This window comes from Methylorubrum podarium, assembly GCF_040270385.1.
Taxonomy (GTDB): domain Bacteria; phylum Pseudomonadota; class Alphaproteobacteria; order Rhizobiales; family Beijerinckiaceae; genus Methylobacterium; species Methylobacterium podarium.
This window is the reverse complement of sequence record NZ_JBELQE010000084.1, coordinates 54,713-111,576: the sequence shown is the minus strand read 5'-3', so window position 1 is coordinate 111,576 and position 56,864 is coordinate 54,713. Positions and strand designations below refer to the sequence as shown.

At 69.9% G+C, this 56,864-nt stretch carries 49 protein-coding genes and 1 tRNA gene (1 of these 50 cut by a window edge); 21 read left to right on the top strand and 29 right to left on the bottom strand.

Annotated features, from left to right (window positions below; genetic code table 11):
• Window positions 1-89 precede the first annotated feature (89 nt).
• From ABS772_RS15500 to ABS772_RS15480, 5 genes are all read right to left on the bottom strand, one after another.
• The gene (locus ABS772_RS15500) at window positions 90-1,079 is read right to left on the bottom strand and encodes an Ldh family oxidoreductase (RefSeq protein WP_350395734.1); all 990 of its coding nucleotides are present in this window, start codon (window positions 1,077-1,079) and stop codon (window positions 90-92) included.
• Window positions 1,080-1,083: 4 nt separating this feature from the next.
• Window positions 1,084-2,025, bottom strand: coding sequence for an NAD(P)-dependent oxidoreductase (locus tag ABS772_RS15495; protein ID WP_350395733.1), 942 nt, complete (start codon window positions 2,023-2,025; stop codon window positions 1,084-1,086).
• Between the two features lie 21 nt (window positions 2,026-2,046).
• Window positions 2,047-3,411, bottom strand: coding sequence for a cation:dicarboxylate symporter family transporter (locus ABS772_RS15490; protein WP_350395732.1), 1,365 nt, complete (start codon window positions 3,409-3,411; stop codon window positions 2,047-2,049).
• A 140-nt stretch (window positions 3,412-3,551) separates the two neighbouring features.
• The gene (locus ABS772_RS15485; RefSeq protein ID WP_350395731.1) at window positions 3,552-4,832 is read right to left on the bottom strand and encodes a UxaA family hydrolase; all 1,281 of its coding nucleotides are present in this window, start codon (window positions 4,830-4,832) and stop codon (window positions 3,552-3,554) included.
• Window positions 4,833-4,839: 7 nt separating this feature from the next.
• Complete coding sequence (locus ABS772_RS15480) at window positions 4,840-5,157, bottom strand: UxaA family hydrolase (RefSeq protein ID WP_238257223.1); 318 nt, start codon at window positions 5,155-5,157, stop codon at window positions 4,840-4,842.
• 259 nt (window positions 5,158-5,416) lie between these two features.
• Here ABS772_RS15480 and ABS772_RS15475 point away from each other — a divergent pair, with 259 nt between their 5' ends.
• The gene (locus ABS772_RS15475) at window positions 5,417-6,163 is read left to right on the top strand and encodes a sulfite exporter TauE/SafE family protein (protein ID WP_350395730.1); all 747 of its coding nucleotides are present in this window, start codon (window positions 5,417-5,419) and stop codon (window positions 6,161-6,163) included.
• A gap of 15 nt (window positions 6,164-6,178) precedes the next feature.
• Here the strand turns inward: ABS772_RS15475 and ABS772_RS15470 are convergent, their stop codons facing one another.
• From ABS772_RS15470 to ABS772_RS15430, 9 genes are all read right to left on the bottom strand, one after another.
• Window positions 6,179-7,903: an L-aspartate oxidase gene (locus tag ABS772_RS15470; protein WP_350395729.1), complete on the bottom strand. Its 1,725-nt coding sequence runs from the start codon at window positions 7,901-7,903 to the stop codon at window positions 6,179-6,181.
• On the bottom strand, window positions 7,900-8,511 hold the full coding sequence (locus ABS772_RS15465; protein WP_238253764.1) for a fumarate hydratase C-terminal domain-containing protein: 612 nt from the start codon (window positions 8,509-8,511) through the stop codon (window positions 7,900-7,902). Before ABS772_RS15465 ends, ABS772_RS15470 begins: the two co-directional genes overlap by 4 nt.
• A gap of 10 nt (window positions 8,512-8,521) precedes the next feature.
• Window positions 8,522-9,394, bottom strand: coding sequence for a fumarate hydratase (locus ABS772_RS15460; protein ID WP_350395728.1), 873 nt, complete (start codon window positions 9,392-9,394; stop codon window positions 8,522-8,524).
• Between the two features lie 43 nt (window positions 9,395-9,437).
• A complete protein-coding gene (locus ABS772_RS15455) occupies window positions 9,438-9,803 on the bottom strand; it encodes a succinate dehydrogenase, cytochrome b556 subunit (protein ID WP_238253786.1) in 366 nt (121 codons plus the stop codon).
• 91 nt (window positions 9,804-9,894) lie between these two features.
• The gene (locus tag ABS772_RS15450) at window positions 9,895-10,224 is read right to left on the bottom strand and encodes a succinate dehydrogenase (protein WP_350395727.1); all 330 of its coding nucleotides are present in this window, start codon (window positions 10,222-10,224) and stop codon (window positions 9,895-9,897) included.
• Window positions 10,221-10,976 carry a succinate dehydrogenase/fumarate reductase iron-sulfur subunit gene (locus tag ABS772_RS15445; RefSeq protein WP_350395726.1) on the bottom strand — a complete coding sequence of 252 codons (756 nt, stop codon included), beginning with the start codon at window positions 10,974-10,976 and terminating at the stop codon, window positions 10,221-10,223. Before ABS772_RS15445 ends, ABS772_RS15450 begins: the two co-directional genes overlap by 4 nt.
• Window positions 10,973-11,992, bottom strand: a complete 1,020-nt coding sequence (locus ABS772_RS15440) for an ABC transporter substrate-binding protein (protein ID WP_350395725.1) — start codon at window positions 11,990-11,992, stop codon at window positions 10,973-10,975. The genes ABS772_RS15445 and ABS772_RS15440 overlap by 4 nt, the downstream gene beginning before the upstream one ends.
• A 273-nt stretch (window positions 11,993-12,265) precedes the next feature.
• The gene (locus tag ABS772_RS15435) at window positions 12,266-13,162 is read right to left on the bottom strand and encodes an ABC transporter permease (protein ID WP_238253800.1); all 897 of its coding nucleotides are present in this window, start codon (window positions 13,160-13,162) and stop codon (window positions 12,266-12,268) included.
• Window positions 13,155-13,925 carry an ABC transporter ATP-binding protein gene (locus tag ABS772_RS15430; protein ID WP_350395724.1) on the bottom strand — a complete coding sequence of 257 codons (771 nt, stop codon included), beginning with the start codon at window positions 13,923-13,925 and terminating at the stop codon, window positions 13,155-13,157. Before ABS772_RS15430 ends, ABS772_RS15435 begins: the two co-directional genes overlap by 8 nt.
• 432 nt (window positions 13,926-14,357) lie before the next feature.
• Between ABS772_RS15430 and ABS772_RS15425 the strand changes: the two genes are divergently transcribed.
• Together ABS772_RS15425 and ABS772_RS15420 are read left to right on the top strand one after the other, a co-directional pair.
• Window positions 14,358-15,650: a sulfite oxidase gene (locus tag ABS772_RS15425; RefSeq protein ID WP_350395723.1), complete on the top strand. Its 1,293-nt coding sequence runs from the start codon at window positions 14,358-14,360 to the stop codon at window positions 15,648-15,650.
• A gap of 4 nt (window positions 15,651-15,654) precedes the next feature.
• Complete coding sequence (locus ABS772_RS15420; RefSeq protein WP_350395722.1) at window positions 15,655-16,011, top strand: hypothetical protein; 357 nt, start codon at window positions 15,655-15,657, stop codon at window positions 16,009-16,011.
• Window positions 16,012-16,201: 190 nt separating this feature from the next.
• Here ABS772_RS15420 and ABS772_RS15415 read toward each other — a convergent pair whose 3' ends face one another.
• The 9 genes from ABS772_RS15415 to ABS772_RS15375 form a co-directional block, all read right to left on the bottom strand.
• Complete coding sequence (locus ABS772_RS15415; RefSeq protein WP_350395721.1) at window positions 16,202-17,320, bottom strand: helix-turn-helix transcriptional regulator; 1,119 nt, start codon at window positions 17,318-17,320, stop codon at window positions 16,202-16,204.
• Window positions 17,321-18,060: 740 nt separating this feature from the next.
• Window positions 18,061-18,153, bottom strand: a tRNA-Ser gene (locus tag ABS772_RS15410).
• 35 nt (window positions 18,154-18,188) lie between these two features.
• Complete coding sequence (locus ABS772_RS15405; RefSeq protein ID WP_350395720.1) at window positions 18,189-18,971, bottom strand: glycosyltransferase family 2 protein; 783 nt, start codon at window positions 18,969-18,971, stop codon at window positions 18,189-18,191.
• Window positions 18,972-19,096: 125 nt separating this feature from the next.
• Window positions 19,097-20,635: a class I adenylate-forming enzyme family protein gene (locus ABS772_RS15400; RefSeq protein ID WP_350395719.1), complete on the bottom strand. Its 1,539-nt coding sequence runs from the start codon at window positions 20,633-20,635 to the stop codon at window positions 19,097-19,099.
• 74 nt (window positions 20,636-20,709) lie between these two features.
• Window positions 20,710-21,213, bottom strand: coding sequence for a GNAT family N-acetyltransferase (locus ABS772_RS15395; RefSeq protein ID WP_350395718.1), 504 nt, complete (start codon window positions 21,211-21,213; stop codon window positions 20,710-20,712).
• 67 nt (window positions 21,214-21,280) lie between these two features.
• On the bottom strand, window positions 21,281-22,387 hold the full coding sequence (locus tag ABS772_RS15390) for a microcin C ABC transporter permease YejB (RefSeq protein ID WP_350395717.1): 1,107 nt from the start codon (window positions 22,385-22,387) through the stop codon (window positions 21,281-21,283).
• Between the two features lie 9 nt (window positions 22,388-22,396).
• Window positions 22,397-24,259: an extracellular solute-binding protein gene (locus ABS772_RS15385; protein ID WP_350395808.1), complete on the bottom strand. Its 1,863-nt coding sequence runs from the start codon at window positions 24,257-24,259 to the stop codon at window positions 22,397-22,399.
• An 8-nt stretch (window positions 24,260-24,267) separates the two neighbouring features.
• On the bottom strand, window positions 24,268-26,181 hold the full coding sequence (locus tag ABS772_RS15380) for an extracellular solute-binding protein (RefSeq protein WP_350395716.1): 1,914 nt from the start codon (window positions 26,179-26,181) through the stop codon (window positions 24,268-24,270).
• 173 nt (window positions 26,182-26,354) lie between these two features.
• Window positions 26,355-27,278 (bottom strand): c-type cytochrome, encoded by a 924-nt coding sequence (locus tag ABS772_RS15375; protein ID WP_350395715.1) that lies wholly within the window; start codon window positions 27,276-27,278, stop codon window positions 26,355-26,357.
• Between the two features lie 306 nt (window positions 27,279-27,584).
• On the opposite strand from ABS772_RS15375, the gene ABS772_RS15370 reads away from it, so the two are divergent.
• On the top strand, window positions 27,585-28,328 hold the full coding sequence (locus tag ABS772_RS15370; RefSeq protein ID WP_350395714.1) for a 3-deoxy-manno-octulosonate cytidylyltransferase: 744 nt from the start codon (window positions 27,585-27,587) through the stop codon (window positions 28,326-28,328).
• A 16-nt stretch (window positions 28,329-28,344) separates the two neighbouring features.
• A complete protein-coding gene (locus ABS772_RS15365; protein WP_238253554.1) occupies window positions 28,345-29,202 on the top strand; it encodes a prephenate dehydratase in 858 nt (285 codons plus the stop codon).
• Window positions 29,203-29,272: 70 nt separating this feature from the next.
• Here the strand turns inward: ABS772_RS15365 and grpE are convergent, their stop codons facing one another.
• Window positions 29,273-29,881: a nucleotide exchange factor GrpE gene (grpE, locus tag ABS772_RS15360; protein ID WP_350395713.1), complete on the bottom strand. Its 609-nt coding sequence runs from the start codon at window positions 29,879-29,881 to the stop codon at window positions 29,273-29,275.
• 273 nt (window positions 29,882-30,154) lie between these two features.
• On the bottom strand, window positions 30,155-32,977 hold the full coding sequence (locus ABS772_RS15355; protein WP_373875114.1) for a [protein-PII] uridylyltransferase: 2,823 nt from the start codon (window positions 32,975-32,977) through the stop codon (window positions 30,155-30,157).
• Between the two features lie 124 nt (window positions 32,978-33,101).
• On the opposite strand from ABS772_RS15355, the gene ABS772_RS15350 reads away from it, so the two are divergent.
• The 8 genes from ABS772_RS15350 (at window position 33,102) to ABS772_RS15315 (ending at window position 39,212) form a co-directional block, all read left to right on the top strand.
• Window positions 33,102-34,076, top strand: a complete 975-nt coding sequence (locus ABS772_RS15350) for an aliphatic sulfonate ABC transporter substrate-binding protein (protein ID WP_350395712.1) — start codon at window positions 33,102-33,104, stop codon at window positions 34,074-34,076.
• A 69-nt stretch (window positions 34,077-34,145) separates the two neighbouring features.
• Window positions 34,146-34,991: an ABC transporter permease gene (locus ABS772_RS15345; protein WP_350395711.1), complete on the top strand. Its 846-nt coding sequence runs from the start codon at window positions 34,146-34,148 to the stop codon at window positions 34,989-34,991.
• Between the two features lie 79 nt (window positions 34,992-35,070).
• A complete protein-coding gene (locus ABS772_RS15340) occupies window positions 35,071-35,334 on the top strand; it encodes a nucleotidyltransferase family protein (protein WP_350395710.1) in 264 nt (87 codons plus the stop codon).
• Window positions 35,334-35,684, top strand: coding sequence for a HepT-like ribonuclease domain-containing protein (locus tag ABS772_RS15335; RefSeq protein ID WP_350395709.1), 351 nt, complete (start codon window positions 35,334-35,336; stop codon window positions 35,682-35,684). The genes ABS772_RS15340 and ABS772_RS15335 overlap by 1 nt, the downstream gene beginning before the upstream one ends.
• Before the next feature lie 28 nt (window positions 35,685-35,712).
• A complete protein-coding gene (locus ABS772_RS15330) occupies window positions 35,713-36,492 on the top strand; it encodes an ABC transporter ATP-binding protein (RefSeq protein ID WP_350395708.1) in 780 nt (259 codons plus the stop codon).
• A gap of 61 nt (window positions 36,493-36,553) precedes the next feature.
• Entirely contained in the window at window positions 36,554-37,063 is a 510-nt protein-coding gene (locus ABS772_RS15325; protein WP_238253564.1) for an OsmC family protein, read from the top strand.
• Window positions 37,064-37,089: 26 nt separating this feature from the next.
• Entirely contained in the window at window positions 37,090-37,788 is a 699-nt protein-coding gene (locus ABS772_RS15320; protein ID WP_238253565.1) for a response regulator transcription factor, read from the top strand.
• Window positions 37,785-39,212, top strand: coding sequence for a HAMP domain-containing sensor histidine kinase (locus tag ABS772_RS15315; RefSeq protein WP_350395707.1), 1,428 nt, complete (start codon window positions 37,785-37,787; stop codon window positions 39,210-39,212). The genes ABS772_RS15320 and ABS772_RS15315 overlap by 4 nt, the downstream gene beginning before the upstream one ends.
• Window positions 39,213-39,217: 5 nt before the next feature.
• On the opposite strand, the gene ABS772_RS15310 is transcribed toward ABS772_RS15315, so the two are convergent.
• Entirely contained in the window at window positions 39,218-39,433 is a 216-nt protein-coding gene (locus ABS772_RS15310; RefSeq protein ID WP_350395706.1) for a hypothetical protein, read from the bottom strand.
• Between the two features lie 395 nt (window positions 39,434-39,828).
• On the opposite strand from ABS772_RS15310, the gene ABS772_RS15305 reads away from it, so the two are divergent.
• The 3 genes from ABS772_RS15305 (at window position 39,829) to ABS772_RS15295 (ending at window position 44,756) form a co-directional block, all read left to right on the top strand.
• Window positions 39,829-40,152 carry a hypothetical protein gene (locus ABS772_RS15305; RefSeq protein WP_350395705.1) on the top strand — a complete coding sequence of 108 codons (324 nt, stop codon included), beginning with the start codon at window positions 39,829-39,831 and terminating at the stop codon, window positions 40,150-40,152.
• Window positions 40,153-40,191: 39 nt separating this feature from the next.
• Window positions 40,192-41,664, top strand: coding sequence for a methyl-accepting chemotaxis protein (locus ABS772_RS15300; RefSeq protein WP_350395807.1), 1,473 nt, complete (start codon window positions 40,192-40,194; stop codon window positions 41,662-41,664).
• A gap of 134 nt (window positions 41,665-41,798) precedes the next feature.
• On the top strand, window positions 41,799-44,756 hold the full coding sequence (locus ABS772_RS15295; protein WP_350395704.1) for a bifunctional [glutamine synthetase] adenylyltransferase/[glutamine synthetase]-adenylyl-L-tyrosine phosphorylase: 2,958 nt from the start codon (window positions 41,799-41,801) through the stop codon (window positions 44,754-44,756).
• Between the two features lie 5 nt (window positions 44,757-44,761).
• Here ABS772_RS15295 and ABS772_RS15290 read toward each other — a convergent pair whose 3' ends face one another.
• Window positions 44,762-45,976 carry an oxalate decarboxylase family bicupin gene (locus ABS772_RS15290; protein ID WP_350395806.1) on the bottom strand — a complete coding sequence of 405 codons (1,215 nt, stop codon included), beginning with the start codon at window positions 45,974-45,976 and terminating at the stop codon, window positions 44,762-44,764.
• Between the two features lie 162 nt (window positions 45,977-46,138).
• Between ABS772_RS15290 and ABS772_RS15285 the strand changes: the two genes are divergently transcribed.
• Together ABS772_RS15285 and aqpZ are read left to right on the top strand one after the other, a co-directional pair.
• A complete protein-coding gene (locus ABS772_RS15285) occupies window positions 46,139-47,029 on the top strand; it encodes a 3'-5' exonuclease (RefSeq protein WP_238257218.1) in 891 nt (296 codons plus the stop codon).
• A gap of 450 nt (window positions 47,030-47,479) precedes the next feature.
• Window positions 47,480-48,220, top strand: coding sequence for an aquaporin Z (gene aqpZ / locus ABS772_RS15280; protein WP_350395703.1), 741 nt, complete (start codon window positions 47,480-47,482; stop codon window positions 48,218-48,220).
• Window positions 48,221-48,289: 69 nt separating this feature from the next.
• On the opposite strand, the gene ABS772_RS15275 is transcribed toward aqpZ, so the two are convergent.
• Both ABS772_RS15275 and ABS772_RS15270 read right to left on the bottom strand, forming a co-directional pair.
• A complete protein-coding gene (locus ABS772_RS15275; protein WP_108938480.1) occupies window positions 48,290-49,006 on the bottom strand; it encodes a PhoH family protein in 717 nt (238 codons plus the stop codon).
• A gap of 380 nt (window positions 49,007-49,386) precedes the next feature.
• Window positions 49,387-51,768 (bottom strand): ATP-dependent helicase, encoded by a 2,382-nt coding sequence (locus ABS772_RS15270; RefSeq protein WP_350395702.1) that lies wholly within the window; start codon window positions 51,766-51,768, stop codon window positions 49,387-49,389.
• A 115-nt stretch (window positions 51,769-51,883) separates the two neighbouring features.
• Between ABS772_RS15270 and ABS772_RS15265 the strand changes: the two genes are divergently transcribed.
• The 3 genes from ABS772_RS15265 to putA form a co-directional block, all read left to right on the top strand.
• Window positions 51,884-52,123 (top strand): hypothetical protein, encoded by a 240-nt coding sequence (locus ABS772_RS15265; protein WP_350395701.1) that lies wholly within the window; start codon window positions 51,884-51,886, stop codon window positions 52,121-52,123.
• A 182-nt stretch (window positions 52,124-52,305) separates the two neighbouring features.
• Window positions 52,306-55,833, top strand: coding sequence for an AsmA family protein (locus ABS772_RS15260; RefSeq protein WP_350395700.1), 3,528 nt, complete (start codon window positions 52,306-52,308; stop codon window positions 55,831-55,833).
• A gap of 308 nt (window positions 55,834-56,141) precedes the next feature.
• Window positions 56,142-56,864: the start of a bifunctional proline dehydrogenase/L-glutamate gamma-semialdehyde dehydrogenase PutA gene (gene putA / locus ABS772_RS15255; protein WP_350395699.1), read on the top strand. It continues 2,385 nt past the right edge of the window; only the first 723 of its 3,108 coding nucleotides appear in the window; it begins with the start codon at window positions 56,142-56,144; the stop codon falls past the right edge of the window.

The window sequence follows — 56,864 nt, the reverse complement described above, 5'->3', positions numbered from 1 at the left end:
GGATGTGTCCAGCACCTCTCCCTCCTCTGGCTTACGTCGGCCTGTTGATCGGAGCAATCACAGCATTTTCCTCCGCACAGGCAATCGCTTCACAAGGCCCGGATTTCGGCAAGCAAGACGTCCGGCAGGTTCAGGCCCTCCGCTTCGGCGCGGCGGCGCAGCGCGAGGCGCCGGGCGCCCGGAAGCCGCGCGCCCTCCTGTGCCTCAATGGACGCCGCGAGCGCGGCGAAGCGGGCCGGACCGTCCGGACTCATGGCCGTCGCGTCGAGGGCCAGGATCAGCTGGCCCGTGCCCGGCGGATCGCCCTCGGCGTCGAGGAAGGACGAGGCCTCTCCGGCGAAGCGCGCGCCGACGAGGCCCGCGGCGAGCAGTTCCACCATCAGCGCGAGCGCCGTGCCCTTGGCATTGCCGAGCGGCACCATCGTGCCCGCGAGCGCTTCCTGCGCATCGATGGTCGGGCGTCCCTCCGCGTCCAGAGCCCAGCCCTCGGGGATCGTCTCGCCCCGCTTGGCCGCGCCGACGATGTTGGCGCGCGCCACCTTCGACAGGGCGAGGTCGACGACGAGGGGCGCCCGGTCGGGCAGCGGGCAGGCGAAGGCGAGCGGGTTGGTGCCGAACACTGCGCGGGACCCGCCCCAGGGCGCCATCGCGGCCGGGGTGTTGGCGAAGAGCAGAGCGACGCAGCCGCGCTCCGCCAGCGCCTCGACCGGGCGGCCCGCCGCGCCGCAATGGTGCGAGCGGCGGATGCCGGCCGCGGCGATGCCCTGCTCGCGGGCCAGATCCGGCAACGCCTCGACAGCGAGGTCGATGGCCGGATAGGCGAAGCCGTGGGCGGCATCGATGGCCAGCACCCCCGGCCGCGGGCGTTCCAGGCGCGGCAGCGCGTCGCCGACGACCTTGCCGGCGCGCACCTGTGCGCCGTAGGGCGACACGCGCGAAAGGCCGTGCCCCTTCAGCCCGTCCGCTTCGGCGCCGACCAGGGCGCGGGCGACGCTCGCCGCGGCGGACTCCGTCGTGCCGCATCGGACAAGGGCGTGGGCGGCGAGCGCTTCCGCCTCCGCGAGGGAAACGATCGGCATCGGATCAGCTCTCCGTGAGGTGGCGGCGCACGGCCCGAGCCGTGACGGCGGAGACGCGCACGTTCGACTCCTGGGTCACGCCGGCGATGTGCGGGGTCAGGATCAGATTCGGCACGTCCTTGAAGACGGCACCGGCCTGCTCGTCGAGGGGCTCGCGGGCGAAGACATCGAGCGCCGCGCCGCCGAGATGGCCGGAGCGCAGGGCGGCGGCGACCGCCACCTCGTCGACGATGCCGCCGCGGGCGGCGTTGATCAGCACCGCGCCCCGGGGCATCCGGGCGATCGCGTCCGCATCGATGAGGCCGCGAGTCCCGTCGGTCAGGGGCACGTGCAGGGAGAGGACGTCGCTGTCCGCGATCAGCGCATCGAGGGCGACGCGCGCGACCGGTCCGTGGGCCGGCGTCCAGGCCGGATCCTCGGGCGGGAGAAACGGGTCGTGCGCCGCGATCGACATGTCGAGGGCGGCGGCGCGGCGGGCGGTCTCGCGGGCGATGGCGCCGAAGCCGACAAGGCCGAGGCGCTTGGCCCCGATCTCCCGGCCCATCAGGGCATTGCGCGGCCAGGTGCCGGCCGCGACCTCGGCGCTCGCGCCGTAGGCGCCGCGCAGGAGCAGCAGCGCGCATCCCACGACGTACTCGGCCACCGCCCCGTCATTGGCACCGGTCGCCGGATAGACCGCGATGCCGCGGGCGCGGCAGGCCTCGACGTCGATGTTGTCGAGGCCGACGCCGAGGCGTCCGACCACCTTGAGGTCGGGAGCGCCCGCGAGCAGATCGCCGCGCACCTGCGTCCGGTTGCGCACGATCAGCCCGTCGGCGCCCGCCAGAGCCGCCGCCAGGACGTCGGGCCGATCGACGAGACCGGGATCGTACAGAACCTCGAAGCCGGAGAGTTCGGCGGCGATGGCTGCCTCGTCCATGAACTCGCTGACGACGATTTTGGGCATGGTTGGCTTCTCCGCTGTACTTCAGACCGCCGGCACCGCGCCGGGCGGGGAGCGCCGGAGCGCCGCCGCCGGCTCGTGGGCGGGCCGCTCGGCGGAGGCTTCGCTCTCGTCGTCCAGGGTTTCGAGGTTGGGCGTGATGCGGCCGTCGAGTACCGCGCGGGCATGGGCGAGGTCGATCTTTCCCTCCCAGCGGGCGATCACCAGCGTCGCCACCATGTTGCCGACCGCGTTGGTGACGCAGCGCAGCTCGTTCAGGATGCGGTCCACGCCGATGATCAGGGCGATCCCCGCCACCGGCAGCAGCTGCGAGGCCTGCAGCGTCGCGGCGAGCACGAACAGGATCGCGCCGGCCACGCCGGCCACGCCCTTCGAGGTCACCAAGGCGATGGCCAGGATGCCGAGCTGCTGCTCCCAGCTCAGCGGGATGTTGAGGGCCTGGGCGATGAAGCCGACCGCCATGGTCAGGTAGATGCAGGAGCCGTCCATGTTGAAGGACAGGCCAGCCGGCATGACCAGTCCGGTCACGCTCTTGTCGACGCCCAGGCCGTTGAGCTTGGCCATGATCCGCGGCAGCACCGATTCCGAGCTGGTGGTGCCGAGAAGGATGAACATCTCCTCGCGGGTGTAGCGGAACAGCTTCCACAGGCTCAGTCCCACGTAGAAGCGCATCACGCCGCCGAGGAAGAACACGATGAAGACGATGAAGGTCAGGTAGAGCGAGACGATCAGCATCCCGTACTGGGCGAGGATCCCGAGCCCGAACTTGCCGATGGTGAAGGCCATCGCGCCGAAGGCGCCGACCGGCGCGAAGTGCATGATGAGGCCGACGACCTTCATCAGCACGTCGCCGAAGGCGTGGACGACCCGCAGGGGGAACTCGCCCTTGCGGCCGAGGGTGGCGAGCCCCATGCCCACCAGGACCGAGAAGAACATCACCTGGATCAGATCGCCCTTGGCGAAGGCGTCGACCGCGCTGTGCGGGATGATGTTGGCGATGATCTCCATCGGCGACTGCGCGTGCGCCTTGCCGGCGATGCCGGCCACGAGGCTCGCGTCGAGGCTCTCGACGGTGGCGTCGATGCCGTCGCCCGGCCGCAGCACGTTGACGAAGAGGAGCCCGGCCGCGAGCGCCACGGTGGTGGCGAGTTCGAAATAGACGATGGTCTTCAGGCCCATCCGCCCGACGCTCTTCATGTCGCCGACATGGGCGATGCCGACGACGACGGTGCAGAAGATGACGGGCGCGACGATCATCTTGATCAGGTTGATGAACATGTCACCGAGGACCTTGCACCCGACAGCGAAGTCGGGCGCGACGACCCCCACGACGATACCCAGCGCGATGCCGAGCAGGACCTGGCCGTAGATCGACCGCAGCAACCTCATGGCGTTCCTCCACTGTATCGGGACGGAAGACGCCGCGATGTGTCCCGCGGTCGTTCCTCCTCTCGTGGTCCTCTCCCCGTGGCGTCGGGGCGGCGCCCGCGGGACCCTGGCGCGGTCCGCGGGCGCGTGGGACGGGTGCGTCAGGCGCTGCGGTAGAGTTTCGTCATCACGAACTCCCGGTGGCCGAGCGACTCGGCCGCCGTGAGCCGGCCGTTGGCGGTGCGCACCACCATGTCGATCAGCGCGTCGCCGGCCTGCGGGATCGTCATCTCGCGGGTGAGCACCCCCGAGACATCGACGTCGATATGCTCGCCCATGGTGCGCACGGTGCGCGGGTTGCCGGTGATCTTGATCACCGGGACGATCGGGTTGCCGATCACGTTGCCCTGGCCCGTGGGGAAGGTGTGCACCACGTAGCCCGCCGCCGCCATCAGGGTCACGCACTCGGCCGCGGCCGAGGAGGTGTCCATGAAGTAGAGGCCGGGGCCCTTGGCCGGGCTTTCCGCCGGCTGCAGGGCGTCGATGAAGCGGCACTCGTGGCCGATCTTCTCGAGGTTGCCGAGCGCCTTCTCCTCGATCGTGGTGAGACCGCCCGCGATGTTGCCCTTGGTCGGCTGCGAGTCCGACAGGTCGTCGGTCTTGTGGGCCTCGATCACGTCGTCCTGGTAGGCCTTCCACATGGCGTACCACTTGTCGGAGATGTCCGGGCTCGCCGCCCGCTCCCGGCAGAGATGCTCCGCCCCGGTGATCTCCGAGGTCTCGCCGAACACCCCGTAGATCCCGTGCGGGATCAGCTTGTCGTACATGTTGCCGACGGTGGGGCAGGAGGCGAGGCCCGTGGTGGTGTCGGACTCGCCGCACTTCGTCGAGACCCAGAGGTCCGAGATCGGGCATTCCTCGCGCTGGAGCTCAGTGGCCCATTGCACGAAGCGCTTGGCCTGGTAGCTGGCCTTGGCGACGGTGGCGATGTCGCCGTGGCCCTCGATGCCGAAGCCGATCACCGGCTTGCCGGTCTTGGCGATGCCCTCGACCACGCGGTTGGTCCACTGGTCCTCGATGCCGATCACCACCACGGCGGCGACGTTCGGGTTCGAGCCGATGCCGATGAGGGTGCGGAAGTGCAGTTCGAGATCCTCGCCGAACTGGAGCCGGCCGTAGGCGTGGGGCAGCGCCATCGTGCCCTTCACATTGTTGGCCACCGCCTCGCAGGCGGCGTTCGAGAGATCGTCGAGCGGAAGCAGGACGACGTGGTTGCGCACGCCGACACGGCCGTTCTCGCGGCGCCATCCCATGAAGGTGGCGGCCTCGTAATCGGCGGAGGCGCGATTGGTCGAGAGCGCCTTGGTGGCGAACTGATCGGGAGCGCCGCCGACGAAGGGCGTGGCGATCTCGTGTTCGAGCTGAGCGGATTCCTTGAACATCGTCACCTCACCAGCGCTTCGTCTTGACGTTGTGAACGTGGACGTGCTCGCCCTTGGCGACGTCCTTGATGACCTTGCCGATGTCCTGGCCGTACTTGATGGCCGTATCGCCGGCCTTGAGGTCGGTCAGCGCGACCTTGTGGCCGATCGGGATGTCGTGCCGGACATGCACCTCGAAGGTGGAGTCGTTCTCGGTGATCACCCCGAAGGCATCGGTCTCGGCGCTCAGCCCCTCGATCACCGCGACGGCGACGTTGTCCTCGGGGGAATGGGCGAGAAGATGCGGCTTGCGGCGTCCCTCGCCGGGCGCGGCGTGGCTGCTCATGCGGTCCTCCTGCTGGCTGTCGTCGGCTCTTGGCGGCGACTAGTCTTATATAAGACCTATAAGTTTGAGAGCGTCAAGCGCAAACCGACTTCATCACGGAATGGGAGATGCGCGCCTGCGTCGAGGCTGACGCGCTGCGTCCAACACTTGTTTGCCGCGCTATGTCTTATATAAGATATGTTCCAAGAACGACCGGAGTCGCCGCGCGAGGCCGCGACCGCGACGGGCGCCGGCCATTCCCATCCGTGGACATGCTTTCGTGAACGAGACGCTCCTCCTCATCCTGTGCGTCGGCTGCGCCGGCTTGATCTCAGGGCTGACGGGATTCGCCTTCGCCCTGATCGCGTCCGGCACGCTGCTCTCGATCCGCTCGCCGGTGGAGGCGACGGCGCTGGTCCTGGTCTGCAGCATCCTCTCGCAGAGCCTGTCGATCCTGCGTCTGCGGACCTGGCCGCCGCGCGGCACGGCCTTCGCGATGATCCTGCCCGGCCTCGCCGGAGCGCCGATCGGCATCCATCTCCTGCACGGGCTCGATCCGAACGTCGTCAAGGTGTCGATCGGGGCGTTCCTGGTGCTCTACAGCGGCATCGTCTCCCTGCTGCGGGCCGATTTCCGGGTCGGCTTCGGCAATTCGTGGAGCGACGGCGCGATCGGCTTCCTGGGCGGCGTGCTCGGCGGCATCGCCGGGCTGTCCGGGGCGCTGCCGACGGCCTGGAGCCTCGTGCGCGGCTGGGACCCGCGCACGCAGCGGGCGGTCTACCAGTCCTTCACCCTGGTGATGCAGGTCTGGGCGCTGGCAATCCTGCTCTTCCTCGATCCGATCCCGCCGGAACTGGTCGGTGATCTCGCCCTCGCCCTGCCGGTGGTGCTGGTGAGCGTGCTGGCCGGTCTGTCGCTCTTCGCCCGGATCGACCAGCGCCGTTTCCGCAGCCTCGTGCTCGGGCTGCTGGCCGCGATCGGCCTCACCACCACGGCGCTGGCCCTGCCGGGCCTCTTCCCGGGGTGATCGGCGCGGCGGGCCTTACGCCGCCGCGTCGAGGAGCGAGCCGCCCGGCCGCACATGGGTGAAGCGGACGGGCTCCATGGCGAGGTCGAAGGCCTCGCCGTGACGACGCACGACGGTGTAGCGCGAGGTCGCGAGGTCCGAGGTCTCGGGGTAATCCTCGCGGAAATGCGCGCCCCGGCTGTCGGTGCGGGCCAACGCCGCCCGCGCGACGGCCTGGGACACCAGAACGAGGTTTTCCAGATTCAGCCGGTCCATCCAGGTGAGCGCGTAGCGCCGGTCGCCGTCTGGCGCGCCCGATCGGGTGACGGCCTGCTCCAAGCCGTCGAGGGCCGTGAGCGCCCGCTCCAGGCCGGCGGCGTCCCGGAGGATGCCGACGTCGGTCCACATCGTCTCGTACAGGGCCTCGCGGATCGCGGGCAGCTCGGCCGCCGGACGGCCGACGGGACCGTAGGCGCGGGCGAGGCCGGCCTCGATCGCGCGCGGATCGGGATCGGCGAGGCGCCCGTCGCGCGCGACGGCGCGGGCCATGGACTGGCCGGCAAGCCCGCCGAACACGGTCGAGTTCGCCACCCCGTTGCCGCCGAGCCGGTTCGCCCCGTGCACGCCGCCGGTATCCTCGCCCGCCGCAAAGAGACGCGGCATCGCGGTGGTGCAATCGACGGCGAAGGCGATGCCGCCCATCATGTAGTGGGCGGTCGGGATCACCTCGACCAGACCGCCGGCGAGGTCGAAGCCGCAATCGGCGCAGCGCTCGACCATGCCCTTGAACTTGCGGCGCACATCCTCGGGTCCGAGATGGCTCATCTGGATGTGGACGCCCCCGCTCGGGGTGGCGAAGCCCTCGCGGATGCGCCGCATGATCGAGCGGCTGACGACGTCGCGGGTGGCCCGCTCTCCGCGCGGGTCGTAGGCGTGCATGAAGCGTTCGCCGGTCGAATCGAGCAGCCAGCCGCCCGCCCCGCGCAGGCCCTCCTCCAGCACCGTGCCGGTCATGCGGGTGCCGTCCCCGGCGAGCAGCCCGGTGGGGTGGAACTGCACCATCTCCATGTCGCGCAGGGGAAGTCCCGCCCGCAGCGCCATGGCGAGCCCGTCGCAGGACTTGTCGCCGGACGGCGTGTGGTACTTGTACATGGTCGGCCCGCCGCCGGTGGCGAGCAGCACGGCCTTGGCCCGGATCAGCTTCGGCTCGCCGGTGCGCATGTCGAGCATCAGGACGCCCGCGAGCCCGGATCCGTCGCGGGCCGGGATCAGTTCCAGCGCCCGGTGGTCCTCCAGGCGGCGCACGTCGCGGCGCCAGACCTGCTCGGACAGGCGGTTGATGATCTCGATGCCGGTGAGGTCGCCCTTGTGCACCGTGCGATCGAAGGTCTGGCCGGCAAAAGCCTTCTGGTGCACGCTGCCGTCGGCATTGCGGTCGAAGAAGCAGCCGAGCTCCGTCTCGAGCTCACGGATGCGAACCTGCGCCTCGGTGACGAGCGTCCAGGCGAGCGCTTGGTCGTTGAGCCACTTGCCGCCCTCGACCGTGTCCATGAAGTGGCGCTCGACCGAGTCGCCCGGCGCCAACGCCACGTTGTAGCCGCCCTGGACCATGCGGGTGCAGCCGCACTTGCCGAGCAGGCCCTTCACCGCGACCGTCACGTCGAGGTCGGGCGCGGTCTTCTTGGCGTGGAGCGCCGCGAACAGGCCGGCCCCGCCGGAGCCGAGGATCAGGATATCGGTCTCGACCTGAGCTGGATTCATCGCGCGTTCTCCAGGCTGGCCACCACCGCGTCGCGGCGGGCGGCCACGTCGCGCTGCACCTCGGCGAAGAGCGAGCCGCCGTGCGAATCCATGCCCACCAGCAGCGGACCGAAATCGCGGATGGCGAAGCGCCACAGGCTCTCGGGATGGAGGTCGTCGAGGTCGACATCCTCGATCCGCTCGATCCAGGTGGTCTCCAGGGCCGCGGCGCCGCCGACGATGGCGAGGTAGGCGCCCCCGCGCTCGGCGAAGGCCTTGAGCGTCGCCGGCCCCATGCCGCCCTTGCCGACGATCAGGCGAACGCCCTCGCGCGCCATCAGGGCGTCGGTGAAGCGCTCCATGCGCATCGAGGTCGTGGTGCCGATGCAGAACGGCGCGTAGCCGACCGGCGCCTCGGGTGACGGCTCGACCCGGTGCACGTTCGGCGCGGTGTGGATCACCGCGTGGCCGGCGAGGTCGAGCCGGGTCGGCCGGTCCCGGTCGAACATGTGGATCAGGGTCGCGTCGCGGATGCCGAACAGCCAGCGCCGCAGGGTCACGGTGTCGCCGATCCGAAGGGCCCGGATCTCGGCCTCACCGGCCGGCATGTCGAGGACGTGGTGGGCCACGACTGTCTCCTCAATCGAAGGCGATGCCGCCCGGCGTGATCGTCGCGCGGGCGCGGCGGGCCGAGTGGCACTGGATGTTCACTGCGACCGGGTTCTGGGTGATGTGGGTGGCGGCCAGTTCGACGTGCACGGCGAAGCTGGTCGAGCGCCCGCCGAGCCCCTGCGGGCCGATGCCGAGTTCGTTCACCGCGCGCGACAGCTCCGCCTCGATCCGCGCGCCCTCCGGGTCGGCGCAGACCGAGCGCAGCGGCCGGGTCGCCGCCACCTTGGCGAGGTGCATGCACAGGTCGGAGGTGCCGCCCAATCCGACGCCGACGATGGTCGGCGGGCAGACCCGGCCGCCGAGCTCGATCACCCGGTCGATCACGAAGCGTTTGGCCGCGCCGATCCCGTCGGAGGGCAGCAGCATCTGCAGGAAGGAGCCGTTCTCCGAGCCCGAGCCCTTCGGGATCATCTCGACCGCGACGGTCTCAGGGCTGTCGTCGAAATCGATGTGGATGATCGGAACCCGGATGCCGCAGGAGGTCTGCTCGTTCGTCCGGGTGATCGGGTGGACCACGGAGGAGCGAAGGGAGAACTCCTTCGTCGCCCGCTCGCAGCCGCGCCGGATCGCGGCCTTCAGCGCGACGCCGTCGAAACCGACGTCGCGGCCGATGCGGATGTTGTAGATCGGGATGCCGGTGTCCTGGCAGAGGATGTTCTTGGTGCGCTCGGCGACCGCGACGTTCTCCACCATCGTGTCGAGGATGGCGCGGCCGGTCGTGCTGGTCTCGGCCCGCTGCAGGTCGGCGAAGCCGGCCTTGATGTCGGGCGGCAGGATCTTCAGGGCCCGGACGTAGAGGTCGCGGCAGACCTCCTCGAATTCGTGCAGGTCGAGGTCCATGGCGGATCTCCGGGATGTGCCGGGGGAGGGGGTCGGCGGGGCGTCAGGCCCCGCTGAGCAGGAACAGGAGGCCGATCGCGAACGCGGTCGCGAGGCAGCCCGAGACGACGACGGCGGTGCGCTCGCGGTAGCTCAGCCACTCGATCGCCAGCACCCGCAGGCCGAGCGCCATGTGGACGGCCAGCGCGCAGACGAGGCCCCACTCGGCGGTGCGCACGAAGCCGTTGTGGGTGAGGCCGAGGAAGCTCTCGAGCCGGTCGGCGCCCTGGAGCGCGGTGCCGAGGGCGATGAAGTGCATCGGCAGGAACAGCGCCAGCGCGATGCCGGAGAGCCGGTGGATCAGCGCGGCGGCGAAACCCGGCCGGCGGTGGGGGGCGTGGGTGATGCCGGGGCTCAGGGACGCTCTCATGCCGGGTCTCCCGGATGCTGCCTCAGGGCGCTGTTCTTCCTCCGCCCGCTGCGGGGGGAGGGAATGTGCCCTGCCGATGCGGCGTGCGCGCTCATGCCCAGTACACCGCCAGCGTCGCGCGCAGTCCCAGCCCCGCCAGCAGGGCCGAGACGGCGAGCATGGCGAGGTCGAGGGAGCGGCCGCGCCAGCCGGTCCACTCGCGCAGCACGCTGCGCAGGCCGATCGGCGCGTGGATCGCCGCCGCCAGCACGAAGACCGCGTAGAACAGCAGGAAGCCGACATTTCCCTGCGTCCGACCGAGGATCTCGCCCGCGGTGAGCCCGCCGCGCACCGCGTAGAGGATCGTGCCGAGATGCACCGCCACGGTGAGCGCCAGGATCGCGGCGGTGCCGCGCTGGGCGAGGTAGAGAAGCGGGCTCATCCGCGCCTCCAGAGCCGGCGGAGCGCCGCCCTACCGGTCTCGCGCTTGAGCCCGGCGATGGCGAAGGTGGGGCTGAGGGCCTTCGGACAGTGTTCCGTGCAGCTCATGTGGCTGTGGCAGGAATGGCAGCCGGCATCACCCGCCACCGCCGCGAGGCGCGCGTCGCCGTCGCGGTCGCGCACGTCGTTGACGAGGGTCCAGGCCCGGTTCAGCGCCGCCGGGCCGAGATAATCGGGGTTCCACGTCACCAGATCGCAGGCGGCGTAGCAGACGCCGCAATTGATGCACTCGATGCCCGCATCCGCCTCGCGGCGCTCCGCGGAATCGGGAAGCACCGTTGCGAAATCGTCCGGCGGGTTCTCGCCCGGCTCGAAATAGCCGTGGGCGCGACGCCACTTCTCGAAGAAGGGCTCCATGTCGACGGCGAGATCCTTCACCACCGGCAGGTTGCGCAGCGGCTCCAGCAGCAATTCGCCCTCCGGGGCCACGGCGGCGACGCGGGTCCGGCAGGTCCAGCGCGGGCGCCCGTTCACCGTCATGCCGCAGGAACCGCACATGCCGACCCGGCAGGCGAAGCGGTAGGCCAGCGTCGGATCCTGCTCGCGCTGGATCTCGGTGACGACGTCGAGCACGGTCTGGTTGGCGCGCCGCGGCACGGCGAAGTCCTCGATGCCGTCCCCGCGCCGGATGCGGACCCGCAGCGCCTCGGTGGCGCCCCGTGCGGCGGCGGCGTGATCGACGGGCGCCGTCACCGCGCGGCCTCTTTCGGGGCACCGGTGTCGGAGGCGGGGAAGAACAGCTCGCTCTCGGCGCTCGCCTTGGCCGAGACCAGCCCGGCGCGGTTCATGTAGCCGAGGTAGTCGAGCATCCGCTTCGGCGCGGTCGTCCACTCGTTCTGCGGCGCGCGGATGATCGCCACCGCCTCCTCCTGCGAGAGTTTCGCCCCCTCGGCCTTGATCCAGAGCGCGGCGGCCCGGTTCGGGTCGTCGCGGATCAGCTTCAGGCTGTCCTCCAGCGCCGCCAGGAAGGCCGCGGTCACCTTCGGGTTCGCGGTGACGAAGCGGCCGGAGGCCCAGACGAGGTTGAAGGTGTGCGGCCCGCCCATCACGTCGAAGCTGTCGAGCACCTTGCGGGCACGGGGATCCTTCAACTCCAGTTCCTGGAACGGCGGCGCGCCGAAATGCGCGGTGATCTCCGAGCGGCCGCCCAGCATCGCGGTCTGCGCGTCCGGATGCCCCATCGAGACGGTGAGCGGGTCGAGCTTGCCCTGCTGGCCCGCCCCGAACGCCTGCTCGGCGGCCATCTGCAGGGTGATCGCCTGGATCGAGGTCTTCACGGTCGGGAGCGCGATCTTGTCCTTCGGCCCGAAATCCTTGATCGACTTCACGTCGGGATTGACCGTCACCAGCCAGAGCGGCATCGCGTTCAGGGCCGCCACGCCCTTGACCTTGATGTTGGTCTGCGTGCGGCCCCAGATCGTCAGGAACGGGCCGACACCGCCGGCGGCGAGATCGAGATTGCCGGAGAGCAGGGCCTCGTTCATGCCGGAGCCGCCGGTGAAGCGCAGCCACTCGGCCTTGATGTCGAGGCCGCGCGCCTTGGCCTGCTTCTCCAGCAGGCCCTCCTCCTCCATCACGGTCAGCGGCAGGTAGGAAATCCCGAACTGCTTGGCGAGCCGGACGGTCGATACCTCGGCCGAGGCCGCGCCGAGCGCCGCCCACAAAGCCGCGACCGTGCCGACGAGCCGGATCATGTTCCGTGCCGTCATGGCGTTCCTCACCAGTTTCGCGCCGATCTGTCGATGCCGTCAGCGTCGCGCCGAGGATACGCCCAGGCCGGAGGCTGTCAACATTAATATGTCATATACATGACTTGAGCGGGGTGTGAGGGCGGTGGCGTTCGGATGCCCCTGAGCCGCAGGCCCGCGGCCGACGGAAGACCGTCCCGGCTTGGATGTTGGCGCTGGCCGGCAAAGGTCATCCCGAGGTGCTGCCGACACCTCGGGATGACGATCGCTCTCGAATGATGCCTAGTCGGCGCGTCAGGCCTGCATGCCCCAGCGCTGGATGGTGTGGCTCTCGATCGTCTGGAAGATCAAGTTCTCGACGACGAGGCCGATCAGGATCACGGTCAGGAGCCCGGCGAACACGTTCGGGATGTCGAGCATGTTCTTGTTCTCGAAGATGTACCAGCCGAGACCACCGGAACCGGACGAGACGCCGAAGACGAGTTCCGCCGCGATGAGCGTGCGCCACGCGAAGGCCCAGCCGACCTTCAGGCCGGTGAGGATGCTGGGAAACGCCGCGGGAATCAGGATCTTCCGGATGAGGCTCGCGCCGCTGAGGCCGTAGTTGCGTCCGACCATCTTCAGCGTCCGGCTCACCGAGAGGAAGCCGGAATGCGTGTTGAGGGCGATCGCCCAGGTAACGGAATGCACCAGCACGAAGACGAGACTTCCGTTGCCGAGGCCGAACCAAATCAGTGCCAGCGGCAGCAATGCGATCGCCGGCAGCGGATTGAGCATCGACGTCATGGTTTCGAGGAAGTCGGTGCCGATCCGCGAGGCGATGGCGAGGCCCGTCAGCACCGTCGCGAGCACGATCCCGATACCGTAGCCGACCAGCAGGATCTTCACCGATCCCCAGGCCCGGAGGGGCAGCGTCCCGTCCGCCATGCCGCGGAAGAAGGCCGCGAGCGTCGAGGTGAAGGTCGGAAACAGAAGATCGTTGTCGAGATATCGCCCGTAGATCTCCCAGATCGAGGCCAGCACGGCCAGGATGAGGATCTTGCGCAGCCAGGCTTGGTTGTAGAGCAGTTCCAGCGTCGTCAGCGGCTTCTCGACGATGGTGCCGCCCTGCGCGGAGAGCCGCTCGCGGACGATCTCGGGGCGCGAGGGGGCCATGGGCACAGCCTCGGCGAGGGCATTCGCGCTAGACATTCTCCGCCTCCTTGATCTCCTCCGCAAACAGCATCTGCTGGATGCGGCTCTCGAGGCCCGCCTGCTCTCCCGGCGAGGACGCACTGTTCAATTCGGCCTTCACCTCGCCCGGATGCGGCGAGAGCAGGAGGATCCGCGAGCCGATCTTGATCGCTTCGGGGATGGAGTGGGTGACGAAGAGGACGGTGAAGCGGGTCTCGTCCCAGAGCGCGAGGAGCTCGTCCTGCATCCGCCGTCGCGTGAGGGCGTCGAGGGCCGCAAAGGGCTCGTCCATCAGCAGGATGTCGGGCTCCATCGCCATCCCGCGGGCGATTGCGACGCGCTGCTTCATGCCCCCGGACAGCATGTGCGGATAGCTGTCGAGGAACTTCGTGAGGTTGACCTTGTCGATATAGGCCATCGCTCGTTCCTCGGCGGCGCGGCCGGTGAGGCGGCCGGAGGCTTCGAGGGCGAAGACGACGTTCTGCTTGACCGTCTTCCAGGGCAGGAGCTGATCGAATTCCTGGAAGACCATCATCCGATCCGGACCCGGACCGGTCACGACCTGGCCCTTCAGCCGGATCTCGCCCTCGGTCGGCGCCATGTAGCCGCCGACCGCCTTGAGGAGCGTCGACTTTCCGCAGCCGGATGGGCCGAGCAGAACAAAACGATCGCCCGGCAGAACGTCGAAGCTGACCTTGTAGGTCGCAGTGATCAGGTGATGCGGCGTCTTGTATCGCAGCGTAACGCCGTCGACCTCCAACAGCGGTTGATTCAAGTCCATACGCTCCTCCCTGCGCCGCGGCTCAGGCCACGATCTTTTGCGAGCTATGTCTTGTTTCTATTTGCGCTTCGGCACGGCCGTACGCCGCGACGATAATCTTCAGACGTGTTGAGCCGAAGATCCAGCGAAAAGGTGTCCGGAAGGTCCGTGAACGGGCCCTGATGGCTTGCGTATCGGTTGGCGAACCCGAAGCCGGCTCTCCCGGCTGAACTCGCGCGTCGATGGCAGAATGCCGCGACCTTCATAGCAAGCTCGTCTGCCTCAAGCAAGCTCATATATCATTTACAAGACTTCGGTGGAGTGGCTAGATCATGGCGCGTTCGAGCCGTCTTGCGTACGTCTCTTCCTGTCCCGGCGGCTCGCCCAGTCGGGACGGCACGAGGCGGAGGGGACATTCCGCTCGTTGGCCGCAACGATCCGAGGGAGGATGCCATGACAGCCAAGCGCGACGACGCACCGACGATCCCGGTGCAAACGGCCGGCCTCGACCGGCGCGGCTTCCTCGCTGGGGCCGGACTTGCAGGCGCCGCACTCGGATCCGGGACGGTGATGACGGCCGGCTCCGTCCGCGCGCAGGAGGCGAAGCCGAGCGAGGCCGCGAAGCCGGCCGCCGCCGCCGATTCCGCCTCCTTCGCTTTCGAGGGCAAAGATTCCGGGCTGACGAGCCTCGGCGATCGGCCTCTGGTGGCGGAGACGCCGGCGCACCTGCTCGACGACGACACCACCCCGATCTCGAAGTTCTTCATCCGCTGCAACGGGCAGGTGCCCGAGGCGGCGGCCGATCGGGAAAACTGGTCGCTGACGATCGATGGCGAGGTCGAGGCGCCGCTGGTCCTCTCGCTCAAGGAGTTGAAGGAGCGCTTCAAGCCCAGGACCTACCGCATGGTGCTGGAATGCGGCGGCAACGGCCGGTCGTTCTTCCAGCCGCCGGCGCGCGGCAACCAGTGGACCAACGGCGGGGCCGGCTGCGCGGAATGGACCGGCATCCCGCTGAACGAGGTGCTCCGGGCGGCGAAGGTCAAGCCGTCGGCGCAGTACACGGCCCATCACGGCGCCGACCCCCATCTCTCGGGCGATGCCAAGAAGGAGAGCCTGTCGCGCGGCATGCCCGTCGCCAAGGCGATGGAGGAGCACAACCTGCTGGTCTTCGCGATGAACGGCGAGCCGCTGCCGAACATCCACGGCGGCCCCCTGAGGCTCGTCGTGCCCGGTTGGCCGGGCTCGCTGTCCCACAAGTGGCTGACGCGGATCACCCTGCGCGACCGGGAGCACGACGGCCAGGGGATGACCGGTCACTCGTACCGACTGCCCGAGCGGCCGCTGGTGCCTGGCTCCAAGGGCGACGGCGTACCCTTCCGCATCCTCGAATCGATGCCGGTCAGGGCCGTGACCACGTCGCCGGCGAACGGCACGCGGCTGCCGGCGGGCGCGCACGATCTCGATCTACGCGGCGCGGCCTGGGGTGGCGACGTTCCGATCGCCCGCGTCGATGTCAGCATCGATGGCGGTCAGACCTGGAGCGAGGCCAAGCTCGCGGCGCTCAAGAATCGCTACGACTGGCACCGCTGGACGGCCCGGCTCAGACTTCCGTCGGACGGCTACTACGAGATCTTCGCCCGCGCGACCGACGTCAACGGCCGGACGCAGCCGACCCTGGCGACCAACTGGAACCCGCAGGGCTACGGCGGCAATGCCCAGCACCGCATCGCGATCCTGGTGGGCTGAGCCGATGCCGATCCGCTCCCTGATCGCCGCTGCCGCGCTCTTGCTCGGCGCGGTCTCGACTCCGGTCTCGGCTCAGCCGACCGCACCGCGGGAGGAGAGTGCCGAATCCCTTCCCGCCGCTCCCGGACGCGACGAGGCGTTCGGCACCTGCTCCGCCTGCCACGCCTACCGGCTCGTTGCGGCGCAGGGCTTGAGCCGTGAACGCTGGGACGAGACCATCACGCTCATGAGCGAGAAGCACGGCATGGCGAAGCTCGACGACGACGAGCGCCGGGTCGTCCTCGATTACCTGGCCAAGGCACACCCGCCGAAGAAAACGACCGGGACGGGCGGGTTCCAGGTTCCTTTCGCGCCGCAATAGGCCGCGCGCGAGCGGACGTGGCGTTTCGGCTGTCACGCCCGTCGTCCCCTTGAGCGCCCCGGACCGCAGTCTGAGGTGCCTTCACGACGACGGGGAGGACTCCGGCGCGTCGCTTCGAGCCGGGATCGGGCGGAGCCTGCGGGCCCGGCGATTCAGTATTCCGAACCAGAAGCTCGGTTCGGTTTCGGTCCTAGGCGGCGAACCCGGCGATCTTCTTGATGAGTTCGGCCTGGTTCTTGGTGCCGGATTTCCCGTAGACGCGGTTCAGGTGCGTCTTCACGGTCGAGCGCGCGATGCCGACGGCGTCGGCAATGGCGTCGAGGCCGTTCAGGCGCAACGTCGCCTCGACCACGCGGATCTCGCTGGCCGTGAGATGGTGCCGTCGGGCGAACACTTCCAGCGGACTGGCGACGGCCGGTTGCGGTGATCGCACGAAGATGGCCGCGACCGCCGTTCGCGGCTCTCTCTCAGGGCCGAGGCGATCGTCGGAGAGGGGCATGACGATCGCCGTCCAGCTGCCGTCCCCGGGCGCCGACAGCGGGATCGCGTGATCGTCGATGGGACTTCCGTTGCGTTCACCAAGGGTGCGCAGATGGTCGAAGATGGCGCGGTCGGCCGCGGTCGAGGTCGCCCGCAAGCGTCCGCCGACGTCGCGCAGGAGGCGTCCCTCCTCGATCATGCGCTGACCGCGCGCGTTGGCGAGGACGAGGCGTCCGGTCTCGGCGACGAGAAACACGCCGGCCTCGATCTGGTCGAGCGTCCCGGTCAGGGCGGCCTCGCGCCGACGGCTGCTCACGAACAGTCGCCCGATCGCGACCGACCGCAGGAGATGGGGGGCGAGCAGGGCCATCCTCCGCCGGGCCGCCTGATCGATCGGCCGCCTCTGCCACTGAACGGTCAGGAAGGCGGCGCGGGTCGCCTCCTTCTCGAGGACGATCCCCAGCGAATCGGTCATCTCCTGCGGCAGCAGCCATTCTCGATGGAAGCGGGTCTGTTCCATCTCCGCATTCGGCACCACATCGCTCGCAGCCATGACGGCACCGACAGGTTCGAAGGCAAAAGCTGGAAAGAGCGGGTTGAGAGCTGCGTATTGTTCCAGGTAGATCTTGCTGTAATAGGGATTGTCGTTGAATCGGAATAGCGTATCGACTTCCGGCTTGAGCGCGTCGTGCCAGTACATCAAGGCTTGATTGCCGCCGACGAATAGACAGATACTTTCAATGGCGTCGGGCCAAAGCTTGGGATCAACAGCCGCATCGTACATCCGCGCGATCACGGCGGACAGGGCGGCGGGATCTGGGTCGCTCAACGTCACCTCCGACAGGCCCGACGAAGATACGCGCCGGCTGTGGCCGAATTACAAGCCTAAACCTCTACCATTCCGTCTCCACCCTAGGGTGGACGCTCAACCTAGAGATATTTGGCAGGGTGCCAGTAGCGTGATCGGCGTGTGCACGAAGAGTGCCAGCGGCCGATCTCGCCGATCGGGGGTATCGCGTGGTCGATCACGTCTTCGGGTCTGCGACAGATTTCGTTCGCCTTGCTTTCGAGCCGTTCAGCCCCCGCCCAACGCTCACGACCGCTCCCGATTTCACGTGTGCGGAAGATGACATCGCAGCCGTGCCCACGTCCTCTAAAGCAATCAGGCTTCTATGAGGTTACGAGATGCCTTCCGCTAGACCACCTCGCTTTACCGTCTCGGCGAACTATCGCGGACATCACAAGGAGGCCATGCGTAGCCTTGCTGCGAGCGCGATGTGCCTCGCTGACGACTGGGCCAACAAGGGCTACGCTGACATTCGCATCACGGATGGCATCGGCGTTACGATGAGCCGAGAGCGGTTCCGCTCAACGATGCTTGTTGTCCGGCGGCTCAGCGCTCGCTGCCAATTGTGCTAGCACTGTTGAGCGTGGCGGGAACACAAAGTCCGCCCTCGATCGGAAAGCCCCACCGGCTCATGGCTTCGTGGAATTCCGTCGGAGCAGGCACGGCGCAAGAACTGCGCGGGATCTGTGCAATTCCGACAGCACGAGAGGTTATGGGATATGTGGCGGAGACGGAGGGATTCGAACCCTCGATACCCTTATTAGGGGTATGCTCATTTAGCAAACGAGTGCCTTCAGCCTCTCGGCCACGTCTCCCCGCAGGTCGGCTGTAGAAGCTCCGGGGCGGCGGGTCAACCCGGTCGGCGCGGGGTTGTGACGCGGCGCTCGTAATGCTTGGCCACGCGCAGGTGGCGGGAGATCGCGTAGTTCATCGCCGTGAGGAAACCGTAGGCGCCGCGCACGAAGTGGCGGCGGCCGAAATAGGCCTTCAGGAAGTTGCCCGGCAATTCGACGTAGAGGCGCCAGGCCGGGATCGTCACGCCGCGGGCGTCGAGGTCATCGGCCTGCTGGTCCGAATAGCGGTTGAGCTTGTCGAGCTGGTCGCCCAGCGAGCGCACCGAGAAATGGTGGATGCGCCCCTTGATCCGCCCCACGGTGACGCCCGCCCCCAGCACGACACGGTCGTGGACCGGCGAGGTGGAGTAGGTGCTGCGATCCCGCCGGTAGATCCGGACCGGGGTCAGGACGTAGGCCCAGGGATGGGGGCGCGTCTCGCCCGGAAAGATCTCGGCGATGGCGATGCTCCACGCGGCATGCGCGGGCTCCTCGTCGGCGAAGACGGCGCGGATCTGCTCGGCGAGGTCGGCGGGCACGACCTCGTCCGCGTCGAGGTTGAACACCCAGTCGTGGCGGCACTGGCCCTCGGCGAAGCGCTTCTGCCGGCCGTAGCCCGGCCAGTCGTTGTGGATCACCCGGGCCCCGAGCGAGGCGGCGAGCGCCTGCGTCCCGTCGGTCGAGCCGGAATCGACGACGACGATGTCGTCGGCGAGCTCGCGCACGGCCGCGATGGTCGCGCCGATGCGATCGACTTCGTTCTTGACGATGATGAAGACGGAGAGCGGGAGCGGGGCCATGAGTCTCGTTACGCGCGGCGCCAACGCTGTACCGGCCGGGTTCTGCATGAACAAGCACGGCGCCAAGTCTTCGGCTCCACACGCATTGCTGCGTCGGACCGGCATCCAGCACGGGGGAGTGTCGTTTATCCGGCGGCGTCCGCGAGCCGCTTGCGCTGGACCTTGCCGTTGGCGGTACGCGGCAGCGCGTCGAGGAAGCGGACGGCGCGCGGCGCCTTGTAGGCGGCCAGGCGCTCGCCGCACCACGCCAGCAGGGCGTCCTCGTCCGGTTCGGCGCCGGGGCGGAGCACCACGAAGGCGGCGATCACCCGCAGATCCGGGCGAACGGCCAGCTCCGTCACGCCGACCTCGGCGATGTCGGGATGGACGGCCAGCACGCCCTCCACCTCGACCGGCGAGACGCGGTAGCCCATGGCGTTCATCAGGTCGTCGTTGCGGCCTTGAAACCAGAGGTATCCGTCCGCATCGAGGCGCGCGAGGTCGCCGCCGGCGAACCATTCGCCCCGCAGCACCGCCGCCTCCTCCTCCGGCCGCTGCCAGTAGCCGAGCATCAGGCCGGGATCGGAGCGGTGGACCGCGAGCAGGCCGGTCTTGCCGGCCGGCAGCGGCTCGGGCGGACCCTCGACGGGCAGGATCGCCACCCGGCGGCCCGGCTGCGGTCGTCCGGGCGAGCCGGGGCGGACGGGGATGGTCGGGCCGCTCGACACGTAGGTCGAGATCTCGCTCATGCCGAGCGCCTCGTAGAGCGGCTTGGCCGTGGCCCGCGTCCACGCTTCGAGAAGGTCCGCCGACAGGGCCTCGCCCGCGGTGACGCCGTGGCGAAGCCGCGCAAGGTCGTGCTCGGCGAGGTCGGCGTATTTGAGGATCTGGCGGTAGACGCTCGGCACCGCCGCGAAGATCGTCGCGCCCTGCTCGGCGATCAGGCGCGGCCAGATCCCGCGGTCGCGCGGGCCGTTGTAGAGCACGGTCGTCGCGCCGCAGGCCCAGGGGTCGGTGATGCCGACGCCGAGCGTGTAGGTCCAGTTCATGGTGCCGGCATGCAGCATCACATCGGACTCGGTCAGTCCGAGCCAGTGCGCGTGCATCGGCCGGCGGCCCCAGATGGCACGGTGGGCGTGGAGGACGCCCTTCGGGCGGCTCGTCGTGCCGGAGGTGTAGACGAGGGTCGCCGGGTCGTCGGCGGCGGTGTCGGCGTAGTCGGCGAGCGGCTCGCCCGCCTTCATCGCCCCGATTGCTTGGGAATCCAGCCGAAGACAGCCTGCGGGAGCGCCCGCGCCGGAATCGGAAAAGCCTTCGCCGGTCACCACGGCGGAGACGCCGGCATTCTCCATCAGGAAGGCCGCTTCGTCGGCCGTCAGCTGCGGCGAGGAGGGCAGAGCGACGAGGCCGGCGGCGAGCGCGCCGAAATAGACCAGCACGTAATCGGTCTCGTTGCCCATGCGGATCATCACCCGGTCGCCGGCGCGCAGGCCGAGGCCGAGCAGGCCCGCCGCGATGCCGCGCACCGCCCGGTCGGCCTGCCCGTAGGTGAGGCGGCTGACGCTGCCGCCCTCGCCGACCATGACCAGCGCGGTCTTGTCGCCGCGCAGCCGGGCATTCTCCGCGAGGCAGTGGCGGGCCGCGTTGAAGCGGGCGGGTGGCTGGCGGTCGTCTGCGGTCGGCACGGCGGGCGTTTCCGGTGATCTTCGTGTTTGCCCTGGTGTCCGATCCCCGGTTGCGGCGGTCAAGCGCGGCCTTGTCACCCGCGCGGCGGCCGGATCGGTCCGGAGAAGCCCGCGCTCGCGCCGTCCCGCAGCTCGAGCCAGAGGAAGCGGGCCGGATCGACCGGCCCCGGCAGGGTGAGCCGGCCGGCGGGCACCGGCGCGAAGCCGAAGCGGCGGTAGTAGGGCGCGTCGCCGACGAGGACGACGAGACCGTGCCCGGCGGCGCGGGCGGCGTCGAGGCTCGCCCGCATCAGGCTCGTGCCGATGCCGCGATCGGAAAAGCTCGGATCGACGGTGAGCGGCCCGAGCACGAGCAGCGATCCGCCCTCGGCCTCGGCCGGACCGATGCGGACGGAGCCGACGAGGTAGGTGCCGACCAGCGCGGTCAGGCAGAGATCGGAGAGGGGCGCCGCGCCCTCGCGCAGGCGATAGGCGGTGCGGGCGAAGCGGCCGGGACCGAAGGCGCGGGCATGCAGCCGCTCGATCGCCGCGGCGTCGTCCGGATGCTCGGGGCGGATGACGAGGGGGAGGGCGGTCACGGGTCGGCGTCCGGCGGCGGGTGCGCGCCGATAGCAGGCCGCCGGTTTCCCGGCAAACCGCGCGCCGTCACGCCCCGCGGGCGGAGAAGTCGATGCGCGGATCGATCCAGGTATAGGTCAGATCGGACAGGAGGTTCACGGCGAGGCCGAGCAGGGAAAAGATGTAGAGCGTGGCGAACACGACCGGATAGTCGCGGCCGACGATGGAGTTGAAGGACAGGAGCCCGAGCCCGTCGAGGGAGAAGATCGTCTCGATCAGCAGCGAGCCCGTGAAGAAGGCGGTGATGAAGGCGCCGGGGAAGCCCGCGATGACGATCAGCATCGCGTTGCGGAAGACGTGGCCGTAGAGGACGCGGCGCTCGCTCACGCCCTTCATGCGGGCGGTGACGACGTATTGCTTGCGGATCTCGTCGAGGAACGAGTTTTTCGTCAGCAGGGTCGAGGTGGCGAAGGCGCCGAGCACGAGGGCGGAGAGCGGCAGCACCAGGTGCCACGCGTAGTCGACGAGCTTGCCCCAGAGGCTCAGCGACTCGAAATTCTCGGAGGTGAGGCCGCGTAAGGGGAAGATCTGCAGGAAGGAGCCGCCCGCGAACAGGATCACGAGCAGGATGCCGAACAGGAAGCTCGGGATCGCGTAGCCGATGATGACGACGGCGGAGGTCCAGACATCGAAGCGCGAGCCGTCGGCGACCGCTTTGCGGATGCCGAGCGGAATCGAGATCGCGTAGGAGATCAGCGTCATCCACAGGCCGAGCGAGATCGAGACCGGCAGCTTCTCCTTGATCAGCTCCAGCACCGACACGTCGCGGAAGTAGCTGCGGCCGAAATCGAAGCGGAGATAGTCCCACAGCATCTTGCCGAAGCGTTCGTAGGCGGGCTTGTCGAAGCCGAACTGCGCCTCAAGCTTCTTGATGAAGGCGGGGTCGAGCCCCTGCGCACCGCGGTACTTCGACGTCTCGCCGCCGCCACCCCCGCCGCGGGTCACCCCGCCGCCGAGATCGCCCTGGCCGCCGGTGATGCGCGAGAGCGAGCCTTCCTGCTGGCCCTGAAGCTGGGCCAGCACCCGCTCCACCGGGCCGCCGGGGGCGAACTGGATGATGGCGAAGGTGATGAGCATGATCCCGAAGATGGTCGGAATCATCAGGGCGAGGCGGCGCAGGATGTAGGCGAGCATGAATGGTCCTCAGCCCCGGCCGATCCGGCGCGCCTTCGCCTCGTCGTACCACCACAGGCCGGGCACGCCGAGCCCGTAGGCCGGCAGCTTGGCCGGGCGGCCGAACATGTCCCACAGGGCGAGGCGGTACTCCGGCGAGTACCACATCGGGATCCAGTAGCGGCCGGCCCGAAGAACCCGGTCGAGGGCGCGGCAGGCCACGGTGAGGCTCGCCCGCGACTCCGCGTTGGCGATCCGGTCGAGCAGGGCATCGACCACCGGGTCGGCGATGCCGGCGAGGTTGTTGGAGCCTTGGATCGCCGCCGCGCGCGAGCCGTAGGCCTCGCGCAGCTCCGGCCCCGGCGTCGCGTCGCCGGAGGCGGCGCGGGCGGTAACGTCGAAGTCGAAGTCGCGCACCCGCGCCTGGTACTGCGCGGCATCCACCGCCCGCTGGCGCGCCTTGATGCCGATCAGCCCGAGATTGCGGATGAAGGGCTGGACGATGGGCTCCCACACGGAATCGGAATCGAGGAACTCGAACTCGATCGGCTTGCCGTTCGCCAACCGGAGGGCGCCGCCCTCGCGGGTGCAGCCCGCCTCCTTGAGGAGCGCCACCGCGCGGGCGAGCAGCGCCCGGTCCTGGCCCGACCCGTCGGGAACCGGCGGCGTCCAGGCCTCGCCGAACACCTCCGCCGGTATCTGTCCGCTGAAGGGTTCGAGCAGGGCCAGCTCGTCGGCCGACGGCTTGCCCGTCGCCATCAGGTCGGTCTTCTGGAAGAACGAGACCGTCCGCTCGTAGGCCCCGAACATCGCCGTGCGGTTGGTCCAGGGGAAGTCGAAGCACAGGCCGATCGCCTCGCGCACGCGCGGATCCTTGAACACCTCGCGGCGGGTGTTGAAGAACCAGCCCTGGATGGCGGCGGGCGCGGTGTCGGGCAGGGTCTCGCGCTTGACGCGGCCCTCGCGCACGGCAGGGAAGTCGTAGCCCGTCGCCCAGATCCGCGAGGTGAATTCCTGGCGGTAGGTGAAGGCGCCGCCCTTGAACGCCTCGAAGGCCACCTGCCGATCGCGGAAATACTCGTAGCGGAGCTGATCGAAGTTGTTCTGCCCGACCATGACAGGCAGGTCCGCGGCCCAGTAATCGGTCACGCGCTCCAGCTCGATGAACCGGCCGATATCGATCCGCCCGACCTGATAGGGGCCGGAGCCGAGCAGCGGCTGCAGCGTCTGCGCCTCGAAATCACGCCCCTCGAAGTAGGACGCCGAGAAGATCGGCAGCCCGGCGACGATCAGCGGCAGGTCGCGGCTGCGGCCGGCGGCGAAGCGGACGACCAGAATGTCGTTGCCCTCCGCCGTCGCCTCGGCGACGTCGCGGATCACCTGCGAGATCGTCGGATGGCCCTTCTCCTTGAGGATATTGAGGGAGAAGGCCGCGTCCCGGGCTGTCAGGGTCGAGCCGTCGTGGAAGCGCGCCTGCGGACGCAGGGTGAAACGGTAGATCAGGCCGTCGGGGCTGATCTCGACCGAGCGGGCGACGAGGCCGTAGAGCGCGTCCGGCTCGTCGAGCGCGCGCACCATCAGGCTGTCGAAGGTGAGGTTGATCCCAGCCGCGCCATTGCCGCGGAAGACGTAGGGGTTGAGCGTGTCGAAGGTGTCGAACGCCTGATTGCCGAAGGTCTGGACGATCTGCGTCGAGAAGCGCCCACCCCGCGGCGCCATCGGGTTCACGTAGTCGAAGTTCGGAAAGTCAGGTGCGTATTTCAGTTCGCCGAAGCTCGACAGCCCGTGGGCGGCGCGCGTCCCCTCGGCGCGGGGAGACCGGGGCAGGGCGCTCGCGAGGGCCAGCACCCCCGTCCCGAGGACGACGCCGCGGCGGGTCGCGCCCGCGCTCATCCCCGTCGTCATCGCGGTGCCCCCGTCTTGGTGGCGAGCGCCTCGTCGTACCACCAGGTCGTCGGGAAGCCCGAGGCGCCGTATTTCGGCAGGATCGCCGGACGGCTGAAACGGTTCCAGCGGATCGTCCGCGTCACCGGCGAGGACCATTGCGGCACCACGAAGTTGTGGGCGAGCAGGGCCCGGTCGAGGGCATGCGTCGCCGCGACCAGGGTCTCGCGATCCTGCGCGAAGATCACCTTCTCGATCAGCGCGTCGATGCCCGCATCCTTGATCCCGGCGACGTTGCGCGAGCCCGGCTTGTCGGCGGCGGCCGAGCCCCAGTACTCCCGCTGCTCGTTGCCGGGGGAGAGCGATTCCGGCCAGCTCGACGTCGTGACGTCGAAATCGAAGCTGCGCAGGCGGTTCTGATACTGCGCCTGATCGATCACCCGGATCGAACTCTCGATGCCGATCAGCTTGAGCTGCGCGGCGTAGGGCAGGATCACCCTTTCGAACACGTTCTGGAATTCGAGGAACTCGACGGTCAGCGGCTCGCCGGTCGCCTTGGAGACCATCTTGCCGCCCTTGAGCTCGTAGCCGGCCTCGCGCAGCAGGCCGACCGCCTTGCGCAGGTTGGCGCGGACGGCCTCGGGCGTGTCGTTGACCGGGTTGGTGTAGGTCTCGGTGAAGACGCGCCCGGGCAGCTTGTCCTTCACGCTCTCCAGGATCACCTTCTCCAGGCCATCGGGCAGGCCCGACGAGGCGAGGTCCGAGCCGTAGAAGTAGGAATCGATCCGGCTGTAGAGACCGTAGAAGAGCTGCCGGTTCATCTCCTCGAAATTCAGGGCGAGGTTGAAGGCGCGGCGCACCCGTTCGTCCTTGAACTTGTCCCGGCGCAGGTTGAACACGAAGGCCTGCATGATGCCGGTGCCGCGGCCGGGGAATTCCTCCTTGATGAGGCGTCCCTCCTTCACCGCCGGGAAGTCGTCGTAGGCGGTGGCCCAGTTGCGGGCGATGTTCTCGGAACGGAAGTCGTAGAGGTCGCCCTTCAGCGCCTCCAGCAGCACCGACCCATCGCGAAAATACTCGAAGCGGACCGTGCCGAAATTGTTGCGGCCGCGGCTCACCGGCAGGTCCTTGCCCCAGTAATCCGCCACGCGCTCGTAGACGGCCGAGCGCCCGGCATCGATCTTGGCGAGGCGGTAGGGGCCGGAGCCCAGCGGGATCTCCAGCGTCGTCTCGGTGGCGTTGCGCGGCTTGCCGTTCTTGTCGGTGCCGGTCCACCAGTGCTTGGGCAGCACCTGCATCTGGCCCAGCACCTGCGGCAGCTCGCGGTTGCCGGCCTCGCTGAAGCGGAAGACGACCTCGCGCTCGGCCCCCGGCTCGGCCTTGGTGACGGTGTGATAGTAGGCGGCGTAGAACGGGCTGTTGGCCTTCAGCGTGTCGAAGGACCAGATCACGTCCTCGACGGTGACCGGCTTGCCGTCGTGCCAGCGCGCGTTCGGCCGCAGGCGATAGGTGACCGACTTGCCGTCCTCGGCGATCCGCACGCCCTCGGCGAGGAGCCCGTAGGAGGAGAACGGCTCGTCGCCGGAATCCTCCATCAGCGTGTCGTAGATCTGGGTGATCCCGCCTTCGAGATCGCCTTTGAGGCCGTTGACGATGAAGTTGAGGTTGTCGAAACCGCCCTGGGCTCCGAGCCGCACCACGCCGCCGACCGGCGCCTTCGGATCGGCATACTCGAAGTGCTGGAAGTCCGGGCCGTATTTCGGCTCGCCGAGCAGGGTCAGGGCGTGGCGCCAGGTGCCGGGGGCCTCCTGCGCCGAGACCTTCGAGGCGGATTCGGCGGGCTCCTGGGCCGAGGCGGGGCCGCGCAGCCCCAGGAGAACGAGCGCTCCGGCGAGGAAGCTGCGGCGAGCGATTACGGCGTTTTCCGTCACGTTGGCGCGGTCTCCCGGTCCCGTGAGAAGGACAGTCGGGCGCCGTTCTAGGACGAGGCCGGGGCCGGCGCCAACCCGCCGCGAGCGCGCAGGGGCGCCGCCGGGGCAAGCGTGACGTGAAAAAGGCCGGGCTGCAGGGCCCGGCCTTTCAGGAAACTCGCTGGCGTCCTGCCTTACGGCTTCGGCGCGTCGGGATCGGCCTTGGCCGGAGGCTCGGTCGCCGGCGTGGTCTCGGAGCCGGGGCTCGCCTTGGACGGGATGTCGCTCGACGGCTTGGCCACGGGAGGCTGGGTCGGGGCGACCTCGTTCTGCTGCGGCTGAACCTGCGGCGCCGGGACCGGACGGGCGGTGTCCTTGCCGTCGCCGGACTGGGTGTCGCCCTTCGGCGCGTTGGTCTGGGGCGCCTTCTCCTTGTTGCCGGTCGCGCTCTCGACCGGCCTCTCCTCGGCCTTGCCGGAAGCCTTGCTCTTGTCGTCCGCCTTCTTGTCCTCGGCCTTGCCCTCCGCCGGCTTGGGGGCATCCGCCTTCTTGTCGCCCTCCGGCGCGGTCTCGGCCTTCTTCTCGGCGGCCGGCAGCGGCTTCGGGCTGTCCGCGAGGGTGCGCAGATAGGCGATGACGTTGGCGCGCTCGGCCGGCGAGCTGATGCCGGCAAACGCCATCTTGGTGCCCTTCACGTAGCCCTTCGGGTTCTCGAGGAAGTGGTCGAGATCCTCGTAGGTCCAGTTGCCGCCCTTCTCCTTGAGAGCGGCGGAATAGTCGAAGCCCTCGTGATGGGCCTTCTGGCGCTCGACGATCTCCCACAGATCGGGGCCGACCTTGTTGGGGCCGCCCTTCTCGAAGCTGTGGCAGGCCTGACAGGCCTTGGTACCGCCCTTGCCCTTGTCGGCGTCGGCGCTGGCGAGCCGAACGGCGATGGGCTCGGCCTTCGGCGCGGCGGCCGTCTCCGCGCTTTTCGGCGCCGGCTCTTCCAGGAGGTAGCCCGCCCCGTCGGCGGCTTTGGGATGATAGATCAGCTCCGCCACGAAGCCCGACCCGACCGCGAACAGGAGGGCACCCAAGACTGCGCCCGCGACCTTGTTCAGCTCGAAGGAATCCATGCTCGACAGCTCCGGCGCACGGGATCAGGACCCGGCGGATGAGGGCCCGACGGGCTGACGCCGGACTTTGGAGGATTTCAAGGGTGCTTAGCCGCTCGGGCCCGATCTTGACAATGGGCCTCGCGCGCTGCGCGCTGTCGCATACCGTTATTCCTCACAGATGCCGTGCGCGCGGGCCGCGCCCGTTGCAGCCCTGCCGCACCCGAAGGCGAGGCAAGGGAGGGAGAGGACCGGCCATGACAAGCCGGACGGCCGCTGCTAGAGCCGCCCCTGTCCGTTTCGCCCGATGCTCGTCGCACCGCTGTCATGTCCGATCCCCTGATCCTGATACCGGCCCGCCTCGCCGCGACCCGGCTGCCGTCGAAACCGCTCGCCGAGATCGCGGGGGAGCCGATGATCGTGCATGTCTGGCGCCGCGCCGTGGAGGCGGGGATCGGCCCCGTGGTGGTCGCCACCGACACGGACGCGATCGCCGCGGCGATCGAGGGGCAGGGGGGGCTGGCGGTGATGACCCGGCCCGATCACCCCTCCGGCTCCGACCGCCTCGCGGAGGCGCTCGAGATCGTCGATCCGGACGGCAACCACGACGTCGTCGTCAACGTGCAGGGCGACCTGCCGACCATCGACCCGGCGGTCATCGCCGCGTCGGTGACGCCGCTGGCCGACCCGCAGGTCGATATCGCCACCCTCTGCGCGGTGATCCATAGGCCCGAGGAGATGGACGACCCGAACGTCGTCAAGATCATCGGCCACACGGTCGGACCCAACCGCCTGCGCGCGCTCGCCTTCACCCGCGCCCGCGCGCCCTGGGGCGACGGACCGCTGTTCCACCATATCGGCCTCTATGCCTATCGCCGGAAGGCGCTGGCCCGGTTCGTCGCCCTGCCGCAGGGCGAGCTGGAGCGGCGCGAGAAGCTCGAACAGCTCCGCGCCCTGGAGGTCGGCATGCGCATCGACGCGATGATCGTCGAGGATCTGCCGCTCGGCGTCGACACCCCCGCCGACCTGGAGCGCGCCCGCACGCTGCTCGCCATCCGCCGCCTGAACTGAAGCCGCTGAAGCACCGATGACCGACCGCACCATTGCCTACCAGGGCGAGCCCGGCGCCAACTCGCACATCATCTGCTCGCAGGCCTATCCCGGCTGGACCGCGCTGCCCTGCGCCACCTTCGAGGACGCCTTCGCCGCGGTGAACGAGGGCAAGGCGTCCCTTGCGATGATCCCGATCGAGAATTCGATCGCCGGCCGGGTCGCCGATATCCATCACCTGATCCCGACCTCGCGCCTGCACATCATCGCCGAGCACTTCCTGCCGATCCATTTCCAGCTGATGGTCCTTCCGGGCGCGGCGGCGGAGGGCCTGACGAGCGTGCACAGCCACGTCCACGCGCTCGGCCAGTGCCGCCGGATCATCCGGCGCCTCGGCCTCAAGGCGGTGGTGGCCGGCGACACCGCCGGGGCTGCCCGCGAGGTGGCGGAGGCGGGAGACCCGACCCGCGCGGCGCTCGCCCCGGCCATGGCGGCGGAGGTCTACGGGCTCGACATCCTGGAGCGCGACGTGGAGGACGAGGCGCACAACACGACGCGCTTCGTCGTGTTCTCGCCGGAGCCCGCCGAGGTCGAGCCGGGCAACGGGCCGACGGTGACGAGCTTCATCTTCAAGGTCCGCAACATTCCGGCGGCGCTGTACAAGGCGCTCGGGGGCTTCGCCACCAACGGCGTCAACATGTCGAAGCTCGAGAGCTACATGGTCGAGGGTCAGTTCACCGCGACCCAGTTCTACGCCGAGGTCGACGGCCATCCGGAGGATGACGGCCTGCGCCGGGCGCTCGAAGAGCTGCGCTACTTCTCGAAGGAGCTGCGCATCATCGGCACCTACCCGGCCCACCCGTTCCGCGAGACCACGCGGCAGGCGGCGGAGTAGCGAAGGGGACACAAAAAAGGCCAGCGCGCATGGGGGCCGGCCTTTCTCGCTCTCGACGCTCAGCAGAAGATCATGAGGCGTCGGCGGGCTTGTCCTTGCCGCCATCGGGCTTCGGGCCGCCCTTGGAGACGCCGACGAGGGCCGGGCGCAGGGTCCGGTCGCCGATGACGTAGCCGGTCTGCACCACCTGGACCACGGTGCCGTTCGGAACCTCGGTGTCGGGCACCTCGAACATCGCCTGATGCCGGTTCGGGTCGAAGCGCTGGCCCTTCGGATCGACCACCTTCACGCCGTGGCGCTCCAGCGTCTTGGCGAGATCCCGCTCGGTCAGCTCGATGCCCTCGATCAGGGCCTTGAACGCGCCGTCCGCGCTCGCGCGGGCATCGGCCGGCACGCTGTCGAGGGCGCGGCGGATGTTGTCGGCGGCGTTGAGCATGTCGCGGGCGAAGTTCGTCACCGCGTAGGTGCGGGCGTCGGCGACCTCGCGCTCGGTGCGGCGGCGCAGGTTCTCCATCTCGGCCAGCGTGCGCAGCAGGCGGTCCTTGAACTCGTCGCGCTCGGCGATCGCGGCAGCAAGCCCTTCCGCATCCGCGCCCGCGATCGGAGCGGCGGGCTGCGGCGGAACCTCCGCCTCCGCGCCGTTGTGCCGCTCCTGCTTCTCCATGTCGTCAGCCATCATCGTGCGATCGATCAGGTCTCGAAGTGTTCCGGGATGCGGCTGATATCATTCGGGCAAACCGCGAAATCAAGCGAGAGCGAGCCAAACGACAGGGCAATCGCTCGAAAGCGATCACCCTGGTTCTTTGTTGGCCTCAGTCGCCGGCGCCCGCCTCCGCGGGCTTAGGCTTTCGCTCCGCTCGACGCCTCGGCAAAGCCGAGGCCCGCTCCGCGCGGCGCTCTTCGCGCCGCGAAGCCGCTCACACGGCTTCGAGCGATCGCCCTGGGCCATCGCCTACAACTCCCGCGGCGGCGGCGAATCGACCAGCGCGTCGAGCCCCTCGGCGCGGAGCGCGGCGACGTCGCTGGCGAACACCTCCATCACCGCGGCGCGGATCATTGCGAGCCGGTCGGGCTGCACCACGCGGGTGCCGGTGAGGTCGGTCACGTAGAAGACGTCCACCGCCCGCTCGCCGAAGGTCGCCACATGTGCCGAGGTGATGTTGAGGCTCAGGCGATTGAGCGCGGTGGTCAGCTCGTAGAGCAGGCCCGGCCGGTCGAGGCCGGTGATCTCCACCACGGTCTCGCGGCTCGACAGGGCGTTGTCGATCGACACGTCCGGCGGCACGAGGAAGGTCTTGGGCGGCTGCTTCGGGTGCTTGTCGGCGACGAGTTCGGCGATCTTGATCTCGCCCTTGAGCGCGCGCTCGATCGCCGTGGCGATGCGGCCGGCGCGGCGCAGCTCGTCCTCGTCCCGCTCGAAGGCGCGGGAGATGAAGATCGAGTCGAGGGCGAAGCCGTCGGTCGTGGTGAAGATCTGCGCGTCGACGATGTTGCCGCCGGTCGTCGCGCAGGCGCCGGTGATGATGGCGAGCAGGCGCGGGTGGTCCGGCGAGTAGACCGTCAGCTCGGTCACGCCGCGGACCGGATCGGTCTCGTAGGTGGTGGCGCTGGTGCGGCCCTCCTCCATCACCGTGCGCAGGAAGCGGGCGTTCTTGTAGTGGCGCGTGGTGTCCACCTTGAGCCAGTAGGCCTGATTGTGGCGCGCGGCGTAGGCGTCGAAGGTGTCGGTGTGCCAGTCCGAGAGCTGCTCGCGCAGCGCCATCTGGATCAGCCGCACCCGGTCGGTGCGGGCGATCTCCGAATGGCCGCCGGAGAGCACCACCTCGGTCTCGTCGTAGAGGGTGCGCAGCAAAGTGCCCTTCCAGGCGGTCCACACGCCGGGGCCGACCGCCTTGATGTCGGCGACGGTGAGGATCGCGAGAAGCTTCAGCCGCTCCAGGCTCTGCACCTCGCTCGCGAATTTCTCGATCGTCCGGTGGTCGGAGAGGTCGCGGCTCTGCGCCGTCATCGACATGAGCAGGTGGTGCTCGACGAGCCAGGACACCGTCTCGGTCTCGGCCTGGCTCAGCCCGAAGCGCGGGCCGAGCTTGCGGGCGATGGCCGCGCCGGCGATCGAGTGATCCTCCGGCCGCCCCTTGGCGATGTCGTGCAGCAGGATCGCGACGTAGAGGGCGCGGCGGTTGTGGATCGTGTCGATGAGGCGCGAGGCCAGCGGGTGCTCCTCGCGCACCCGGCCGGAATCGATCGCCGCGAGCACGCCGATCGAGCGCAGCAGGTGCTCGTCCACCGTGTAGTGGTGGTACATGTTGAACTGCATCATCGCGACGATGCGCCCGAATTCCGGGATGAACCGGCCGAGCACGCCCGCCTCGTTCATCGACCGCAGGATCGTCTCCGGCGCGTTCTTCGAGGTCAGCATGTCGAGGAAGAGCCGGTTGGCCTCCGGGTCGACGCGCACCGCGTGGGTGATCAGCCGGAGCGAGCGGCTGGCGAGCCGCGCCGCATCCGGATGGATCGGCAGGTTGTGCCGGTCGGCGAGCCAGAACAGGCGGATCAGGTTGACCGGATCGCGCTCGAACGCGTCCTCGCCGCGGATGTTGACCCGGCCGTTGTCGATCCAGAAATCCTCCGCCTCGATCGAGGTGGCGCGGAAGCGGTCGCGGAAGCGCCCGATCCAGCGGTCGAGCACCGGCGTGCGCTTGGCGTGGCGCGCTTCGAGCTCGGCGCAGACGATGGCGGTGAGGTCGCCGACATCCTTGGCGATGAGGAAGTAGGCCTTCATGAAGCGCTCGACGCCCGACAGCCCGCCGCGGGCGCCGAAGCCGAGCCGCTCGGCGATCTTGGGCTGAAGCCCGAAGGACAGCCGCTCCTCGGCCCGGCCGGTGACGAAGTGGATGTGGCAGCGCACCCGCCACAAAAACTCCTCGCAGCGCTCGAACAGCTTGTACTCGTCGGGCGTGAACAGGCCGGCATGGATCAGCTCGACCTGATCGCGCACCCGGTAAGTGTATTTGGCGATCCAGAACAGGGTGTTGAGGTCGCGCAGGCCGCCCTTGCCGTCCTTGACGTTGGGCTCGACGAGGTAGCGCGAGGCCCCCGCCTTGGCGACGCGGGCGTCGCGCTCCCGCAGCTTGGCGTCCACGAACTCTGACGCCGAGCCGATCACGAGTTCCGTATCGAAGCGCGTCACCAACTCCTCGAAGAGATGGCGGGAGCCGAAGAGGAAGCGGGATTCGAGCAGAGCGGTGCGGATCGTCATGTCCGCGCGGCCCTCGCGCAGGCATTCCTCGACCGAGCGCGTGGCGTGGCCCACCTTCAGCTTCAGGTCCCACAGCACGTAGAGCATCGCCTCGACGACGCTCTCGGACCACGCCGTCTGCTTGTAGGGGAGCAGGAACAGGAGATCGATGTCCGAGCCGGGCGCCATCGTCCCGCGCCCGTAGCCGCCGGTGGCGACCACCGCGAGCTGTTCGCCGGTGGACGGATTGTCGTTCGGGTAGAGGCGCCAGACCACGGCGTCGTAGATCGCCCGCACCACCGCGTCGGTGAGCCGGCTCAGCCGCTGCGCGCAGGCGATCCCGTCCCGTTCCTTCATCAGAAGGCGCTCGGCCTCCCGATGGCCGGTCTCGATCACCTTGCGGAGTTCGGGGACGAGCAGGCCTCGCAGCTTGGTCGGTTCGCGGGCGTCGCGGTCGAGCGAGGCGACGATCTTGTCCAGGACGGGAACGGGGTCGAACATGGCCGTTCCGTTAGCATGTAAAGCCAGGATCGGCATCGGTCGGTTGCGTGCAACCCACTCGTTCTGTTCTGCGAATTTTTCGTTTGACGAAACGAACGTCACTGTTCTAGCCATCGTTCGGATCCGCGCATCAAGCCGGACCGACGAGGGAGACAGCCGCATGATCCGACGCCGCACCGTCCTGTCCGCCTGTGCCGGATTGCTCGGCCTCCTCGCGGCCGGCTCGGAGCTGCGGGCCGCCGACGTCTCGGAGATCCGGCTCGACTGGGCGACCTACAATCCGGTCAGCCTCGTCCTGAAGGAGAAGGGCTTTCTCGAAGAGGCGCTGAAGGCCCGCGGCATCAAGGTGCGCTGGGTCCAGTCGCTCGGCTCCAACAAGGCGCTGGAATTCCTGAACGGCAGCGCCATCGATTTCGGTTCGTCGGCCGGCGCGGCGGCGCTCCTGGCACGCATCAACGGCAACCCGGTCAAGGTCGTCTACGCCTATTCGCGGCCGGAATGGACCGCGCTCGTCACGCGCAAGGAGACCGGGATCACCAAGCCCGCCGACCTCAAGGGCAAGCGCATCGCGGTGACCCGGGGCACCGATCCGCACATCTTCCTGATCCGCGCGCTCCAGAGCGCCGGACTGACCGAGAAGGACGCCAAGCTCGTCCTGCTGCAGCACGCCGACGGCCGCACGGCGCTCGACCGCGGCGACGTCGATGCCTGGGCCGGCCTCGACCCGATGATGGCCGCCGCCGAGATCGAGAGCGGCGGCGTGCTGTTCCACCGCGATCCGAGCGCCAACACCTGGGGCGTGCTCGACGTGCGCGAGGATTTTGCCAAGGCGCATCCCGAACTCGTGAAGGTCGTCATCGCGGCCTACGAGCAGGCCCGCGCCTACGCGCTGGCCAACCCCGACGCCCTGAAGAGCGCGCTCGTCGCCGCCACCAAGCTGCCGGAGGCGGTGATCGCCAAGCAGATCGAGCGCACGGACCTGAGCCAGCCCGCACTCGGTCCGGCCCAGGCCGACAGCATCCGCGCCGCCGGCCTCGCCCTGCAGCAGGCCGGTGTCATCCCCGCCTCCACCGACGTGGCGGCGGCGGTGGACGGGCTGATCGATCCGCAGTTCAATCCGGCCCCGACCCGCTGATGCCGGTGCGGCCGCACGGCTCCGCCGGGCCGCGGTTCCGGTGAGCCGAGAGACCGGTACGAGAGTGGTATGAGTGCTCCGGCGATCCTGTCCTCCGAGGAGGAGCAGCCCGTTTCGTCCGCCCCTTCCCGGCGCTCCGCCGTCCTCGGCGGCGGCGCGCGGCTGGCGCTCGGCCTGCTGCTGCCGCTCCTCCTCGCGCTCGGCTGGGAGGTTGCGGTCGCGACGGGGCTCTCGTCCGGGCGCCTGCTTCCACCGCCGAGCCGGATCGGGGCCGCGCTCTGGACGCTCGCGGCCTCCGGCGAACTCTGGATGCATGTCGAGGCGACCCTGATCCGCGTCGGCCTCGGCTTCGCCTTCGGCGCGAGTGCCGGCATCCTCGCGGGCGCGCTCACCGCGACGCTGCCGCCCCTGCGCTGGCTGGTCGATCCGAGCCTTCAGGCCCTGCGCGCCGTGCCGTCGCTTGCCTGGGTTCCGCTGTTCATCCTCTGGTTCGGCATCCTCGAGACGCCGAAGGTGGCGCTGATCGCGGTCGGCGTGTTCTTCCCCGTCTATATCGGGGTTGCCGGCGCCATCGCCTCGGTCGATCGAAAGCTGGTGGAGGTCGGCCGCATCTTCCGCCTCTCGAAGGCGGCGCTCGCCCGGCGCATCCTCCTGCCGGCCGTGCTGCCGGCGACGCTGACGGCACTGCGCACCGGGCTCGGCCTAGGCTTCCTGTTCGTGGTGGCCGCCGAGCTGATGGGCGCGTCGGAAGGGCTCGGCTACCTGCTCCTCGACGGCCAGCAATTCAGCAAGCCCGACCAGATCCTGGCCGCGATCATCAGCTTCGCCGTCGTCGGCAAGGCGGCCGATGCGGGGCTCGTCGCGCTCACCAATCCGCTGGTGCGCTGGCAGGATACGGCGCGGGAGACGCTGTGAGGCGACGGATGACGGGCTGGACCGCCTTCGGTAAGGTATCGCCATGACCCGCGATGACGTGATCTGTCGGCTGCGCTCCGTGGAAGACGATCTCCGCGCGCACGGGGTCGCGGCCCTGTTCCTGTTCGGATCGCGGGCGCGGGACGAGGCGCGGCCCGATTCCGACCTCGATCTCTTCATCGACCCGGCCGACGAGGACAGCTTCGGGCTCACCGCCTTCGATGAATCCTACGCCGTGGTCGAGCGCGCCTTCCCCGGCATCCCGGTCGGCTACTCGACGCGCGACGGCCTGGTCCCGGTCTTCCGCCCCTACATCGAGCGACAGGCGATCCGGATCTTCTGATGGATTCCGCCAAGCTGCCCGAGGTGCGGCTCCAACATATCCTCGAACAGATCGACGGCATCCTCGCGGCGACGCGGGGACGGTCGTTCGAGGAGATCCAGGGCAACTTCCTCTACGAACGGGCCGTCGAGCGGGCCGTCCAGATCATCTCGGAGGCGGCCAAGGAACTCCCGGCCGAACTCCGCGAGAGGCATGCCGACGTGCATTGGCAGCCGATCATTCGGATCGGCAATCTCTTGCGGCACGAGTATTACCGGATCCGGTCTCGTGACATGTGGGAGATCGCCTCCGTCTATCTGCCGGTCCTCCGCCCCGTGATCGAGCGCATGCTCGCCGAGTTCGACGCTTGATCTTTCCGGTACGATTTCTGCCGCGACCATGCTGAGCATCCAGAACCTCTCCAAGACCTACGCCAACGGCACCCGCGCCCTCGACGGCATCGGTCTCGACGTGCCGAATGCCGAGATCGTCGCGCTGATCGGCGGTTCGGGCTGCGGGAAGACCACGCTCCTGCGCCTCATCGCCGGGCTCGACCGGCCGAGCGCCGGCCGGATCGCGCTGGACGGCGAGCCGATCACCGGGCCTCATCCCGGCGTCGGCCTCGTGTTCCAGGAGCCGCGCCTGCTGCCCTGGCTCGATGTCGCCGGCAATGTCGGCTTCGGCATCGATCACCTGACGCGGCGAGAGCGGAGGGACCGCGTCGCCCACGCCCTGGAACGGGTCGGCCTCGCCGAGCATGCCGGGCGCTGGCCCCGCGAATTGTCGGGCGGGCAGCAGCAGCGCGTCTCGATCGCCCGCGCCTTCGTGGCCAACCCGCGCGTCCTCCTTCTCGACGAGCCGTTCTCGGCGCTCGATGCCTTCACCCGCAAGGATCTCCACCGCCATCTCCTGGCCCTGTGGGAGGAGGTGCGGCCGACGGTGCTGATCGTCACCCACGACGTCGCCGAGGCGGTGGCGCTCGCCGACCGCGCCATCGTCATGCGCCCGCGTCCCGGCCGCCTCGACGACACGGTGGCCCTGCCGATGCGGAGGCCGCGCGATCCGGCCGCGCCGACGAGCGAGGCGGCCACGCGCACGATCCTCTCGGCCCTCGACCATTCCCTGCGCCCGCGCGATGCCTCCCATGCGCCGGCACTGGCCGGCGGCAGCTCGTTCTGAGGTGTCGCGGGGGTGGGAAAGCCGCTAAGCCCGGCCCGGTCAGAAGAAACGGAGGAACTCCATGGACGCCAACGCCCTGCGCGCTCTCCAGGCGCCGCTGAAGAACAAGTACCGCGAGACGCCGGATTCCGCCGTCATCACCCTGAAGGCGAAGGGTGCGCTCGACGACACCAGCATCGCCTGCAAGGTCGAGACCGGCCGCGCGCTGGCGGTCGCCGGCCTGCACCCCGCCACCGGCGGCTCGGGCGCCGAACTCTGCTCCGGCGACATGCTGCTCGAAGCTCTCGTCGCCTGCGCGGGCGTGACCGTGAAGGCGGTGGCCACCGCCCTCGAGATTCCGCTCAAGGCCGGCACGGTCAGCGCCGAGGGCGACCTCGACTTCCGCGGCACGCTCGGCGTCGACAAGGAGGCGCCGGTGGGCTTCCGCGCGATCCGCCTGACCTTCGACCTCGACACTGACGCGCCCCAGGAGAAGCTTGACCAGCTCCTGAAGCTCACCGAGCGCTACTGCGTGGTGTTCCAGACCCTCAACCACAAGCCGGAATTGTCGGTGAACGCCTCGCGCTCCTGAGGCGCGAAGCTTATCTATCGCGCGTCATGCGCCTGCTCATCATCGAGGACGACCGCGAGGCCGCCGCCTATCTGGTCAAAGCGTTCCGGGAAGCCGGGCACGCCGTGGACCATGCCGGCGACGGCCTCGACGGCTACGCGCTCGCCCGCGAGGGCGATTACGACGTGCTGATCGTCGATCGCATGCTGCCGAAGCTCGACGGGCTCTCGCTGGTGCGTTCCTTACGCGAGCAGGCGATCGCCACGCCGGTCCTGATCCTGTCGGCACTCGGCCAGGTGGACGACCGGGTGAAGGGCCTGCGGGCGGGCGGCGACGACTACCTGCCCAAGCCCTACGCCTTCTCCGAGCTTCTTGCCCGCACCGAGGTGCTGGCCCGCCGCCGCGCGGCCGCGGCCGGCCCCGGCGAGGCCACGGCCTACCGGGTCGGCGACCTCGAACTCGACCGGCTCTCGCACCGGGTGACGCGGGCGGGCCGCGAGATCGTGCTGCAGCCGCGCGAGTTCCGGCTGCTCGAATACCTCATGCGTCATGCCGGCCAGGTCGTGACCCGGACGATGCTGCTGGAGCATGTCTGGGACTACCACTTCGATCCGCAGACCAACGTCATCGACGTCCACGTCTCGCGCCTGCGCGCGAAGATCGACCGCGGCTTCGACCGCCCGATGATCCACACGGTGCGCGGTGCGGGCTACGTAGTCCGGCCGGACGAGCCGCAGCCCTCGTGAGCCCCGCCGCGCCGCCGCCGCAGGACGGGCTCCTCGCGCGTCTCGGAAAGATCTTCCGCACGACGGCGTTCAAGCTCTCGCTCGCCTATCTCGTGCTGTTCGCGGTGCTGGCCTCGCTCGGGCTCGGCTACGTCGCCTGGAACGCGCGGCGGGTGCTCGACGACCAGATCGTCTCGACCATCGATGCCGAGATCAACGGGCTATCGGAGCAGTACACCGCGGGGGGGCTGCGCCGCATCATCGCGGTGGTGGAGCGGCGAGCCAAGGAGCCGGGGGCCTCGCTCTACCTCGTCACCACGCCGGCCGGCGAGCACATCGTCGGCAATGTCAGCCGCGTGTCGCCCGACATCCTGGCCCGGCCCGGACAGTACGAGGGCTATTACGGGCGCGGCTCCGAATCGGACCAGGGCGAGCACCGCGCGATCATGCGCGTCTTCAACCTCGCCGGCGGCTTCCGCCTCCTCGTCGGTCGCGACACCGAGGAGCGCGACCGCCTGCGCGCGGCGATCGGCAACACCTTCGGCTCCTCGCTGGCACTGGTGGTGGTGCTCGGCGTTCTCGGCGGCTGGTTCGTGGCGAGCCGCGTCCTGAAGCGCGTGGACGACATGACCGAGACGACCCGCACCATCATGGCGGGCGATCTCGACGGGCGCTTGCGGGTCGCCGGCACCGGGGACGAGCTCGACCGCCTCGCGCAGAACCTCAACCTGATGCTGGAACGCATCGGCGAGCTGATGCGCGGCATGAAGGAGGTCTCCGACAACATCGCCCACGATCTCAAGACGCCGCTCACGCGCCTGCGCAACCGGGCCGACGAGGCCCTGCGCAGTGCCGAGACGCCGGAGGCCCTGCGCGCGGCGATCGAAGGGGTGATCGAGGACAGCGACGGGCTGATCCGCGTGTTCAACGCGCTGCTCACCATCGCCCGCCTGGAGGCCGGCAACGCGCCGGACAGCGTCCGCCGCTTCGATGCCGGAGAGGTGGCGCGGGAGGTGGTCGAACTCTACGAGCCGCTCGCCGAGGACAGGGGCCTGAGCCTGAGCGTCCAGGCCGAGCCGGATCTGATCCTCGACGGGAACCGCGAACTGGTGGGCCAGGCCATCGCCAACCTCATCGACAACGCCATCAAGTACGGCGCCCGGTCCGCCGCATCCGATCCGCAGGAGATCACGGTCGCCGCGGGGCGCACCGGCGACATGATCCGGCTCACCGTCGCGGATCGCGGTCCCGGCATTCCGGAAGGCGAGCGCGGGCGCGTCCTCGACCGCTTCGTGCGTCTCGACGCCGCCCGCTCGCGCCCCGGCTTCGGCCTGGGTCTCAGCCTCGTCAACGCCGTCGCCCGGCTGCACGGCGGCCGCCTCGAGCTCGCCGACAACCGGCCGGGGCTCGCCGTCACCCTGAGCCTGCCGGCCGGCGCGTCTTAGCGGGCTCAGTTCAGGAAGTTGCGGACGCCGTCGGGGTTGGCGAGCGTCGTCAACGGGCTGCCGGGCAGAGCCAGAACCGCCAGCACGACCGCTAATGTGACCGTCGCAAGCCCCAGCGCTGCCCCGAGCCGCTGTGGGTCGAACCGACGGCTCGCGATCAGCGCGCAACCGGCCGTGAAGATGGCGGCCTCGGCGAAGGAAATCAGGTTGGTGCTGCTCATCGACTCGCTTTCGTCCCGGGTCGCCGCATCGTTCGCCGGAGATAGCACGAGACCATGACGCGCCGGCACGCCGGGGGACAACCGGTGATCGGCCGGACTGCTTCCGGTCCCTCGGGACAGGATGACGACCGAGCCGAAAAAGTTCGGTTAAGACATGGCGTAATGGGGCGATCAGGCCCCCGATCAATCCTTGCACGCCGGACCTCGCGAGTGGCGCAACGTCATGGTCGGCCCTGCATCATGCTACTTGTCGTCGTAACTCAGACTTAACATAGAGCAGTTATCGGATGGGCATGGCTTGTCCGAGGATGGATCGCGGCGTTGAATCGATGTCGGGTGAGAGGATCCAGGCTCAATCTTCGGCTCTCTTCCCCGCGCGAGTTTGGCTGCCGCCCATGGCCGTCCTGATGTTGAGCCTGCTCGGTGCCGCATGGCTCGGAAATCCGGTCGCCGAGCGGGGTCAGCCGGTCGCGGCATTGTTTCCCCCCTGGTGGGATTCGGCTCGCAGCCTCGGCGCGGCCGCGACCGCCGGCGGAGCCGTTTTGACGCTCGGTCGGCTGCCGGGGCTCGTCGTGACCCGATCGTCCGCCCCCGGCTTCGTCGAGCGCCTGCGAGCGGGCGGCGCCCTCTTTCTGTTCGATCCCCGCGGGGTCGGCCTCTGCACGCCTGCCCGAGCCCGGCGCCCCGAAGGGCGGCGCCTCGAAGACGAGCGTTCCTGAGACCGACGACCCGAGAGCCACGACTTGAAAGTGACGACCATGACCGTCTCCCGTCCGCGCGATCTCGACAGCCTGCGCCGTGCCGTGAGCCGCGGCCTCGTCGCCCTGCTCTGGCTGCATGTCCCGCTCAACGTCGCCGTCGCGGCGTATCTCGGCAACGCCGTCTGGGTGCAGGGGCTGATGGCGTTCGGTCTTGCCGCGGCAGCGACCGCCGCGTGGCGGATCAACGGCGACGGGCTCGCGACGCGTCTGACCGTCGCGGTGGCGGTGATCGGCATGGTGGCGCTGTTGCTGGATGCCGCGGCCGGCCATCGTTGGCAGCTCGACCTGCACATGTACTTCTTCGCCGCCCTGGCGGTGCTCTCCGCCTATTGCGACTGGCGGGTGCTGGTCGCCGCCGCCGGCGCGACCGCGCTCCACCATCTCGGCCTGAACCTGATGCTGCCGGCGGCGGTCTATCCGGACGGAGCCGACCTCGGCCGGGTAATGCTGCATGCCGTCATCGTCGTGCTGGAGACGGCCGTCCTCGCCTGGCTCAGCCTGCAACTCGCCTCCTTGTTCTCGGTCTCGGCCCGCTCGCTCGCGGAGGCCGAGGCCGCACGCGCCGCGGAGAGCGAGGCCCATGCGCGTCAGAGCGCGGCCGAAGCGGAGCTGCGCGCCGCCCGCCGCCGCACCGCCGACGAGATGGCCGAGCGGTTCGAGAGCAGCGTGAACGGCCTCGTCCGAGAGGCCGCCGAGTCCGCCAACCGGGTGCGGCAAGCCTCGCAGGATCTCTCCGCCGCCGCGGGCGACGCCGCCCGTCGCACGGCGGCCCTGTCCGCCGCCTCGCAGGAGACCGCCGCCGACGTGCAGGGCGTGGCGGCGGCGGCCGGCACGCTCTCGGCCACCGTGCGGGAGATCGGAAGCCACATGGCCCGCGCCGCCGAGGTGGCGGGCCGGGCGACCCAGGAGGCGGGGCAGACCGACGAGACCGTGCGCGCCCTGGCCGAGGCGGCCCAGCGCATCAATCAGATCGTGCTGCTCATCGGCACCATCGCCGAGCAGACCAATCTGCTCGCCCTCAACGCGACGATCGAGGCGTCGCGCGCCGGCGCCGTCGGACGCGGGTTCGGTGTCGTGGCGGGCGAAGTGAAGGCGCTCGCGACCCGCACCGCCCGCGCGACGCAGGAGATCGAGGCGCAGATCCTCGCGATCCAGGATCAGACGGGGCAGGCGGTCGCCGCCATCGGCCGGATCGGCGGAACGATCGAGGAACTCGGCAGCATCACCCGCTCGGTTGCCGCGGCCGTAGAAGGGCAGGGGGCGTCCACCGCCGCCATCGCCGACAGCGCCGAACGGGCGGCCCTGCGGACCGGGGCCGTCTCCGACAACCTCGACGGTCTCGCCCGTTCCGCTGATCTCACCGGCACCGCCGCCGCGGCCGGTCTCGACGCCTCCGAACGCCTGGCCGGCGAGTGCGACGCGCTCGCCGCGACCGTCCGCGACTTTGTCGGCACGCTTCGCGCCGCCTGAACGCGGGAGCTCCGTCTCGCCGCTTCCGCCCCGTTCCGTCCGAAACGCCCTTGGCAGACGGGCGATTGCGCGTTTGATGGGCAAAACGCGCGTTCCGGCGGCGACGCGGGCGCCTCGAAGCGAGAAGGCACGGCATGGGCAGGCGAAACGACGGGTCTTCCGCCCGCGACGACGGCACGTCCGCCCTGATCGCTCGGTTGGGGCAAGCGCCGCCGCTCTCGAACCCCGAAACGGCACGAGCCCGCTTCGGCGAGATCGCCGACGCGCTCCCCGCGCCGATGCGCGAGGGTCCTGCCAGCGACATTCTGGCGGCGCTCGCCGACCACTCGACCTTCCTCTGGTCGCTCGCCGCGCGCGATCCCGCCCGCCTCGCCCGCCTCTTCGACGAGGCACCGGAGGCCGCCGACGCCCGGCTCGTCGCGGCGCAGCGCGCCGCCGGCCGGGCGGGGGAGGGCGCGGCGCCCGATCTCGACGCGATCGGCAAGACCCTGCGCCGGAACCGGGCCGAACACGCGCTCTTGGTGGCGCTCGCCGATATCGGCGGCATCTGGCCCCTGGAGCGGGTGACCGCCGCGCTTTCCGACTTCGCCGACGCCTCCGTCTCGGCGGCCGTCGATGCGATGCTGCTCCAGGCTGCCGCCTCCGGGCGCTTCCTGCCCAAAGATCGGAACGATCCGCAGGTCGGCTCGGGCCTCGTCGTGCTCGGATTGGGCAAGCTCGGCGGGCGCGAGCTTAATTATTCGAGCGACATCGACCTGATCGTCTTCTTCGATCCCGAGGCCGCTTCGCTCAAGGAGGGGCTGGAGCCGACGCCGTTCTTCACCAAGCTGGCGCAGGGCGTCTCGAAGCTGCTGCAGGAGCGCACCCGCGACGGCTACGTCCACCGCGTCGATTACCGCCTGCGCCCCGACCCTGGCTCGACGCCGACCGCCATGAGCCTCGCCTCGGCCTACGTCTATTACGAGACCATGGGGCAGAACTGGGAGCGGGCGGCCTTCATCAAGGCCCGCGCCATCGCCGGCGACATTCCCGTCGGCGAGCGGTTCCTGGCCGACCTCACCCCATTCGTCTGGCGTAAGTACTTCGATTTCGCGGCGATCGCCGACGTCCACGCCATGAAGCGGCAGATCCATGCCGTGCGCGGCCACGAGGCGCTGGCGGTCGCCGGCCACGACATCAAGCTCGGCCGCGGCGGCATCCGCGAGATCGAGTTCTTCGTCCAGACCCAGCAGCTCGTCTTCGGCGGCCGTCGGCCGATGCTGCGCGGGCGCTCCACTGTGCCGATGCTGGGAAGCCTGCACGAGGACGGCTGGATCTCGGCGCAAGCGCGGGACGAACTCGCGGACGCCTACGCCTTCCTGCGCACGGTCGAGCACCGCCTGCAGATGGTGCGCGACGAGCAGACCCAGCGCCTGCCGACTGATCGGACCGAGCTCGAAGCCTTCGCGCGTTTCGCCGGCTATCCCGACCTCGCCGGCTTCGAGGCGGCCCTGCTCGCCCATGCCCGCCGGGTGCAGGCGCATTACGCGCTGCTGTTCGAGGCCGGGCCCGACCTCTCCTCCGATGTGGGCGATCTCGTCTTCAGCGGTGCCGCCGACGACCCGGCGACGCTCGCCACCCTGCGCAGCCTCGGCTTTCGCGACCCGGAGCGGGTCACCGACACCGTCCGCGGCTGGCATTTCGGACGCCGCGCGGCCGTGCGCAGCCCGCGCGCCCGCGAGGTGCTGACCGAACTCGTCCCCGCCCTGCTCAAGGCGCTCGCGGGCACGCCCGATCCGGACGCCGCGCTCGCCAACCTCGACCGCGCCTTCGGCCGCATGCCGGCGGCGGTGGAGCTCCTGACCATCCTGCGCGAGCACGAGCGCCTGCGGCTGCTCTTCGCCGACCTGCTCGGCAGCGCCCCGCGCCTGGCGGGAACCGTCGCCTTCTCGCCGCACGTGCTGGACGCGGTGATCGATCCCGAATTCGGCGATCCGACGGTGGATGCGTCGGCGATTGCCGCGCATTACCGCGCCCTCCTCGGCCAGCCCGACAGCCACGAAGCGTTCCTCGACCGCAGCCGCGACGCGGCCCGGCAACTCCGCTTCCTCACTGGCGCGCGGCTTCTCTCAGGCATCCTGACGCCGCAGGCGGCGGGCTGCGCCTTCTCGGCGATCGCCGACGCCGCCGTCGCCACCGCCCTGGAGGCCGTGTCGAAAACCTTCTTCGCGGATCATGGCCCGATCCCGAAGGGCCGCATCGTCGTCCTCGGCTACGGCCGGCTCGGCTCGCACCAGCTCACGGCGGAATCCGACCTCGATCTCGTGGTGCTCTACGACTTCGACCCGGAGGACCGCACCAGCACCGGCCCGAAGCCCCTCGATGCAGCGGTGGCCTACAACCGGCTGACCCAGCGCCTCGTCGCGGCGCTCACCGCCCCGACCCGGCGCGGCCTGCTCTACGAGGTGGATCTTCGCCTGCGTCCCGGCGGCGGCCAGGGCGCGACGGCGGCGCAGTTCCGCAGCTTCCGCGCCTACCAGCGGGACGAGGCCGAGCTGTGGGAGCACATGGCGCTCACCCGCGCCCGCGTCATCGCCGGCGACGCGAGCCTCGCCGAGGAGGCGCAATCGGTGATCCGCGAGGCACTGATGCAGGCGCGCGACCCGGAGGCGGTGAACCGCTCCGTGCGCACCATGCGCGCCACGGTCGAGGACGAGAAGGGCGATCACGGCCCGCTCGACCTCAAGCTCAGCCCCGGCGGTCTGCTCGACCTCGACTTCCTCGCCCAGGCCCTCGTGCTCGGCCATGCCCACGGCCATCCCGAGCTGATCGGGCGCGATGCCCCCGAGGTGATCGCGCGGGCGGCGCAGGCCGGGCTCGTGCCGGCCGACGAGGCGGAGCAGCTCGTCGACGCCTACCGCCTCCTCGACGACGTGCACCACTGGCAGCGCCTGATGGTCGAGGGCGACCCGACGCAGGCATCCGACGTGGCGCTCGCCCGCCTCGCCCGCGCCGCCAACCTGCCGGACGCCAAGGCGCTCAGCGCCCGGCTCGACGAGGAGCGTCGGGGGGTGCGCCAGGTCTTCGACCGCCGGCTCGGCGAGCCGGATTGACGGCCTCAGCCCGGCACGACGAACGACTTGGTCTGCGGCAGGGCATCGATCGCCGCGCGGTCGAGCTTGGTGTGCGCCTGCACCAGGGCGTGCGGGGTCAGCGCCATCCATTGCCGCAGGGAGACATCGACGTAGCGCGGGCTGCGGAACATCTCGAGGAAGGTCAGCGGCGTGTCGCCGGTATTCTCGATGTAGTGGCCCATGGCGAAGGGCACGTAGCCGACATCGCCGGCCTGATAATCGAAGCTGCGGGCCTTCGACTCCGAGCCGAACACCGTCATCCGGCCGCGCCCCGAGAGGTAGTACTGCCACTCGTCGCCGTTGGGATGCCAGTGCAGCTCGCGCATCGCGCCGGGTTCAAGCTCGACCAGGGCGGCGGCGATGGTAGTGGAAGCCGGGAAGACCGAGGAATCGGTGATCCGCACGCTGCCGCCCTTCGAGCGGATCGGCTCCTGCTCCAGCATCCGGTGGCTGAACCGCTTCGGCGCCGGCCCGGCATCGCCGAGCTGGTCCTGCGCCAGCGCGCCCGGCTTCGGACCGGGGAAGATGTAGAGCTCCTTCTCGGGGATCGCGTCGAAGGCGCTCTCCGACAGGCCGAAATTCTTGGCGAGCACGTCCCGCGGCGTGTGCGCGAGCCAATCGGTGATGAGGAAGGTCGAATCTTCCGAGAAGCCGCCGTCATCGAACACGAGCAGGAACTCGCAGCCGTCCTCCGGCCCGTCGAGCCCCTGGATCGAGTGCGGGATGCCGGATGGGAAGTACCAGAGGTCGCCCTCGCCGACGTCGTCGGCGAAGGTACGCCCGTCTCCGTCGATGGCCGTGATCCGGGCACGGCCCTTGATCATGTAGGCCCACTCCGCCTCCTTGTGCCAATGCATCTCCCGGACGACGTTGGCCTTCAGGCGCATGTTCACGCCGGCCATGGCCTTGGAGACCGGCAATTCCCGCGTCGTCGTCTGGCGCGCCCAGCCGCCTTCCTCGAGCCGCATGTGGCTGTCGGCGAACGACCATTTCAGGTTCGGCATCGTGCCGTGGTCGGTCTTCGGCGGCGCGAGGGTGAACGGGTCTTGCGCCTCCCTCGGCGCGTTGCGCGGTCCGAGAATGTCCGCCCCCTTGCCGCCGCGGTTCGGCGACGGCCCCTCGGCCGACCGGCCCGGGCCGGCACCCAGCGCGACGCCGCCCGCGGCGGCGATCAGGCCCCGGCGTGAGAACACGTTCATGACGACCTCGATCATCCCTGTCTCGCCCGGTAACCGGCCGGAACGGCGTTCGTCTCATCGATAGCGATCACGACATCCGGCGCAGGTCTCCGGCCCGTGTCGTCGTCGGTGTGGTCGTCCGTGCCTTGCGGGATCGGTACGCCGCCCCCTAATCTCCAGCCCATGAGCGTCGTCGCGATCGATTTCGAGACCGCCAACGAGCGGCGCGACAGCGCCTGCGCGGTCGGGCTCGCCTGGATCGAGGGCGGTCGCGTCGTGCGGCGCGAGACCCGGCTGATCCGCCCGCCGCAGATGCGCTTCTCGCCCGGAAACATCCGCATCCACGGCATCCTGCCGGCGGATGTGCGCGACGCCCCGAACTTTCCCGAGGTCATGGCCGAGTTCCTGCCGGACCTGACCGGCGGGCTGATGCTCGCCCACAATGCCGGCTTCGACATGGGCGTGCTCGCCGCCTCGCTGGCCGCCTGGGGCGAGCCGGTGCCGGACATGGCCGGACACTGCACGCTGCAGATCGCCCGGCGCATCTTCCCCGATCCGGCGGGCCACGGCCTCGCCAAGGTGGCGGGGCGCCTCGGCATCCGCTTCGAGCACCACGACGCGGGCGAGGACGCCTATGCCTGCGCCGAGATCGCGCTCGCGGCCCTGCGCGAGACGGGGGCCGCCGACATCGCCGACCTCGCCCGCGGCCTCGGGCTGACGCCGATCCGGGCCGTCGCGGCGCCGCGGCGCGATTTCACCCGATCGACCTCGGCCCGCGCGCTGCGCGCCTCGGGGATGGTCGATCTCCGCCCCTCGGGCGAACTGCGCTTCTCGATGCGCGGCAGCACCGGCAACCGCTACGTGCTCGAATTCGAGGAGCGGATGGACGGGCCCTACCTGCGCTGCTCGTGCCCGGCGGGCACGCATCGCCGCCGCTGCCGCCACGTCGACGCGCTGGTGGACGGCGACATCACCGATCTGGCCTCGAACAACGTCGAGGATGTCGAGCGCCTGCGTCAGTTGCTGGACGGCAAGAACGTCGGACCGATCCGGATCAAGGGCTTCGCCGCCTGAGACGTGGTGGACGGGCGTCGCGCCCTGACGTCCCATGCTCTTCTCGATCGATCACGTCGGGTCGTGCCGCCTTCGTCATCGCGCGTGCCGGCGAGGCGATCGAAGGGCGACCTCTCCGGACAGGTCGAGCCGCCTGCGTCCGATCGGCGCTCTCGCACAACAGTTGGGCAATATGATCGGGCTGAAAGCGTATTCGCACAGCATCGTCCCAAGTGACGTGCCGGTCTCTAGCCGGCGGCGTTCGGTCACATCCGAGAGCGGTACACCGCATGAGTGACGTCGGCAGGTGACGCCGATCATTGTGAGCGTCACGCGCGCGTGGAATGCATCGCGTGATGCGTCACGGCCGGCTCGGACGCAGACGACTCGGTCTCGCGTCGCGCTCATCAAACTTGAAGCCGTTCGCTCGGTGCGCGCCTCGCGACCTCCCTCGTCACAAGAGGTGTCGCAATGGATCACGATACGATGCGTCGGACGACCGCCGAATTCTTCGGCACCTTCTGGCTGACCTTCGGCGGATGCGGCGCTGCCGTCCTCTCCGCCGCCTATCCGGAACTCGGTATCGGCTTCCTGGGCGTGGCCTTCGCCTTCGGCTTCACCGTGCTCACGATGGCCTACGCGGTCGGCCATATCTCGGGCGGCCACTTCAATCCGGCGGTCACCCTCGGATTGTGGTCGGCCCGACGCTGCGCGAGCCGGCATGTCCTTCCCTACATCGTCGCCCAGGTCATCGGCGCCACGGTGGCGGCCTTCACCCTCTACACCATCGCCTCCGGCAAGGCGGGCTGGGTCCCGAACGGCTTCGCCTCGAACGGCTACGGCGAGCTCAGCCCGGGCAAATACGGCCTCGCCGCCTGCCTGATCACCGAGGTCCTGACGACGTTCATCTTCATCTTCATCATCGTCGGAACGACGTCGAAGGGCGCCGCGGCGGGCTTCGCCGGCATTCCGATCGGGCTCGCCCTCGTGCTGATCCACCTGATCTCGATCCCGGTGACCAACACGTCCGTGAACCCGGCCCGCAGTACGGGACCGGCCCTGTTCGCGGGCACGGAGTACGTCGCGCAACTCTGGCTGTTCTGGCTGGCTCCGATCGCCGGAGCGATCGCGGCCGGAGTCGTCGGGCGCTGGCTCTACGAACCCGCGGACATCGTCGAGACGGCGATCGTCGAGCGAGGCGCCGAAATCTGACGACGATGCACGAGCGATGACGGGGAAGGTGCGAGCCCCGTCATCGCGCGGCACCGTTTATCAGGCGCGCTAAAGTCGCTCCTCCTCGAACGCCCGCACCCACTCGGCGCAGATGCCGGAGCGGACGATGTCGTCGAGGGTGAACTCGACGATCGGGATCGCCATCATCCGGCTCTTCACGAGATGGATGACGGTGCGAAGTCCCGAGGTCTCGCGCAGGTCCGTCTGAGAGACGTCGCCGTTGATGATGACCTGGCAATCGTCGCCGATGCGGGTCAGAAACATCTTGATCTCGGCGGTCGTGGTGTTCTGCGCCTCGTCGAGGATCACGAGGCAGTTCTTGAAGGTGCGCCCGCGCATCACCTCGAAGGGCACCACCTCGATGTCGCCGGCCTTCACCGCGATGTCGAAGGCGGCGGCACCCATGCGTTCCTTCATGGTCTCGGTGAGCGGCGCGACCCAGGGCGCGATCTTCTCTTCCAGCGTGCCGGGGAAGAAGCCGAGCGAGCGGCCGGACGGGACGTTCGGGCGGGTGATCACGACCTTGGCGATCCGGCGCTGACGAAGAAGATCGGCAGCGCGCGTGCCGGCGATGAAGGTCTTGCCCGTTCCGGCGGGGCCTAGGACGATGACTTGGGAAGATGACGCGAGGGCGTCGAGATACTGACCTTGTTTATCTGTCAGAGGTTGGATGGGTGCGGGATTACGTTCCTCGTCGAAGCGTGTCCGATGCATCCGGATCGGTCGGTCCTCAACCAGTTCAAGCCGTGCGCGTCGTCTCTTCATGGATCAACACTCCACCTTGACTCGTGCGTGACTCTCGCAAACTCGCGATTTCAACCTGTCTCGACTTCCGGACATCTCCCTCGATTCGGCGAAGACATTGCCGATCTTCGTTCATCTGTACGCAAGAGCAAAGCCAATCCCCGTGAGTCGGTTCCACGGCGGGACGTGAAGGCTGTGGAGCGCGGCTTTACGGCAACGCTTCGTCCGGCGCGCAAGGGTTGCAAGCGCGGGCGACGGGGGCGTGACGGGCTGACGAAGAAGCGATGACCCAAGCACCTTTCGGCGCTGCCGGCGGATCGGGACGATCCTGACCAAAGTCATCGCGGGCGTCGCCCTCCTGGGGCGGCGGCGCAGCCGGCGGCGACCGCCGGCGGGACGCTTCAACCGGGCTGGAGGAAGCTGTCGAGCACCATCTTCCGGCCGGCCTTGTCGAAGTCAACGGTGAGCTTGTTGCCGTCGATGCCGGCCACCGTCCCGGGGCCGAACTTGGTGTGGAAGACGCGGGCTCCCTGCTCGAAGGCGGAAGGGCTGCCCGTCGATTTGGCGATCAACTCGCCCTCGATCTCCCGCGGACCGCCGGAGCGACCGCCGCGGCCTTGCCCGAGTCCGCCGCCGAGTCCTCCCCCGAATCCGCCCGAGGTGTTGGCCTGCGCCCGCTGCCAGCCCGGCGTACCGTAGGAAGAGCCGAACGGCGCCGGGTTGCGGTCGAAGCGGGAGGCGCCGGCCGAGAAATGCGCGGGCGCCTCGATCACGTCCACGGCCTGGGGCGGCAATTCGTCGATGAAGCGCGAGGGGATGGTCGAGGACCACAGGCCGTGGATGCGCCGGTTGACGGCGAACGACAGCTTGGCGCGCTTGCGGGCGCGGGTGAGCCCGACATGGGCGAGCCGCCGCTCCTCCTCCAGGCCCGCCCGGCCGCTCTCGTCGATGGCGCGCTGGTTCGGGAACAGGCCGTCCTCCCAGCCCGGCAGGAACACGGTGTCGAATTCGAGCCCCTTGGCGGCGTGCAGCGTCATCAGCGAGACGCGGTCGGCCCCTTCCGCTTCGGAGGCTTCCATCACGAGGGAGACGTGTTCGAGGAAGGCGGCCATGTCGGGGAATTCCTCCATCGAGCGGACGAATTCCTTGAGGTTCTCGAGCCGCCCGGCGGCGTCGGCCGAGCGGTCCTTCTGCCACATCTCGGTGTAGCCGGACTCCTCCAGGATCGTCTGAGCGACCTCCGGATGCGGCTTGGTCTCCACCAGCCGCACCCAGCGCGAAAAGCTCTCGACGAGGCCGCGCAGCATCGAGCGGGCGCGGGGCTTCAGCTCGTCGGTCTCGATCAGCTTGCGCGCGGCCGCCAGCAGGGGGATCCGGTCGGCGCGGGCGTAGGCGTGCAGGGTCTGGAGCGTCGCATCGCCCAGCCCGCGCTTCGGCGTGTTGAAGATGCGCTCGAAGGCGAGGTCGTCGGCGCCGTTGGTGGTGACGCGCAGATAGGCGAGCGCGTCGCGGATCTCGGCCCGCTCGTAGAAGCGCGGGCCGCCGATCACCCGGTAGGGCAGGCCGACCTGCACGAAGCGGTCCTCGATCTCGCGCATCTGCGCCGAGATCCGCACCAGCACCGCGATCTCGGAAAGCGGATGCCCCTTGCGCTGGAGCGACTCGATCGACTCGGCGACCTGCCGCGCCTCCTCCTCCGAATCCCAGGCGCCGGTCACGGTGACAGGCTCGCCCGCCGCGTCCTCGGTCCGGAGCGTCTTGCCGAGGCGGCCCTCGTTCTTGGCGATGAGCCCGGAGGCGGCGGCGAGGATGTGGCCGGTCGAGCGGTAGTTGCGCTCCAGCCGCACCACCGTCGCGCCGGGAAAGTCGTGCTCGAAGCGCAGGATGTTGTCGACTTCGGCGCCGCGCCAGCCGTAGATCGACTGGTCGTCGTCGCCGACGCAGGCGACGTTCTTCCGCGCCTGGGCCAGCAGCCTGAGCCAGAGGTACTGGGCGACGTTGGTGTCCTGGTACTCGTCCACGAGGATGTAGCGGAACCGGTCCTGGTAGTTGGCGAGGATGTCCGGGTTCTCGCGCCACAGCTTGAGGCAGAGCAGCAGCAGGTCGCCGAAATCGACGGCGTTGAGGGTCGCGAGCCGGGCCTGATAGGCGGCGTAGAGCTGCCCGCCCTTGCCGAAGGCGAAGGCCTGGGCCTCGCCCGGCGGCACCTGCTCGGGGCCGAGGCCCCGGTTCTTCCAGCCGTCGATGGTGTGGGCGAGCGAGCGGGCCGGCCAGCGCTTCTCGTCGATGTTCTGGTCCGCGATGACCTGCTTCATCAGGCGGAGCTGGTCGTCGGTGCCGAGGATCGTGAAGTCGGATTTGAGCCCGACGAGCTCCGCGTGGCGGCGCAGGATCTTGGTGCCGATGGCGTGGAAGGTGCCGAGCCAGGGCATGCCCTCGCCCGCCGGCCCGATCAGCTGGCCGATGCGGTGCTTCATCTCGCGGGCGGCCTTGTTGGTGAAGGTCACCGAGAGGATGTCGTAGGGCCGCGCCTTGCCGGTGGCGATCAGGTGGGCGATGCGCGTCGTCAGCACCCGCGTCTTGCCGGTGCCGGCGCCCGCGAGCACCAGCACCGGGCCCTCCGTCGCCTCCACGGCGCGGCGCTGCTCCGGGTTGAGGCCGGAGAGGTAGGAGGCGCCCTCGGGCCGCAGGGCGGCCATGGCGCGGGCGGCGATGGAGGTCGGGGCCGACGGCGCATCGTCGTCGGACGGGCGCGGCCGGATCGCGTCAGGCTCTTGCATCATGCGCGCATCCCTGGACCAAAAGGCGAACGCCGTCGAGACCCGATCCGGAACCGGCAGCCCCCCTCACGCGTCACTCCGGCAACCTGAAACCGACACCGATGAAGGACACGAGGCCATGCGCGCCCCGTCTCTCGCCCTCCTGACGCTGCTCGCCGCTTTCACGCCGGCTCTCGCGCAGAGCCCCGGAAACCGCGGCGCCACCAGCCGGCAGAACGAGGGGTTCGAGTACCGCAACCAGAACCGCAACTTCGAGCAGCGCCAGACCTTGGAGAACAGCGCGGTCCGCAATCAGATCCAACGTGCGCCGCTCAACGTCCCGCCGCCCGCCGGTCCCGCCTACGGCCCTCGGCGCTGACGAGGCGCTGACGAGGCGCTGACGACGGGCTGAAGCTTAAGCGCGAGGTGCGGGCGGGCCGCAGCTTGTGCTATGGCCGCGGGAACGGAGTTTTGCGCGCCTCCTCCAGGCTTCGTCCCTTCGGACGCGCGTGAGACGCGAACGGAGTCCTGCGGCCCGCAGGCCAGGCGGAAGCGATAACGGTGCGTGATATCCTGACCGCGCTCGCGGGCGCCGTCGTTCTGGTCCTCGTGGCGGCCCTGGCCGTGCCGCCGTTCATCGACTGGTCGGGCCATCGCGCGCTGATCGACCGCACGCTCACAGAATCCCTCGGCGCAGGTGCCCGCAGCGAGGGCGCGATCGACCTGCGCCTGCTGCCCTCGCCGCATCTCCGCCTCGCCCGGCTCCGGCTCGGCGCGGAGGACGGACCGACGCTGGACGCTCAGACCGTCGATGCGGAGATCGCCCTCGCGCCGCTGCTCAAGGGCGAGGTGCGCTTCGTCCAAACCTCGATCGAGCGCGCGCGACTCGTCCTGCCGGTCTCGGACGAGGCGCTGCTGCTGCCGCGCGACGCGCAGGCGCTCCGGCGCGACATCGTGATCGACGACCTGCGCATCCGGCGCCTCGCCGTCGCCACCGCGCGGGCCGGCGCACCGCCGCAGGAACAGTTCACCGCCGAGAACCTGCGGCTGCGGGCTCCGGCCCTGGCCGGCCCATGGCTGGCGGAGGGGACGGCGAAGGGGAGCCCGTTCCATCTCGCCACCAGCACGGCCGGCAGCGACGGCAGCTTCTCGATGAAGCTCACGGGCGGCGGCGACACGATGCCCCGCCTGGAGCTCGATGCCCGCATCGCCCTCAAGCCCGAAGAGGAAGCGGACGGCGGCCGGGCGCGCCGCGGCCTCGTGCCGGAGGCGGAGGGCACGGCCCGCCTCACCGTCGGGCCGCCGGTCCAGCCGGCCGGCGCCGTCCTCCCGCTCACCCTGGCCGCAAAGTTCGAATCGCGCGGCCCCGTGGCCCAGGCCAAGTCGGTCGAGATCGAGCTCGATCCCGGCGGCAAGGCGGCGCGGCTCTCGGGCAGCGGCCGCGTCGACCTGCGCGAGGCCCGTCTTGGTCTGACGCTCCGCACCCGTCGCCTCGACCTCGACGGCCTGCTCGTCTCCGGCGGCGGGCGCGGCCTGCTGGCGCAGGGGCTGTCCTCCGGCGCCCTAACCCCGCCGATGCTGCTCGATCTCGACCTCGCCGCCGAGAGCGTGGCGCTCGGCCTGGACGACTGGACCGGCGTCGCGTTCCGCGGCACGTTCGATCGCGCGGGCGGGCTCGTGCTCCGGCGCTTCGAGGGCACGGCGCCCGGCTCGGCGAGCGTCGCGGCGACCGGCGAGGCCGAGCTGTCGGGCGCGCCCCGCTTCACCGGCCATCTCGACATCGCCGCCCGCAACTCGGAGGCGCTCGGGCGCTATCTCGGCCGGATCGGCGCCGAGGCGAGCGTCGCGGCGATCCTCGACGGGCGCGCCTTCGAGCTCGGCACCGACCTTTCGGCGGCCGGCGGCGACCTCTCGCTGCGCAACCTGCGCCTCGCCCTGGGCGAAGCCCGCGTCACCGGCAATGCCCGCTACGTTCGGGCCGACGCGAACGGGCGCGGGCGCTTCGACGCGCAGCTCTCCGCCAGCGGCGTCGACATCGCCGAACTGCCGCCGCTGGGCGACCTGATGTCGGGCCTGCACCGCCACGATCTCGGCCTGACGCTGCGGGCGCGCGACGTCCGCTACGGACCCTCCGGCGCCAATTCGGGCAACGGCACCATCGCAGTGAGCCTGCAATCGGACGGCGCGAGCCTCGTCGTCGACACCCTCGACATCGCCGACCTCGCGGGGGCGAGCGCGCAGCTCGCCGGGCGGATCGCGCCGGACGGGTCGGGCCGGATCGAGGGCCGCGTGACCGCCGGCAAGGCGGCGCCGCTGCTCGCCCTGCTGGAGCGCGGCTTCCTGCCCGAGGCCCGCCTCCTGCCGCAGAGCTTCCGCCAGAGCGGGCTCGCCCTCGACCTGACCCTTGAGCGCGAATCGGGCGAAGCGGATGCGCTGCGTGCCCGCGCCAAGGGCCGGGCGGGCGAGGGCGATCTCGACCTCGCGCTCCTGACCCGCGTCGGACGGATCGACCGCCTCGATGCCACGCTGACGACGCCGAGGACCGGCCGCTGGTTCGGCCGCGACGACATCGCCGCCCTGCGCCAGCCCGGGCGGCTGCGGCTGACCGGGACCCGCTCCGCGGTCCAGGGCGGCCAGGACGGCGCGCCGCTCGCCCTCGACGTCGAGGGCGATCTCGCCGGCCTCGTCCTCTCGACCGCGCGCCCGATCCTGCTCGACGCCCTCGACCGTCCTCCGACCGGCGGTGCGATGCGGGTGCAGGCACCCGACCTCACGCCCTTCCTGATCCTCGCCGGCAGCGCCGCTCCGCCGGCCGGGCCGCTGCCCGCGTCGCTCACCGTCGACCTGTCGCGCCGGAACGCGACTCTGCATGCCGATGTCACGGGGCAGGTGGCGGGGGGCGATCTCACCGCCGCCCTCGACCGCGCGCCGGACGGCGCGCTCACCGGTACCGCGACGCTCAGTCGTCTGTCCCTGCCGGCGCTCGCGGCGGCGACGGTGCTGCCCGCCGACGGCAGCGGGCGCTTCACCGCCGTGCCGGCCCAGCCTCGAGTCAGTCTCGGCCTCAAGATCGGGCAGCTGGATCTCGGCCGGGGCCTCGTCGCTGAGGCGGCGAGCGTGACGCTGGTGCGCGAGGGCGACGCGCTGAGCCTGCGCGACCTCACGGCCGGACTCGCCGGAGGACGGCTCGGCGGCACCGTCACCCTGGCCCGGCCCGCGGGCGGCGCCGCGCTGTCGGGCGAGGGGAGCCTCGACGGCGCGGATCTCTCCGGACTGATCGGGACCGGGCCGATCGCCGGCCGGCTCTCGGCGACCCTGCGGTTCGGCGCCACCGGCGTGAGCGTGGCCGCCCTGGCGAACGACCTCTCGGGCAACGGCGAGATTCGGCTTGCCGACCTCGTGCTCCCCGGCGCCGACGCGGGCGCCCTCGACCGGGCGCTCGGCAAGGCTCTGATCGAGGACGATCCGTTGCGCGAGGGCCGGCTCCAGGCGCTCGTGTCGGAAGAGCTCTCGACCGGACCGCTCCGGGCGAAGGGACCGGTCTCCGCGGCCTTCACCCTGTCGAGCGGCACGCTGCGCACGGGGCCGTTCGGAATCGATCTCGGTCCGGCGCGCTGGAACGGCACGCTTCAGGTCGATCTGCGCAACCGGAGCCTCGACGCCCGCGGCGCCCTGACGGCGGCGGCCGGGCCGAAGGGCTGGTCCGGGGCGTCGCCCTCGATCCAGCTCGGGTTCGCCGGCCCGCTCACGGCGCCCGAGCGGCGGCTCGATACGGCGCCGCTGACCACCGGGCTCGCCGCCCTCGTCCTCCAACGCGAACTCGAGAAGATCGAGCTGTTCGACGCCGACCAGAGCGAGCGCCAGCGCCGCCGCGCCCGGATCGAGATGGACCGCGCGCGGGTCGCGGCCGAGGAGGCGGCGCGGCAGGCCCGGATCAAGGCGCAGCAGGCCGCCGAGGAGGCGACGCGCCAAGCCCGCCTGCGGGAGGCGGAGGAGGCCGCCCGCCGCGCCCGCATGGACGCCGAGCCGGTCCCGTCGGCACCGGAGGCGCCGCCCCTCGACATCAGCCCGCCCGGCGTCAGGCCCTGACAGCTTGCTGACTGGCTGATCCGATCAAACCCCCTCATCCTGAGGTGCTGCGAAGCAGCCTCGAAGGAGGGCTTCGGGGATCGCGCGACATCTGGAGCCCTCCTTCGAGGCTTCGCTTCGCTCCGCACCTCAGGATGAGGGGCAGGACTGGAACGATCGCGCCTTCGAGTCGCCTCGGTGTCGAAGAGATCGAGTGAAACAGGTTCTGAGAGTCGTTGGCGCCGGAACGGCGAAACGGGTCGAAGTCGCTGACGTCGGGAGGCAGAAAATCGGCCTGTCGGAAGACAGAGAGGGTGCTACTCTCTCCCATGGTCCAGGGCCCCATGTCCGCTCCCCGCTTTCAGGCTCCCTACGCTCCGGATGACGCCGCCCTGGCCGAAGCGCTGCTGCGCGAGGCGCCGCTCCCGGCCGGCGCGGAGGCGGCGGTCGATCGCCTCGCCTCGGACCTGATCGAGGCGATCCGCGCGGATGCCGGCCACGGTGCGGTCGAGGCCCTGCTGCGGGAATACGCCCTGACGACCCGCGAGGGCCTCGCCCTCATGAGCCTCGCCGAGGCGCTGCTGCGGGTGCCCGACCCGGCCACCGCCGACCGGCTGATCGCCGACAAGCTGCGCGAGGGCGATTTCGCCCACCACGCGGTGCGCTCGGAGAGCGGGCTCGCCCATGCCGCGTCCTGGGCGCTCGGTCTCGGCGCCCGCATCGTCGGCCCGCAGGACACGCCCGAGGCGACGCTGGGCGGCATGGTCCGCCGCCTCGGCCGCCCGGCCGTGCGCGCGGCGGCGCACCGGGCGATGCGGGTGATGGGCGGCCAGTTCGTGCTGGCCGAGGAGATCGGCGCGGCGCTCAAGCGCGCCGGCTCGGGCGCCGCCCGGCGGTCGCGCTACTCGTTCGACATGCTGGGCGAGGGCGCCCGCACGGCCGACGACGCGGAGAGCTACCGCCAGGCCTATGTCCGCGCCATCGCGCGGATCGGCCGCGAGGCCGGCAACGCGCCGTTGCCGGCCCGGCCGGGTATCTCGGTCAAGCTCTCG

Excerpts from the sequence above, each read along its gene's own strand:
- ABS772_RS15480 (WP_238257223.1), bottom strand. The coding sequence starts at position 5,157 with ATGAGCAGCCACGCCGCGCCCGGCGAGGGACGCCGCAAGCCGCATCTT.
- ABS772_RS15405 (WP_350395720.1), bottom strand. The coding sequence starts at position 18,971 with ATGGCCCCGCTCCCGCTCTCCGTCTTCATCATCGTCAAGAACGAAGTC.
- ABS772_RS15295 (WP_350395704.1), top strand. The coding sequence starts at position 41,799 with ATGGGCAGGCGAAACGACGGGTCTTCCGCCCGCGACGACGGCACGTCC.
- ABS772_RS15285 (WP_238257218.1), top strand. The coding sequence starts at position 46,139 with ATGAGCGTCGTCGCGATCGATTTCGAGACCGCCAACGAGCGGCGCGAC.
- ABS772_RS15425 (WP_350395723.1), top strand. The coding sequence starts at position 14,358 with ATGACAGCCAAGCGCGACGACGCACCGACGATCCCGGTGCAAACGGCC.
- ABS772_RS15490 (WP_350395732.1), bottom strand. The coding sequence starts at position 3,411 with ATGAGGTTGCTGCGGTCGATCTACGGCCAGGTCCTGCTCGGCATCGCG.
- ABS772_RS15460 (WP_350395728.1), bottom strand. The coding sequence starts at position 9,394 with ATGGACCTCGACCTGCACGAATTCGAGGAGGTCTGCCGCGACCTCTAC.
- ABS772_RS15300 (WP_350395807.1), top strand. The coding sequence starts at position 40,192 with ATGACCGTCTCCCGTCCGCGCGATCTCGACAGCCTGCGCCGTGCCGTG.
- aqpZ (WP_350395703.1), top strand. The coding sequence starts at position 47,480 with ATGGATCACGATACGATGCGTCGGACGACCGCCGAATTCTTCGGCACC.
- ABS772_RS15325 (WP_238253564.1), top strand. The coding sequence starts at position 36,554 with ATGGACGCCAACGCCCTGCGCGCTCTCCAGGCGCCGCTGAAGAACAAG.
- ABS772_RS15350 (WP_350395712.1), top strand. The coding sequence starts at position 33,102 with ATGATCCGACGCCGCACCGTCCTGTCCGCCTGTGCCGGATTGCTCGGC.
- ABS772_RS15485 (WP_350395731.1), bottom strand. The coding sequence starts at position 4,832 with ATGTTCAAGGAATCCGCTCAGCTCGAACACGAGATCGCCACGCCCTTC.
- ABS772_RS15440 (WP_350395725.1), bottom strand. The coding sequence starts at position 11,992 with ATGACGGCACGGAACATGATCCGGCTCGTCGGCACGGTCGCGGCTTTG.
- ABS772_RS15365 (WP_238253554.1), top strand. The coding sequence starts at position 28,345 with ATGACCGACCGCACCATTGCCTACCAGGGCGAGCCCGGCGCCAACTCG.
- ABS772_RS15330 (WP_350395708.1), top strand. The coding sequence starts at position 35,713 with ATGCTGAGCATCCAGAACCTCTCCAAGACCTACGCCAACGGCACCCGC.
- ABS772_RS15345 (WP_350395711.1), top strand. The coding sequence starts at position 34,146 with ATGAGTGCTCCGGCGATCCTGTCCTCCGAGGAGGAGCAGCCCGTTTCG.
- ABS772_RS15335 (WP_350395709.1), top strand. The coding sequence starts at position 35,334 with ATGGATTCCGCCAAGCTGCCCGAGGTGCGGCTCCAACATATCCTCGAA.
- ABS772_RS15450 (WP_350395727.1), bottom strand. The coding sequence starts at position 10,224 with ATGAGCCCGCTTCTCTACCTCGCCCAGCGCGGCACCGCCGCGATCCTG.
- ABS772_RS15385 (WP_350395808.1), bottom strand. The coding sequence starts at position 24,259 with ATGAGCGCGGGCGCGACCCGCCGCGGCGTCGTCCTCGGGACGGGGGTG.
- ABS772_RS15265 (WP_350395701.1), top strand. The coding sequence starts at position 51,884 with ATGCGCGCCCCGTCTCTCGCCCTCCTGACGCTGCTCGCCGCTTTCACG.
- ABS772_RS15430 (WP_350395724.1), bottom strand. The coding sequence starts at position 13,925 with ATGGACTTGAATCAACCGCTGTTGGAGGTCGACGGCGTTACGCTGCGA.
- ABS772_RS15375 (WP_350395715.1), bottom strand. The coding sequence starts at position 27,278 with ATGGATTCCTTCGAGCTGAACAAGGTCGCGGGCGCAGTCTTGGGTGCC.
- ABS772_RS15320 (WP_238253565.1), top strand. The coding sequence starts at position 37,090 with ATGCGCCTGCTCATCATCGAGGACGACCGCGAGGCCGCCGCCTATCTG.
- ABS772_RS15390 (WP_350395717.1), bottom strand. The coding sequence starts at position 22,387 with ATGCTCGCCTACATCCTGCGCCGCCTCGCCCTGATGATTCCGACCATC.
- ABS772_RS15500 (WP_350395734.1), bottom strand. The coding sequence starts at position 1,079 with ATGCCGATCGTTTCCCTCGCGGAGGCGGAAGCGCTCGCCGCCCACGCC.
- ABS772_RS15420 (WP_350395722.1), top strand. The coding sequence starts at position 15,655 with ATGCCGATCCGCTCCCTGATCGCCGCTGCCGCGCTCTTGCTCGGCGCG.
- ABS772_RS15305 (WP_350395705.1), top strand. The coding sequence starts at position 39,829 with ATGGCCGTCCTGATGTTGAGCCTGCTCGGTGCCGCATGGCTCGGAAAT.
- ABS772_RS15435 (WP_238253800.1), bottom strand. The coding sequence starts at position 13,162 with ATGTCTAGCGCGAATGCCCTCGCCGAGGCTGTGCCCATGGCCCCCTCG.
- ABS772_RS15355 (WP_373875114.1), bottom strand. The coding sequence starts at position 32,977 with ATGCCGATCCTGGCTTTACATGCTAACGGAACGGCCATGTTCGACCCC.
- grpE (WP_350395713.1), bottom strand. The coding sequence starts at position 29,881 with ATGATGGCTGACGACATGGAGAAGCAGGAGCGGCACAACGGCGCGGAG.
- ABS772_RS15275 (WP_108938480.1), bottom strand. The coding sequence starts at position 49,006 with ATGAAGAGACGACGCGCACGGCTTGAACTGGTTGAGGACCGACCGATC.
- ABS772_RS15470 (WP_350395729.1), bottom strand. The coding sequence starts at position 7,903 with ATGAATCCAGCTCAGGTCGAGACCGATATCCTGATCCTCGGCTCCGGC.
- ABS772_RS15270 (WP_350395702.1), bottom strand. The coding sequence starts at position 51,768 with ATGATGCAAGAGCCTGACGCGATCCGGCCGCGCCCGTCCGACGACGAT.
- ABS772_RS15455 (WP_238253786.1), bottom strand. The coding sequence starts at position 9,803 with ATGAGAGCGTCCCTGAGCCCCGGCATCACCCACGCCCCCCACCGCCGG.
- ABS772_RS15290 (WP_350395806.1), bottom strand. The coding sequence starts at position 45,976 with ATGAACGTGTTCTCACGCCGGGGCCTGATCGCCGCCGCGGGCGGCGTC.
- ABS772_RS15370 (WP_350395714.1), top strand. The coding sequence starts at position 27,585 with ATGTCCGATCCCCTGATCCTGATACCGGCCCGCCTCGCCGCGACCCGG.
- ABS772_RS15310 (WP_350395706.1), bottom strand. The coding sequence starts at position 39,433 with ATGAGCAGCACCAACCTGATTTCCTTCGCCGAGGCCGCCATCTTCACG.
- ABS772_RS15495 (WP_350395733.1), bottom strand. The coding sequence starts at position 2,025 with ATGCCCAAAATCGTCGTCAGCGAGTTCATGGACGAGGCAGCCATCGCC.